The sequence below is a fragment of the Terribacillus sp. AE2B 122 genome, from assembly GCF_902497585.1.
In the GTDB taxonomy this organism is placed as follows: Bacteria; Bacillota; Bacilli; order Bacillales; family Amphibacillaceae; genus Terribacillus; species Terribacillus saccharophilus_A.
This window is the reverse complement of record NZ_LR700943.1, coordinates 263,934-321,604: the sequence shown is the minus strand read 5'-3', so window position 1 is coordinate 321,604 and position 57,671 is coordinate 263,934. Positions and strand designations below refer to the sequence as shown.

Here is a 57,671-nt window from a genome sequence, read left to right as displayed (position 1 = left end):
TGGAAAATTGCGGACGGGGAAATCAATTTTCCCCTCCTGATCGGCTGTGCCTGTTATGGAGCAGGAGCAGTTACCATGATGATTGCATTCCGTTTCGGCAAGCTTAGTGTGCTGCATCCAATGCTGAGCCTTGGTTATGTTTTTGCATTAGTAATGGGTTCTATCTTCTTGGATGAGCATATCTCTGCCATGCATATTATCGGGACTGCGCTGATTATCGTTGGGGCAATCCTGATTGGGGGTGGGGAGAATTAGTTGGATCTTGTTAGTTTCTTGTACGATGCTTGGAGCTGGCGGTGGATTTTTCTTCAAGCGAGCCAGTGATCCATCAACACACACCTATCGTACGCTTCTAATCGGTCTCACTTGTTATGGGTCCGCTGCATTGATCAACATTTATGTGCTAACATTGCTGCCTTATTCTGTCGTCTTCCCACTGACCGCTATTACCTATGTATGGACACTATTGCTGTCGTATTACTTCTTAAAAGAACATATCCGCCTGCGGCAAATATTCGGTGTCGGCCTGCTTGTCGCCGGCGCTGCCTGTCTTGTTCTATGAAAAAACGACTCCCATTTTATTTCTGGGAGTCGTTTTCCTTTTGTACAGTTGTATTGACTAGTCTATGTGGGCGTACCCGAACTAATTCTGTAAATTGTTCCGAAAGATGCAAGGTGGAAAATTTGAAATTAGAGTCTGCCCAGCGCATGATAAAGCCGACAGTAGCAGCCATTTGAAAGTGAATCATCAGGTCATAATCAACCGGAATCCTTGGAGTTTCTGTTTCCATGTAGAAATCACCTGATAAGCATTCGACGAATACTTTCAGCATCTTGTCAGCTATGTCAGGATAAAGAATTCGAAGTGCCTGTAATACACGTCTTTCCTCATAGATATGCGTGAATATGCGCATCGTAGACGGAGCCTGTTCCTGTAAATCGACATAAGCACTTTCCTTATAAGGTTCTAACAATGCAATGGAAATGCCATCTAGGAAATCAGTAAGGATACTTTCCTTCAAGCTCTCTTTATCTGCAAAATGCTTATAGAAGGTACCCCGATTATAATCGGCTTGATCGGCTATTTGCTGAACGCTGATCCGCTTATCTTCTTCCTCCAGAATCAAATCGATATAAGCTTGTTTAAGAGCCTTCACACTTCTTTTACTACGTCGGTCCGTTCTTAATTTCATCAACAAAACCGCCTTTTTTGTTCATTAATATTATCTATCTTACATTTTTTCAAGCTGTTTGTTGAATAGGCTACAATACCTAGATTATTGAGCATTGTTACCTAATTGTCAATGCGCTAAGATTACTATGACATAATTTTCTCTAAATCTTCAGCTACTATCTTCTACATACAACAAGGGGGCTCGCACAGTGAAGGAATTCCAAGGACAGGTCGTTTTGATAACTGGTGCTGCCGGCGGAATCGGGTCAGCTGCAGCCAAAGCTTTTGCAGAAGCAGGAGCTAAACTTGCGTTGATCGACCTTTCAGAAAAGGCATTGAAAAGGGCCTCGGCAACTATTGATACAGAAAAGATTTTGCTTCCTGCAGACGTTACGAAAGAAGCAGAGGTAGAACAATTTGTTGAAAAGACACTGCATCGTTTTGGAAGAATCGATGTGTTCATTAATCAGGCAGGGTTGAGTGGTGATTTTGTTCCGATTACAGAACAGACTGCTGCGAGCTTGGAGGAAGTACTTCAAGTGAATGTAGTCGGCGCTTTCCTCGGCTTAAAACACGTTTTACGTGCCATGATCAAACAAAAAAGCGGCGTGGTCGTGAATACTGCATGCAGCGGCAGCCTACTGGGCGGGCCCGGTATGAGCACGTATGTCGCCTCCAAGCACGCCATGCTTGGACTCAATAAGACAGCAGCATTGGAAGTCGCAGACTATGGTATAAGGGTGAATGCAATTTGCCCTTCAGCTTTAGATACCGAATGGATGGAAGCTATCGAAACAAAAGCAGCTAAAGGGAATGAGAACACAGCTCGCCGAGGCTTTGAAGCGAGTTCACCTTTGAATCGGTATGGAGAAGTCGAAGAGGTAACTGGATTGATGCTATTCCTTGCTTCTAATCGCTCCAGCTTCATCAACGGCTCTTATTACCGTGTCGATGGAGGACAAGGCACAACTTCTGTGTAAAAAAAGAAAGACGAGCGACAGTTCCTGTCCGCTGCGTCTTTTTTAATTGGAATTAAGTTCTTCTTTTAGTTTGTCAAAGAGGATGCGGGCACCTTCCGGACTTAAATACAGGTTGTCTGCATATTGCTTGTTTTCCGGCGTGATTTCTCCCGTTATGGCACAAGTAAAACCAGGCTGATACTTTCGGAAGATGATCTTGTCACCTTCGACAAAAATTTCCACAGGATCTTTTTCTTCTATGCCGAACTCTCTTCTAATTTCTTTCGGCACGACGACACGTCCAAGATGATCGACCCGTCTTGTAATCCCGGTACTCTTCATGTAAACGCCTCCTTTACTGTGATGTTAACACTATACTATATATTTCTAATTTTTGAAAATATTATTGTCGTAAAAAAGAGCACAAACACTAATTATGTTTGCGCCCCCTTGTGCTACTGGAGTATTCCTTCCAATTCCTTGCGTGTCCGATCCGTGATAGCTGCATCTGAACCGAGATAGAAGATTTCCGGCTGATCTGTAATCTTATTCAGGAAAGCTCGTGTTGGCTTCGTGACAGCATCCGGTCTCGTAAGAACGATCGGTGCATCATACTTAGCTGCAAGAGGTGCACCCGACAGACTATCTACAGTCGTTTGACCGTTTGCAAAGAATACTTGATCCGGATTAGTTCCATAATACTTCGTGATAACAGCAGCATTCGTTGAATAGCGATCAGCTCCGTAAACGCGCTCCACAGAGGCGCCGAGCTGCTTGACTGCATCCGCTACGCGTTTAGACACAACTGTCTCACTGCCAATAATCGTTACTTTCTTGATACTATTGCGCTTAATATAGTTCTTTACTTCATCATGCAGTTCCCCTGTTCTTGTCAGCAAGATAGGGATACCCTCAATGCCCGCATGAGGTCCGATCGTCAACGCATCCGGTGATGTCTCATCTCCGACTGCCAAGAAGATCTCAGATGGCTTACTCGTAACAGCCGCTACTTCTTCTGCTACTTTTACGGCTGTCGCATAACGAGTAGATCCGGCTACCCGTTCAATTGTGCTATTAGGGAACTTCTTACGTAAATCGTTCTCAACATTTTTTGAAATAGCTGGTTCCGCTCCTACAATATAAATGATGGACGGATTTAGTCGGTCAATTTCCGTAACTGTCACCTGCTCCAACTTATTCTGATCAGTTAGCAAAAGCGGAGAATCCATTTGAGCCGCCAGGACACTTCCTGTGAAAGCATCGATTGGCAAGTCACTTCTTCCAAGCACGACTGCTTCAGGAGATTTCAGATGCCAACCGTAGTTAGAGATACTCGCACTAGTGGCATTACGGCGGGAACCTTCAAGATTGTGCACGACAACAGGCGCTTTGCTCAAATAACCGCTGGCTACATAACCAGTCTTGCCGCTGCTAGTACGCACTGGGTACCAAACATAATGATTCACATTGGAATTATTTGCAGTGTAGCCGCCAGTGATTGTCAGCTTCTCTCCTCTTGGCAAGGAACCGACAGAAGATCCATTCGGGCTATTGCGCAGCGTTAGCTTGTCAGCTGTAACGTAGACTGTGCTGCCATTCCCATAATTCTGTGTGCTCTCATGCAGTGGTCCTGGTGTGGAAATCTGATTTGTCTTGAATGAGAAGTACGAACCAAGTTTTCCGCTAATTCTGCCAGGTGTTAAAAGATGAGTCGGGAAAGGCGTCGTCGTTATTAACGACTGATTCTCCATCTCCTTATACACAAGCTCTTGGTAAGCAGTTTGCGGATTAGCTATTGGATCATTCCGTTCCAATCGGCCATTATATGCCAGAATGGCAAAGTACCAGTTTTCTAATTTATCAGGATTTCCATCGTTGACCTTCGGAATCAAATTATATGCTAAAGAGGATTCAGCTTTTGAGTTGGCTTCATTCCATTTGTCTTTCAAAATTTGCATCCCGCGGTCAATGTTATAGTCAATATCATGCATCAGGCGCTCGATTTCCTCTGTATCATTGCGGTTATAATCGGAAACCTGCATAATCCCAATACCAATACAGTCATAGCCGATTACGACATTGGATCCATCCGCAATGCTGCAGGAAGCCTGATAAGAAGGTGTGGTTCCCGTCCAATACTGTTTCCAGCCACTTTCACGGAATGCAATAGATTTAACGATTTCCGCTGGCACATCGTATTTAACTGCAGCAGCTGTCAGCTTACGGCTGATTGTGTCATAGCTTGGATTTGAATAGCCTGCTGCACTAGCACGGAACATGCGTGCTTGTACAGCACTTGCTGTCGGTTCTGTCCGCTTATCCTCTATCATCACTTGCTGCTGATCTACTGTAAATGCTTCGATGTATACTTCTTTAGGTTCTGCAAGTGGTACATCTTGTTCGATTTTCGGGTAGCTGACTTCAAGCTGTGCCCCTTCCTCATCTACAGTGAGTCTTGCTCCTTCATATAAATCGGATTGATAAATGCGTTCCAGTTTCTCACTTGTGACATGCAAAATGTCGAATTGCAGAGCTTGGGCAGTTCCATGAGTGCGATACTCTACAATTAAATAAGATGCATTGTCCATTTTCGTTTCCTGAACAGAAGCAATATCTGCATCTGGGATCGTGGATTCATAAAGCGTCCCAGAATCTCCTGTAATACGAATCTCCCCATTTTTATTATTCGTCACTTCGACTGTTTTACCATCTGACAATTGGACTGTTGCAGCACCCTGTGAAAAAATATGACTGTTCGATTCCGCATAGACACCACCCGGCTGGATGACTGCTAAACATGCAAGAAAAAGACCAGCAAAAAAGACAAGTGTATACGTCGCTCTGCTTCTTTCCACCTGTTACCCTCTTTCTTTTACTAGATTTACAATACAATATACTTATGTCGAATTTTGTATTGCCTCTTTTAAACTATAAAAAGGGTAGGTGGATTTTACTAGACAATCGGAAGAAATTTAACATTGCGAAACTCGATTTTACAATTCCTTAATAAAAAAAGTCCAACCGCGGTTGGACTTCATACAGAGAATATTTCCGATAGACGTGGCTTAATTGCTTCCACTTCATAAGCTGCTGCTGTCTGTTTTGCCTCTTCTTTCATCGACAGCTTCGCTGCTTCTGGCAGCTCCATATAAGTATTAATGCATCCAGCCAGCTCCTCAGCTGATCCCGGTTCAAAAAGAAAGCCATTCCTGCTGTGTTTCATGTAGTCTAACAGTCCTGCCATCCGGCTGCCGATAACAGGTGTTCCGCATGCCATAGCTTCTAGACCTACAAGCCCAAGGCTTTCTCCTTCTCGCATAGTTGGAAAACAGAACACAGTCATACTATTGTATACGCTGTTCAGCTTTTGCTGGGACAGAAGCGGGAAATGCACGAGATCTTCCCGTAAGCCATAATCGTCTACCAATTTATCGAAGCTTTCTTTCTCCAATCCATCACCAATGAACAATAGCTTATGGTTTTCCAATTTGCCTTGTTCCTTCAACAGCTTTGCAGCCTTCAGATAGACACCCCAGCCTTTTCCTCTATCAATTCGTCCCACAAATCCAATATAGCTATATGCTGCTTTAATCTCCAGCTCCTGGCAAGCTAGCTTTGTTTCCTTCTCATAAAAGGTATGTTTGTTGATACCGCCAGAAGGAAATATTTCGATCCGATTCGTCAAACCGTATTTCTGCTGCACAAGCTGCTTATAATAAGCGCTTGGTGTAATAACAGTATCAGATACTTCTAACAACCGCTTCACATAGGGCTGGTATTTCTGCCGTTTCTGAAACTCTGGCACAACATCACTGCCGTGCACATTTGTGTAAACAACCATATTCTTATTCAATTTCTTGGCAATCAGCACCGGAATTGAATTATGCGTTGCATAATGCACATAGGTAACATCGTATTTGCGGAATACTGATTTTCCGATTACTTTGATAAAGTGACTAGCATAGGCAATCAGCTTCCCGATGGAGCTCGATTGTTTTGTGACGACAGTACGGTCGAATGTTACTCCCGACTGTGCAAGAATCTTCTCCGTATTTTCGACAAACACCCCATAATTGGGATGCTGCTTGCTTGGATACATATTTGCGATCAAGTGAACTTTCATAAAATGTGCCCCTTACGTACTTAATTGTAAACAAATTGTACGCTTATTCGACAGTGCTTGCAGTAAGATCGTCTACTTCTTTAGAAACAATTTACAATCAATGATCCAGCAGACCGAGCAGGAACTCATAGCTTGTGAAGGAATCATTCCAAGTCGACCAATTCATTTGCTGGGCTTTCCATGGCGTAACGAAAGGTTCATTTTGGTAATAATCACCTTGATTTGCCGGAAGGAATGCTCCTGCTTCCAGACCAGATGTAATCGCTGCCTGTTTATCGTTCTGCGCCCCGATCCCCACTTTGGTAGTGAACAGTTGACCATTTGCCATTTTCCAAACTTGATCGTCTTCCACCTGCGCTGGTTTCACTGTAGGAGCTTGACTGGCATAGGCAAGTAAAATATCAGTATCTAAATGATAGCCAGCTAAAAGCTTATTGGCTTGTTCATCTTCTGCAAGATAAGATGCTTCAAACTTATACATACTTTCCTTACCATCGGTAGCAGCTGGTTGTTCAGCCAACTCCGTGATTTCCCCTTCCAAAGCAGGTCCATCATCAAGCTTGGCTTCAATCGTCATAGCATTCTGCACCTGTTTCCGCTCTGCTTCGGTCAGTTCTCCGGTAATGACGAGATCACTGCTCTGTAAAGTAATAACAGGCTTATTCCCAGATTCATCGATGGATTTAACAGTTCCTGCAGATGGACTCGTGACAGTCACAAATTCACCTGTCTCCTCCAAACCTGCCAGCTGCTCTTCTGCTGCAGTCAGCTCCGCATTCTTCTCAGCAAGCTCTTTTTCCAGACTGATGCGGTATTGTTCCTGCAATTGGGTAGTCTGTTCTTCCGTTGCCTGCTGCAGCGCTTCACTAGCTGCATCCGTATCTTCTTCGTTCTCAGATTCGTCTATCGTTTCTGGATCATTCACATCTTCTGAAAATGCGGCAGCCGCAAAATCAGACTCACCTGCTTCTGAAATTGCCTGCTCGACTGCCATCACCTTTTCATCCAGCGAGGTAATGCTAGCAGTTAGTTCACGATATGTTTTTGCATAATCAGCTACTCGGTAACTGAAAAGGTCAGCGCCCTCTTCTACTGTATCACCAGGCTCTACAAGCATTTCCGACACAGCTCCTGATTCTGAATCAAAATAGACTGGCTCTTCCTTTGCAGAGGTAAGTACACCCGGAACAGTTAACGTCTCTTTTACATCCTGCGCTGTTACTTGCTCCCACTTATGTATATAATTTGTCCTGCCTACCCGGCCATCATCATCCAAAAACAGGATGGCAATGTTGACCAGTACAAGGACGATTCCTAATGCTAGTATTAGCTTTTTCATCATCCTTCAAGCCCTCCTATGCGAAGATGAATGCAACAATCTTATTCCCAATTCCGCCAAGCAGTGTCAGCATTAGCATGTAGCAAAGATAGATCATGCCGACAACAGCCCATACATGCCATCGTTTTGCAGGGAACAGCAAAAGCAGGCATCTGGTTTGGAAATACAGGATGAGCAGTTGGAACAATGATACTGCACCAAACAAGCTGATGACCCAGGGTCTGTCTGTAAACAGATCGGCCATGACTCCAAGTGAAAACGGCGATCGATCCCATTCCAAGCCTGCTGCTAGTAATAGAAGCAGCCAGGATAGAGCTTCCAGTAGAAATACAACCCCAACACTTAACTGGATCACAACTAGTTTCTGATAAGGAATTTCATAAAACAGATAAAATACGAGAGACACAACAAAGATTACGAGAAGTCCGAGTCCGAGTCCCCAGACGAGTCGTCCGATGATGAACGAAAACTTCGCGGATTCGTAATCCGAACCTATGTACACTGCATTCAATTGATTCAGCGTCTCTGTCCCGGCACCAACCCATCCTAGTGCAGCAAAGACGAGACAGAAAGCGAGCAGGATCAGGACAGTCCATAACCAATGGCCACGCAGCTGTTCCGCTTCCCGCAGTTTGAATAATGTCTCCTTCGGGTTAGTCAAGAGACGGAAAGGATTCGTATGATATGTCATGTTCTGCCATCCTTTTTCTATGTATATAGTAAAAGATTACCGTAATTTTTCAAAATTTGCACATATATTTACAATAAAAAAATAGACTGGCAAAATGCCAGTCATTTGATAAGACTGTTGCTTGGACGAAGAGCAGTGCGCTGCTTCGCTCTTCTTGGTACTACTGGGTTGCTGAGTTTGTCTTTTAAATATTGTAATCCCACATATGATAGCAGAGATAACATATATAGAATAGGCGCATAAAGAATACCCCAGGCAAACGTATGAGTCACAGCTGATTGATCTAGTGCCTGATCTAAAATGCTGCGCCATAGAGTATGAACCAAGTAGATACCGACTACATTCTTGGCAATGATGCTTACATAACGATGCTTTCCAATGTTACGTGCTTTCAAGGTGAACAGAAGAAGGAATATCGTCAAAGGAATAGTACTGATGAGATACTCTCCTTGCGGCAAATCCAGCCCGTAATAAAGGGTAGAACGCTCTATCAGCTGCAGGGCAAAGCCAGCAGCAACTAGTATACCGATCGTCCTTACTCGAATTGATTGCGCTGCATGGACAATTTGTTTTTCATATAAACCAAAACAAGCTCCTAATGCTGTATAGAATAAACCGAAGTAAATTCCGTTTCTTGTTGTCTCCTCCATTGTGACATGGAAAAGTTCTCCATAAGATTGACCCAGAAGACCAATCAGATTAAGCACAAGACCTACTAGCAATGTAAGCTTCATTAGACGTAATCTGTAAGCAGCATAAATGATGATGATTGAAAAAATCAAAGCGAACATAAACCAAAGCTGAAATTGCGTATAAGATATCCCATCCAATAATGTGCGCCATTGGAAGGTATCCTGAAAGTATGCCGTCAGCTCAGCTTTTTGCTCACTCATGGTTCCGTTTGAAGTAGAAAGCATTTTTATAAAATCATATACCCAATAAAAAGCAAACCAAGCTGCAAGCAAACTGATCAGCTTTCCAGTATAGCGTTTGAAGTATGCGAATGTATCATCTGTTCGCTGCAGCTTCATGGCGAATAGATAGCCAGATGCTGCAAAGAAAAATGGTACTGAGAAGCGCGCGATTGTATCGATGATGAATGCCCAAGTTTCCCCATTTCCGAATGGGACAGCGGTGTCTCGGAATGTGTGTGTATGAATACAAACAACACCGAAGATCGCAAGGCATTTGAAGAAATCAATGGAGTAATTTCTCGTCATGTGCATCTACCTGCTTTCTTTGTACTAAGAGATTCTATCCGTCTTTTTCTCTTTATATACCCTATGATCAGGGTGCCGCAATACTTTTAACAGAACTGTAATGACAACACAATCTGTGCGCAATATGATTACAAACTCTATCCATTTAGCCCTAATTTTTCCCACAAAAAAAAAGCACTTACCTTGGGTAAGTGCTTAGATAGTTTGGCTGAATGCCTGCACAAGCAAATCTAACTTCTTGGCATTACTTGGACGCTCGTAGCTATGGTTTTGGAAATGCTCATCAAATGCAGCAGCCAGTGCGTCACAACGGCTGTCCCGCAAGATCGATTGGTAAAATTCGAAAAGGTGACGGTATTGTTCGATATAACGCGTCATCTTCTTATCGAATCCGATTAGGTGATTGGCCGACGGCAAACCGAGAAATGCGATTCTAGCCGGATCATATATCGGATAATGCACATTCAGTAGATGCAGCATATGTGTAACGAGGGGAAATTGCATCGAAGGGTTGCCCCGGCGGTTTCTCACTTCATATAATGCTGCTGTCAAACCGACAATTTTCAGCTTGTCCGGCTGACGTGCGGCTTCCTGAAACAGACGGAAGTAGGTATGTTCGAATGCCTCTGTCAGATTGGGATTGACCAAACCTATGTAGTGCTTCAATACATATCGAAATACTGGATTGTGATCAGGTCGTCTCGCTTCTTGGCGCAAAAATGCATCGAGGGCGATATCCTCCCGTCTGATTGATGTTAAAAGCTGGTCTTTATGAAGCAGCAGCTGCTCCAGAAGATCAGCTCCGGTGTATGTGTCGCGCATAAGACAGGTTTCCTCCTCCACTCCAAAGCTGGTAATTATAGTTTACATGATAACATAACAGCTTCGGCAGAAGAAGTGATTGATAGTTTCAGGATAAGCTTAATCCCATGAAGAAATGTTCATTATTGAGTAAGGCGATGACAGTACCTGTCCTTTTATACTGCTGGTCGAAGGAACGTTCAGACGTTTCCACAAACAGTGCAGTACCATTATAAAAGCTGACTTGAGTGCGACTTTTCTTTTCTTTATAGGATTGAATATGATAGAAAGACAGCCAGACGCAATTGGTGTTCGTAGGTGAGGAAGTTGGGAGCATAAAAACGCCATGAGCCGGATGCACTGGAATAGGCACCTTCTTGTCCGTCCGCAGAAGTCTGCCAATTGCATGTACCCTGCCCTCATAGGAGGATCCGTACTGCATACAGCTATGGTCAATGATCGAAAGAGGTGATTGTTCCACTAATATTTCTTTATCGGCTTCAAGAACACGGGATTGATACACTGGGTCGTGCAAACGAAACACAGCAATAGTATTGCGGGTAATGATGTACTGTTCCCTTTTTTCTATTTGCATAATTTCCCCCTCCAATATTGACTGATACAAGACTATATTACTATAAATAGCCACTCCAATATGTAAAGGAGATGTAAAAAATAGTAAAAAAGGACGAAGCATACGCTTCGCCCTCTTATTTAATTGCAAAAGTGATTTCCGCTTCGCAAGCAAGCTCTCCATCAACAGTTGCCGTTGCTTTGCCTTTACCGATTGGTCCCTTCAAACGGACAATCTCTACTTCCAGCTTCAATGTATCACCTGGTTTAACCTGTCGTTTGAAGCGGCATTTATCAACACCGGCAAGGAAGCCAATTTTCCCTTTGTTTTCTTCCTTCATCAGCATCGCAAATGCACCTGTCTGTGCAAGAGCTTCAAGGATCAAGACACCTGGCATTACCGGATAATCTGGGAAATGTCCTTGGAAGAATGGTTCATTGATTGTTACATTCTTCTTTCCGACAGCGCGTTTGCCTTCTTCGATTTCAGTTATTTGATCCACAAGCAAGAAAGGATAGCGATGCGGGATTATTTCTTGGATTTTTTGAACATCATACATAATATGGTGAGCCTCCTGAATGGTTGTCTTTCCTAACGTATTATACCAAAAATGAGGCTTGCATGTTTAACGCGTTCTGCGTTAAGGGTATTGTTCCATAAAATTGCTGGGAGGGAAGCCAATTGCTTAATCTTTTATTATGGATCGGCATCATCGTAGTCGCATTCTGGCTCATTGGTGTCATTTTCAATATTCTCGGAGGGGTCATTCACATTTTCCTTATCATTGCTGTGATCATGTTCGTTATTTATGCAATTAGAAAGAGCAGGGGCAGGAAATAGAAAAAGCTGGTTCCGGAATCCGGAGCCAGCTTTTTCTATGACTTTTGGTTTACCAAGTCATAAATATGTGTCCATGTATCTCGTTTGAGGACGTCCAGTGCATTGCCATCTCCAAGTACACCATACCCGAAGAGCAAACCTAGCAACAGGAAGATGATCAGGATAATCGGCACTACAAGCAGACGGAGCCATATTGGAAATAATCTTCTCCGCTGTTTTTTCGGCGCTTTTTCTCCTTCTGCCTGCTTCTGTTTATCATGTTGTTCTTTTGTTTGGAGTTTGGATGCATTACTCGACATAGCGTTCTGGCTCCTTATTCTTATCTAATCTGGTTAATGAGTCCGCTCATCTGATCACTCATGGAAATCGAGCGTGCATTGAACTGATAAGCGCGCTGTGTATTCACCATTGCAGTCATTTGTTCACTAAGATCAACGTTCGAGCCTTCCAGGCTGCCTGCCTGCAGTTCAACGTCTCCTGCACCTAGCACTTGGGCAAGAGCGGGATCAGCCAATTCAAAGGCAGTATCACCTGTACGTGTCAGAACGCGTGGATTATCAATAGCTGTGATCTGAAGGTTGGCTTCAACAGCATTTTCTCCATTACGTTCAACAACAATTTCTCCGCGGTCATTGATTGTAATACTATCAAAATCCGACTGTAATGCAATAGGTCCATCGACACCGTTCACCAAATCTCCATCTGCGGTTGTCAATGCAACTGTCCCATCCTGCTGCGGCTGGAGATAGAAATTGCCAGAACGTGTATAGCGCTGCTGTCCATCATCGCCTGTAATCGTAAAGTATTGGTTGTCGTTCACAAGTGCTGCATCAAGATTTCGGTCTGTCGTCTGGATCGTTCCCATCGTCATGAGCGGATTCGTACTGCTCATGTATGCTCCTGATCCGATCCGGATACCGTCACTCGTGCTACGGCTTGTTGTATTCGCCTCATCATTCGGCGGGTTGTTCATCTGCTGATAAAGCAAGGAAGAGAAATTAGAGGTCTGCGCTTTATAGCCTGATGTATTTGTATTCGCCATATTATTTGCGATTAAATCCAATCGCTGCTGCAGCTGCCCCATTGTTACGGCAGCCTGTGTCATCATCCTGCTCATTTTGCTCCTCCTTTACAGCTTCCCGACTTCATTGACTGCTTTTCCAAGGCTATCATCATATGCTGTCAATACTTTTTGGTTCGTTTCGAACGTCCGGTATGCCTGCATCATGTCTGCCATTGTCTGCTGCAAGTCGACATTCGAGCCTTCTACTGCTCCCTGGACGATATTGTACGTCACGCCAGCCGTCGCTCGGGCATCTGCTGTCTGGGCTTCCTCACTAGCGGTATAAACGTTTTCACCCTGCTTGTCCAGCAAATTTGCATCCTGGACATATGTCAGTCCAAGCTGGATGTTTCTGCCGTCGTTAAATTGCATCGTACCGTCTGCTGACATTGTATACGTCTGATTGTTCGTCTGAACTGGATTGCCTGTCGTATCAAGCACATAGCTGCCTTGGTCGTTCGTCAGAAAGCCTTCTTCATCGACGGTAAAATTACCGTTTCGAGTATATGCTTCGCCATCTGCTGTCTGCAGATTGAAAAATACAGAACCATTTTCATCCGGATACATACCGTCCACCAAAGCCGTATCGGTACTGATGCCTGTTTCACGCAAATCTCCTTGAACAAAGTTCGGAATCGTCTCCTGCACATATACGCCGGAATTGATACTGCCGATTTCCTTGGAAGTCGTAACATAACGGGAGTTATCCGCCGATGTCTGCTTGCTTTCCATCGATTTCAGAAGCATTTCCGGAAAAGCCCGCAGCTGCCCTTGATCTGCTTTGTATCCATTCGTATTCGCATTAGCTAAGTTATTAGACAGCACTTCTTGTCTGCGCTGCTGGGCGAGCATACCGGATGCAGCTGTATATAATCCTTTTAGCAATGTTCGGTCCTCCTAAGGCAGTTAGATGCCAATGTTTTTGGTTTCTATCTATTATATCGGCAGAATCCTAAACGAATTGAACCTCTTCCGTATACATAAGATACAGAAGAGGTCAAATTATCATACTACTTTTCGTTTTTCCAGTTTATCGATGTTTTCAAGCATGATGCCAGTACCTTTTGCTACACAACCCATCGGATCTTCTGCAATGAATACAGGAACCTTCAATTGTTCAGCAAGCAGCTGGTCAATACCGTGCAGCAGTGCTCCGCCGCCAGTAAGGATGATACCGCGGTCAATGATATCTGCAGACAGCTCAGGAGGTGTCTGTTCCAGTACCGTACGCGCCGCTTGTACAATCAAGGCAACCGACTCACGCAGTGCTTCTTCTATTTCTTCCGAATAAACAGTAATCGTACGCGGAAGACCGCTTACCATATCCCGGCCGCGGATATCAATTGATTCTTGACGTGCGCCTTCGAACACTGTTGCGATTTCGATTTTGATATTCTCGGCTGTGCGTTCACCGATCAATAGCTTATATTTACGTTTGATATACTGCAGGATTTCTGCATCGAACTTATCTCCAGCCATCCGAATGGACTGTGCTGTCACGATGTCACCCATGGAAAGAACAGCAACATCTGTTGTGCCGCCGCCGATATCGACAACCATGTTACCGCTAGGCTGGAAAATTTCCATTCCTGCACCAATAGCAGCAATTTTTGGTTCTTCCTCCAAATATACTTTCTTACCGCCGGATTTTTCCGCCGCTTCCCTGATTGCTTTTTGCTCTACTTTTGTAATGTTCGTTGGGCAGCAAATCAGCATGCGCGGTTTGGATAGAAAACCTTTTACATTGATCTTGTTGATGAAATAGCGGAGCATCGCTTCTGTTACATCAAAGTCAGCGATTACGCCGTCCTTCAACGGACGAATCGCCTCAATATTTCCAGGTGTTCTACCTACCATGCGTCGTGCTTCTTCCCCAACTTCTAGTACATTTCCTGTAATTCTGTCCATCGCGACAACGGATGGTTCATTCAGAACGATTCCTTTTCCTTTTACATGTATTAGTACGTTTGCCGTACCGAGGTCAATTCCTATATCTCGTGCCAATATCCTCAGATCCTCCCTGTAAAGATAGAAACTTGTGTCGCATCCGTTCGAGAACATAATGCTACTTATCTTATAGTGTAGCACAAAACATGGAGAATAGTAGCAAATTATGAAAGAAAATAAGGATAAAAGTAGGAATATTGGAAAGGGATTGGATGTACCTTTACAGGATGAAAGTTGGGTTTTAGGCAGGAGCGTCCGTGTTTGTTTCCAGCTTATACTTGAGTTTAGTTGCTTCCCCGCCCCTCAGATGGCGGATAGCTTTGTGGTAATCAAGAATCTCCTTCACTTCATTGGCCAAATCCGGATTGATTTCCGGCAGTCTTTCTGTCAGATCTTTATGCACGGTACTCTTGGATACACCGAATTCTTTTGCAATCACGCGAACTGTCTTCTTCGTCTCCACAATGTGCTTACCTATGCGCACCGTGCGCTCCTTGATATAATCATGCACAGCCCATGCCTCCTTAAGTTGACGGTTCTTGATGTTCATGAGACAAGATGAGAAGCGATGAAGTAATTCGGGTATGTATTTTTCTTGTGCAAGTCATAGATGATTGGGCATCTGCGGCGTTAAGCGCTTCACACTCGTTCCCTTCAAACACTTGCTTGGGTTTGTAACATCTTATTAGTTGCAGGGCCGTTTTATTCCATAAAAAAGACCCTCTCAGCTGGTGGAGGGTCTGCGGTTATCTATTTTTTGAATGGCATACATAGGTAAACGGGAAAAATAGAAGTCTTTATGTCTGCGGATGAATAGGTGATAGGATGATACTAGATAATCCTTATTCTGGTGGATGATTCCATAGAAGTATTTATAAAATGCTGTTTGTTTTTCAGGTTCCCACTTAGGATAGCGCTTTCTTGCACTTTCTACCTCGCCAAGCTGAAACTCGATATAGGCAAGAGCAAGGGGATCATCTGTAAGATACGTATGCAGAATACCGAAGTGGGCAGCTACAATTGGCAGAACTTGCCTGTCGAGCAATTGTGCAAGGCAAGTGATGTTATACTGTTTTGACATCTTGCTTCCTTCAGCAAGATGAGAAAAGCTTGCAATCTTATCATCGAAAAGGTAAGTCAAACCCATCTTATAATGCTGTACAGAACGCTGGGCTGGCAGATATGTATGTTGGAGAATGTTTCTGCTATGTTTTCTGGCAATGATTAATTCGTTCCGTTTCCAGTGATACTGGAACAGCAGCTTGTCCATCCGGACATTCATCATGATACGCAGGAAATAGTCTTTGATAAGTAAAATCGTTTCCTGTAATTCATCCAAATAGTTGCCGATAGCATGATAATCATGGCATTGAAAATGCTGGTAGATCCTGCCGAACAGAACCAAGGCCTTCGCCTCCGGAAAATCTGCTTGATGGCGGCTGATCTGCCTTTCAAACTCGTCACCTGGCAGCTTGTACGCCTGGTATTGGATTATTAATTCATATAAATAAGCATACGATCTATTTCGCTGGTGCAATGATTGCTTATTCTTCTGGATCAGCTGCCGAAGCTCTTCTTCGTAGTAATTCATCCCAAGGAAATCCATCCCTGCCAGCTGAACATCGGCAGAAGCGGAATGGACACAGAAACTTGCTGCCAGGTCTACAACCTGCTTTACACCGTGACTTTTCTCCACTAGCTGAGTGAATGACCAAAGATCTGTCATCCGGCCTGATGCTACTGAGAGCTTGCCCAAGTCAGTCGCTTCCTTACGCAAACTTGATTGATTCAACGTTCCTTTCTCCTCTCACATTTCCCAATCTTACCTCCATATAATCACTTGACTTCGACTTTCATTTTGTGTTTTGCACCATTTCATTATTCCATCTTTTCAGATAATTTCAAGCGGTTTCAAGGCTGATTCGTTCGACAAATTATTAGGTTTCTTGGTTTTATTGATGGACGGCTTTATGCCTAAAGAAAAAGCACCCCGGGCTTGGGGTGCTTCTAAGAATCAAGTCTGAGCTGAAGAGGAGGAAGATGTTGCTTCGTCCTCAGGCTGCTCATCTTGTTCTGGAGATTTTTCTTCATCAGATCTGTCTGGTGTTTCTTCTTTATCACCTGATTCGTCTGTTGGAGTTGCTTCAGCATCAGCATTTTCTTCCGCTGGAGCTTCTGTCTCCGTTTGTTCGTTCTGCCCAGCTGTGTCAGCTGTTTCTTCCTGTACTGCTTCTGTTTCCTTTTTAGCTTCCTGCAATTTGCTTACAGGCTGATTGAAAAAGCTTTCCGGGTTTACAGGTGTATCGCCATTAAGCACTTCGAAGTGCAAATGGGTTGCTTTATCTTTTGCAAATAGGCTTTGTCCTGCTGTTGCAAGCACATCACCTTGCTTCACTTCTTGGCCTGCTTCTACTTTCACATCTTCCAGACTAGCATAATATGTTGCTACTCCATTTTTATGCTCGATCTGAACAACGTTACCGTGCAGGGCATCTTCCTTCACTTCTGTCACTGTACCGCTCAATGCGGCTAGGACGTCGAAGGCTTCGCCATCAGCTGCAGCGTAATCCACTCCGGTGCTTTGATAGTATTTGTTGTCGTAGAGTACGAGTGCATTCTCTTGGGCTTCGCTGTCTGCTTTGTGATCATAGAATTTCGTTACGACTGTCGCCTCTGCATCTTCTGCTACAGGAGCTTTTACTACTTCATCTTGTTCTGCTACAGGAGTTGCTTCTTCATTTCCATTGAAATTCAGGGAGTCGAAGATGCCTTTGTCATCCTCTGCTTGTTCCGGATCATTCGTACCGCTTTGGTACCACAATACGGCTGTCAGAAGCAGAGCAGAAATACCAAGATACAATGCTGGGAAAAACCATTTTTTACGGAAAAGACGTTTCCACTTAGATTTTGAAACGCTATTTTTTTCCTTCATAGATCATCACCTCTGCAACCATTGTCGTCACAAAGATAGATTCCTATACATGCGTTTCAGAAAATTTTTCCAAACCTACTTAGACACCAGCTTGGCACCTTCTGCCGGCAGTTTATTAATCTCTGTATCCTTGTAATAGTACGTCAGGATATCCTTGTACGATTTCCCTTCTGCTGCCATGCCATTCGCACCATATTGACTCATCCCAACGCCATGACCATATCCCTTAGTTTGGAAGATCAGATGATTATCTTTCATCGATAACGTGAAATCTGTCGATTTGAGTCCGAGTTTTTCACGGATTTCCCTGCCTTTAAACTGCTTGCCGCCAATTTCTACTTCGGATACGCGCTGACTGCTATTACGTTTCAACTCACCTGGCGGTTTATTCGGATCAATATCGACACCGAGCAGCTTTTCTGCTTCTTCGATTTCAATCACTTTCTGATCCTCAAATTTGGGTGATTGCTTATCCCATGGACTTTCAACTGATTTCAAATATGGCAGTGGATTTTCCCAATAGTCCTCCGCATTTTCCGTGTATCCATTGCTTGTGGAGAAAAAAGAAGGCGTAATCGGTTCGCCGTCATACATGATAATCTCTCCGCTTGTTCCTTCCACAGCCTCTGTCAGCTTCGTCATTTTTTCCTCATATTCCTTGCCCCATGCCTGGCGGAGCTCCTCTTCGTTCTTATATACTTGGTCGCTGGTAGAATCCGATACCTCAATTGCTTCCGGTTTCTCTGCTTGGTGATCTTCCATATAACGCACTACATATGTCCGTGCTGCGACAGCTTGCGCTTTGAGTGCCTCCAGTTCGAAGTCGGCGGGCATCTCAGACGCGACCACTCGTGTCACATACGTTTCAAGCGGAACCGTTTCAACTGTATTGCTTGCTGTACGACTCACTTCCACTGCTACGCTGGCTGTTTCCTTGATCTCTTTTTCTTGTTCCATTGCCGTTGCCGTCCTCTCCATTCCACCGGGGTCTATAAATGGTACTACAATCAATGTCGGGAGTGCCACGATGACGGTGAATAAACAGACAATCAAGATACTGATGATGACGTGGGACTTGAGGCGTCGCCGTTTTGTGCTTGGCTTTTTGTTTTGCATAGAGGGCCTCCTTATCTGCCTGCTGGTCTACTCTTTACTCTATGTATCTTCTATGGATTGCTAGAACATCTCCCCATAAAAAAATAGAGTACCCCGCGGGCACTCTATCAGTTCCAATATCTTCTGATGGCACAAAGCTCTGTTTCATACACTGTGCCAGCCAAATGCAGTATTTCAATTTGTTTTCCTGTTTTCGGGGCATGCAGCATCTGTCCTTCTCCATAATAGAAGCCAACATGATGGACACGTCCCTTGCCATTCTCATAGGCGAAGAACAGCAAATCCCCCGGTTTTACTTGATCCAAACTTATGCCTTTCCCTTCCACGGCCTGTGCACTGGCATCCCTTGGAATGACGTAGCCGCCTGCGAGATGCATATTGTGAGCAAATCCGGAGCAATCGTAACCCCAGCTGCTCATACCGCCCCATAAATAGTCCAGCCCGATGAATTGTTCTGCGAACATGATTAGTGCTTCACCGTCTTCCTCACGCTGGGTCCAGAGGCTGCCTTCGGACTTAGAGATTCTCCCTCGACCATGCGGTGTCAAGACAGTAAAGGCAGTTCCTGAATCTTCAACGAAAGGCAGCTTTGTCAAAAAACTGAGCTCAACCACCTCGCCTGTATCTTCAACTAGAAGAGTTGCCTGCTTTGCTCGTACTTCAATTATGTAATCTGACTTCGGCAGCGGATCCGCAAGCTGACGAGCAGGAATCCAGCCAGGATATCCTACTTCCTCTTTTGGTGTTGGCTGAGAAGGTATCACTACTTTGACCCAGTCATCCCTTCTATCCACTTCCCATACTGTCGTACCGAATAGCACTTGAGACTGAAGCAGATTGTTTTCATGGAGCTCCAATCGATCGTTATGGGAAAGCTCATGCACCCAGCGAGATGGATCTGATGGATTAGCCACAATCGGTATATCCACTTGTCTGGAAGAGTGGGGATTTGTCCACAGATTAGCAACGGAAACAGCGATCACTCTTTCTTTCATATTACCATCTCCCCTTGAGTATCCACTGCAAGTATACCGAGTCCTGGTGATGCATTAAGCAGAAGTTTGCTTCCTTCATAGCGGACACCACCTGTGACAATATCCTCCCGGAGCATGAGCGGCGCATCAAAATCGACCCGCGTAATATGCAGTTGACTGGCAGCCAGATGCGCTGCAGCACTGATGCCGATGCGGGATTCAATCATACAGCCGACCATACACTCTACACTATAGGCCTTAGCGATACGAGCGATATCCAGTGCTGGCTGGATACCGCCTGCTTTCATCAATTTAATGTTGAGCAAGTCTACCGCCTGCATTTCCAATAGTGTACGGGCATCCTGCGGTGAAAATAAGCTTTCATCTGCCATGATTGGTGTCTCGACATTTGCTGTTACATACTGTAATCCCTTCAGATCTGCAGCTGCTACGGGCTGTTCCACGAGTTCGATATTGAGTCCCATTTCCTCCATCCTGGTGATAGCACGGACCGCCGTCTTCCTATCCCACCCCTGGTTTGCATCAAGACGAAGTATGGTGCTGCTGCCAACTGCCTCCCTAACTGCTTGAAGCCGTTTTATGTCTGTTTCGATATCGTCCTTGCCGACTTTTATTTTTAAGGTGCTGAAACCATCCTTTGCATAGCCTAATGCGTCTGATGCCATTTCCGAAGGTGTATTGACACTGACAGTGTAGTCCGTTTCCAATGTATCCTTAGCACCGCCAAGCAGCTGATATAGCGGCATACCAGCATACTGTGCAATACAGTCATGCAATGCCATATCAACTGCCGCTTTGGCGCTTGTGTTGCCAACAAGACAGTGCTGCAGTTTGTGGAACAATGCATCTCTTTCAAGTAGTGACATGCCGACAATGGCTGGTTTGATGACAGCTTCAACGGTATAACGAATACTTGCCAGGCTGTCTCCGGTAATCACATGCGTCGGCGGGGCTTCACCCCAGCCAATTAAACCGTCATCTGTTGTCACTTTTACAACGATAGCCTCTGCTACTGTCACCGTTCGCAGAGCCGTCTTGAAGGCTTTTTTCAAAGGAACGGCTGATTGGTATACATCTATTCGAGCAACCTTCATGCTCTTACTCCAGCACTCACATGCAAGGTTTTCGTTTTTGTATCCATCGTTGCTTCTGTCCCGAGCGGCACCGTTATATTCGGATTGCAATGTCCGATCCGAAATCCTTTGAGGACTGGTTTTTCCAAGTCAGTCAGGTAATCAACAAGGACTTGATCAAAGGAAAGTGACGTTTCCGGATCCTTCGCGTCACAATCAGTGAAATCTCCGATAAGGATGCCTTCCGCCTGCTCCAGCTTTCCTGCATGCTTCAGTTGGTTCAGCATACTGTCAATTTTATATGGTGGTTCTGCAACATCTTCTAACAATAGAAGCTTGCCTTTTGTATCAATTTCATCTGGTGTACCAAGCGTGCTCGTCAGCAAAGATAGGTTGCCTCCTACTAATGCTCCTGTAGCCTTGCCATGCACGATTGCCTCTAGCGGAGATATAGCCGTTGTATAGATAACATCCTGCGGAATGAAAAACTGCTGCAGCAAATCATAACTCAGTTTGGCAAAATCAGATTCTCCCATGTCAGAAGCCACCATAGGACCATGAAAAGTAATCAGCCCCGTCCGCTGCCGTATCGCCGTATGTAAATACGTTATATCACTGTATCCAAGCAGCACTTTCGGCTTTTGTTTGATCACTTCATAATCGAGTAATTCGACTATTCGTCCAGAACCATAGCCTCCTCTGCTACATATGATTCCTTTTACTTCGTTATCTTTGAACATGTCGTTCAAGTCAGCAGCTCGATCAGTGTCCTTACCAGCAAGATAGCCATATTTATCAAACACATGCTTTCCTAGTTTCACGCGGAGACCTAATGATTCCACAATCTTGATCCCCCGCTCGAGTTCCTCCCGTTTAATCGGTCCTGCTGGAGAAACAATCCCGATTGTATCTCCTTTTTTCCATACAGATGCTTTCACAAATATCTCCTCCTGCTCCTAGTCTATATGTATGGTATGACAGACAGAAAAGAAGTGGCTCTCACCACTTCTCCTCCTCTGCTTTATTCAATATCCGCCCATTTCAGCTCTAAGTAGCCGACTGGGTGCATGATGACATTCTTCACATTCGTCTTTTGCAAGTACACATGCTGATAGAAGTGAAGCGGTGCGATCGGCATTTCATCCATCAAGATTTTCTCTGCTTCCATCAGCATCTCGTAACGCGTCGCCTCATCGCTTTGTGTTTTCGAGTCTGCAATCAGCTGATCGTATTCTTCATTGGACCAACCTGTACGGTTAGAAGAGGATTCAGTTGTAAAGCTCTCCAGGAAGTTAACCGGATCGCCATAATCCGCTAAGAAGGACCCGCGGAACAATTGGTAGACGAGCTTTGTTTGCTCTTCGCTGAATACACTGGACTCGACTGTCTGCAGTGTTACATCCACTCCTAGGTTTTCGGAAAGCATATTCTGCACGCCTTCTGCTAAGCGTTCATTTTCCGTATTTGTACCGTAAGTCAATGTCACAGCAGGCAGTTCATCCCAGCCTTCTTCCTGCATGCCTTCTTCGAGCAGTTTCTTCGCTTCGGCTGGATCATCTTGAATAAGATCGCCATTCTCTTCACGGAAATCGCCGCCATCCGGTGTTTCGAAGCCATATGGTACGAAGCCGCGAGCAGGCTGTTCGCCAATACCACGGACAAACTCGACGATATCATCACGATTCATTGCCATCGCAAATGCTTTACGGATCTTTTCATTCGTAAATGGTTCTTTCTGTACATTGAAGCGGAGGAATTGATCACCAGCCTGTACCTCGGTTACCAGTTCATCACTTTCCATCAGTTCCTTCGCATTATCTGCTGGGATGGAGGATCTGTCTAAGTCACCGCTCTGATACATTTGATACTCTGTATTCCTATCGGCAACCATTGCCCAGTTCACTTGATCAAGCTTCACAGTGTCAACGTCCCAATATTCCGGGTTCTTGACCATAATTAGTTCTTTATCATGCGACCAGCTGTCGATTTTGAATGGACCGTTGCTCACATACGTGTCTGCTTCTGCGAACCATTCTGGATTTTCTTCTGCGACTTTTTCATTGACCGGGAAGAAAGCAGGGTTAGTCAATAGGTTCAGGAAGTATCCTGTTGGTGCTGTAAGTGTCACCTTGAACGTCTTTTCGTCGACTGCTTCAATAGCAACATCGTCCGCACTGCCTTCTCCGCTGTTATACGCTTCGGCTCCTTCAATCACATATGCTAGGAATGCCGGCTGATAAGCCTGTTCCGGATCAAGCATATGCTTCCATGCGTAGACAAAATCATTGGCTGTAACGTCATCACCATTGGACCACTTGGCATCATCTCGAAGATGGAACGTATACTCCTTGCCGTCCCCGCTGACATCCCAACTCTCTGCAATCGCTGCTTGTGGCTGGTGACTTTCATCAAGACGAGTCAGTCCTTCCATCAAGTTGTTGACCATAACCCAAGATACACTGTCAAAGCCTTCTGGCGGATCAAGGGATGTAGGCTCCTGTCCGTTATTAAGACGCAGGACTTTTTTGTCCTCCCCTTCCTCACCCCCGCCGCTTCCGCCGGCGCTGTTATTTGCAGTACATGCAGAAAGTAAAAGGACTAATGCAGCAAGACAAGCAATCATAGATAATTTCCAGTTTCTTTTCATCTCTTTTCCCCCTTTAAAATTTGATCAGACTGGCTGCCGTTTGGCACGTGCATCCTGCAGCCAGCATTCCACCTGATGTGAATCGGAAAGATAACTGGTGGCAGGATGTATATTTGCGCATACCTGCATCGCATGTGCACAGCGGGCAGTAAACGGACAGCCTTGCGGTGGTGCAAACAAATCCGGCGGTGTCCCTTCGATTGGCTGCAGAATATCTTCTTTCATATCGAGCCGCGGCACGGATTGCAGCAATCCGATCGTGTACGGATGCTGCGGACGATAAAAGATATCATCCTTATCGCCGGTTTCAATAATTTTTCCTCCATACATAACTGCGACACGATCCGCTACGCGGGCAACGACTCCAAGATCATGTGTGACAAGAATGATGGACACACCTGTTTTTTCTTGAATCTCTTTAAACAGCTCCATAATTTGCGCCTGGATGGTCACATCAAGTGCCGTCGTCGGTTCATCAGCTATGAGCAAATCCGGTTCACAGATCAGCGCCATGGCAATGACTATACGCTGCCGCATACCGCCGCTGAATTGATGCGGATACTGCTTCAACCGGCTCTCCGGATTGGTTATACCGACAAGACGAAGCATTTCGATGGCCTTCTCCTTCGCTTTGCCAATGCTCACTGATGAGTGCTGCTTCAGCCCTTCTGTCAGTTGATCACCGACAGTCAAGGTCGGATTGAGCGCAGTCATTGGATCCTGGAAGATCATTGAAATGTCGACACCACGGATAGCGCGCATTTCCTTTTTAGATGTTTGTACAAGATCCTTGCCTTTGAAACGAATAGAACCTCGGACGATCTTACCTGACGGAGATGGGATAAGCTGCATGATACTGTTGCTCGTTACGCTTTTTCCGCTCCCCGATTCCCCAACAATCGCAAGTGTCTCTCCTTTGTTTAAATAAAGATTCACACCCCTGACAGCCTGGACAGTTCCGCCATATGTCGAGAAATGCACATGTAAGTCATCAATTTCAAGTATCTTTTCCATTCTGTCACCTCCTCAGCTTCGGATCGAATGCATCCCGTAAGCCATCACCCAGTACATTGAAGGCGAACATTGTTAAGCTAATGAACAATGCCGGGAAGAACAACAGCCACCAATCTCCAGAGAGAATTGCAGACAGACCATCATTAGCCATAGATCCCCAGCTCGCATTTGGTGCCTGTATACCAAGACCTAGAAAGCTAAGGAAAGCCTCTGCGAAGATTGCCGATGGTACAGTCAGCGTGATTTGCACGATAATCGGACCCATCGTATTCGGCAGTAAGTTCTTGCGGATGATTCGACCGGTACTCGCTCCTAATGTTTTGGATGCAAGTACATATTCATGGTTGCGCAGCTGCATCACCTGACCGCGGACAATTCTGGCCATCCCGATCCAGCCAGTGATGGTAAGGGCTACAATTATCGTGAACAGACTAGGTCCCATCACAACAAGCAGCAGAATAACTACTAGCAGATGCGGCAGCCCGTAAAGCACCTCGATGATACGCATCATAACACTGTCAGTACGTCCGCCCTTGTAGCCTGCGACACCGCCATAGATAATTCCGATAAAGAAATCGATCAAGGCAGCAGCTACTCCGACAAACAGCGAAACACGTGCTCCGTGCCAAAGGCGGGTGAATACATCACGTCCCAGATTATCGGTGCCGAACCAGTGTGCTGCAGATGGTGCCAGATTCTGATTCCGTAGTGCGCCTTCTGAAATGGAATACGGCGAGAATATTGGAGCAAAGACGGCTGCTAGGATTAGAACGATTAAGAAGAATAATCCTGTTATGGCTAACCGGTTTTGCTTTAAACGCAGCCAGGCATCTTTGTAAAAAGACAAACTCGGACGGGCTACTTCTTCCGCTTTGTTCAGATCCTTCTCTATCGGCTGGAACCAATCATCCGGTATTTGCTGTCCATTCGTATCAATTGGTCTATTATGATATTCCATATCAGCTGCCTCCTTTTTTGTGCAGCTTGATTCTTGGATCTAAGATGCTGTAAACGATATCGACTAGGAAAAGCATGAAAATGAGAAAGGCACTATAGAAAACGGTCGTTCCCATAATGACCGGATAATCACGGTTATTGATACTTTCAACAAAATACTTTCCCATACCAGGTATGGCAAAAATACGTTCAATGACGAATGTACCTGTTAAAATGGCAGCAACCAATGTTCCGAGAATGGTCACTACCGGCATCAGCGCATTTCGCAAAGCATGCTTGATGACGATTTTGGCTGGAGACAGGCCTTTTGCCCGTGCGGTCTTAATATAATCCTGTGTCAGAACCTCGAGCATGCTGGATCTTGTTAAACGGGCAATGATCGCTGTAGGACCTGTCGCCAATGCAATAATCGGCATGATCATATGCATCGGTGAAGACCAAGTTGCTGCTGGCAGCAGCTGCAGATTCACAGCCAGCTGCTGAATTAGCAATGTTGCCAGAATGAAGTTCGGTATGGAGATACCTAATACGGCCAATGTCATCGCTATATAATCTATAATGCCGTTATGTTTCAAGGCAGCTAGGACACCTAATGTAATACCGGAAATAAGTGCGATTGTAATTGTCCACATGCCGAGCTCCGCTGATATCGGAAACCCGCGGCCTAGTAAATCATTCACTGTTTCAGTCGGCTGCTTGATGGACGGACCGAAATCAAAGGTTGCCAAGGATTTGAGCCAAATACCATATTGAACAATCATTGGCTCATCTAAATGATAATGTGCATTCAAGTTTTCCTGAACAGCTTCACTCGTGCTCCGGTCCTGTGTTGTGAACGGATTCCCTGGAATGCTGTGCATCAGGATAAATGTCAGTGTCGCGATAACGAATATGGTTGCTATCATAATTACAAAACGGCGAATCAGATATATCGCCATAAGCTGTCACTCCTAACTGAAGGTCGTATGCATTGCCAGCTCTGTCATGACGAGCATGGCACGATACGCTTCGATGATGTCTTTGGCAGGAAAAGCGACTATGGTTGTACCCGGCTCCATATAGGTGCCTGGCATCAAATGGGCCCATTCCGCTTGACCATAGTTGGTGAATTCGATTCGCAGGACAATTTTATCCGGTGGGACGAGCGGTTCCGCTTTCGGCACTTTCTTCATCGCTTCTTCCACCTTTTCACGGAGAAGCTTATCTGCTTTCTTTGGTGTCAGCGTCAAGATAGCAGAACGGGATATTGTCTGTTTGACAGGTGCTGTTACTACTCCTGGGATAAGCCGCTCCGCTTCCAAACATGCTTGATCATCACCTGCGACCAGGAGGACCGGCACACCATAATGACCAGCAACATACGCATTGAAACCCAGTTCTCCAATTGGCTCATCATTCAGGAAAAAGTTACGAACCCCATGAATCATGCTATGGGACATGACGCCGAACTGCCCTGATCGTGCATGATATCCAGAAAACATTGCTCCAGAAAAGCTTGCATCCAGACTTTGCATCATTGAAAGCGGTTTCACTTCACCAGATATCAAATAAGCCTCTTCATGTAATTCCTCTACCAATAGGTTATTCATTTTAGAATGGCTGTCGTTGACAAGAACATATTCTGCACCTGCATCAATCGCTGCACCAATGATGCTATTCGTTTCTGCTGTCATAATCCGCCTTGCCCGTTCATAATTATGTTTTGAGCTGTCCACATATGTATAGTCCGGTAAACCGACGATTCCTTCCATGTCTACCGATAGGTATAATTTCATCCTACCCCTCTCTTCCGAACTTTCTATATTAGTTGAATTTTCTAAATAATTATAGCATAGCCCTATACGCTTAGGAAGAAGAATTACCAATTTGTAGGGAAGGTTTTCTTACAAAGACATAAAAAAATAAGCCCCTTCTCACAAAGGGACTTATCCTTGATAGCCTTAATATGTTGATGTTTCTTCCATTGTAGCAGCTGCTTCTTCGAACACTTCATCATTAACGCGTTCGATGTCTGCACCTAGTTCTGCTAATTTACCATGGAAATTCACATAGCCGCGATCCAAATGCTTAAGCTCAGTGACACGCGTATAACCATCTGCAATTAATCCTGCCAGAATTAGAGCTGCTCCAGCACGCAAATCTGTTGCGGCTACTTCAGCGCCTTGCATGTTTGTTGGACCTTCCATGATGACACTGCGACCTTCGATTTTAATTTTTGCATTCATGCGGCGGAATTCCTCCACATGCATGAAGCGATTTTCAAATACTGTTTCTGTAATTATGCTAGTGCCTTCTGCACATAGCATCAAAGCCATCATCTGTGACTGCATATCTGTCGGGAATCCTGGGTGTGGCAGCGTCTTAACATCTGTCGCTGTCAATTTGTCAGGACCGATAACGCGAATGCCATTTGCTTCTTCCTTGATGATGACACCCATTTCTTCCATTTTGGCAGCTGCTGCACGGACATGCTCCATTTCGATGCCTTCAATCAGTACATCACCTTTCGTGATTGCGGCTGCAACCATGAATGTACCAGCTTCGATACGGTCTGCAATCATAACATGCTCAGCGCCTGATAGTTCTTCGACACCTTCAATGCGGATTGTTTCTGTACCAGCGCCAACGATTTTCGCACCCATCGCATTCAGATAGTTTGCTAGATCAACAATCTCTGGCTCTTTCGCACAGTTTTCAAGAATAGTTGTTCCTTCAGCTAGTGCGGCTGCTGTGATGATGTTCTCTGTTGCACCTACACTAGGTACATCCAGATATATTTTAGCGCCTTGCAGGCGTCCTTCAGTACGTAATTCTACAAAGCCGTTGCCGACCTGTACACTTGCTCCCATCGCTTCGAACCCTTTCAGGTGCTGATCGATTGGTCGGGAACCGATTGCACAGCCACCCGGCAGTGCCACTTTCGCATGACCAAAACGTGCCAACAATGGACCTAAAACTAATACAGATGCACGCATCTTCCGAACATACTCGAAAGGCGCTTCTGTCGTCATCTGTTTTGTGGCATCGACAGTGATTGTTCCATTGCTGAATACCACCTCAGCACCCATGCTGCGTAACACTTCATTGATGGTAAATACATCGGCTAAAGCCGGGACATTATGAATGACACTTTTTCCTTTACTTGCAACTATACTTGCTGCGATGACAGGCAGTACGGCATTTTTCGCACCTTCGACCTTGACAGATCCTTTAAGCTGCCTTCCACCACGGACGATGATTTTTTCCAAGTTACATTCTCCTCCGCGTCCAATTTCACTATATTAATATTCAGTCGTTATGATAGGCGTTCCTACAGTTACGGTTGATTGCCCATTCCCATCATGCAGCGCAAGCTGGATATTCATGTTGTCTGCTAAGGAACGGCTGGCTTTCAATTGTGTTGTATATCCTGTTGTCGTAGTGTAAACGTTATCTTGCATATTCGTTAGTGGTTGAACATCTAATTTTTTCATGACATTCTGAAACAAAATACCACCGCTTATTTTATCACCGAAACCCGCTTTGAGACAAGCGAATTTTGACGCATTATATGTGAAAAATTGCGATTGAGCAGCAGATGTCAAGTCTTGGACAGATTGTTGTACCTTTTCTGTCCATTTTGACCCAGAAACAGTATAGATGAGTTCCGCCTGGTATTCCTTATCTGTAGGTACTACCAACAATATACGTTCGGCAATGGCATTTTGTTTATGGGGGGTATGTACCATAAATTTTGTAGCATTTTCCGTTTTTTCTTCTACAATAGTCCCCACGTTATTCAAATCCATCAACTTTCCCTCGATATCGTCCCGGGAAATTGTCTCCCGTATTGTGATTTCAAAGGACATAAGCTCGGCCCCTTCACTTTCCAATACATCATACATACGGTTTACATCTTTTGATACGTCAGCTTTTGCTGCCCCATAAGACTCTATACTATTACCTAATAGCATAATGATAACTACGATTAATCCTAGATAATGTTTCATTTTCTTTATCCCCTGTCCGACCATTTTAGAAACAGTATGAACAGAGATGAAAAAGCTTATACATTTATGCTAGATTACTAGAGTAGATACTGGAGCTGTTTGGTCCAGCTTACTAGTTGAAGGAATACGTTACTTACCGTAGTTCCAATAACTATCGTGAGGAAAATAAGCAGCATCCGGGCCTCGAATACTTTCCCTTTCTTTATTAATGCATCTACATTGACCCCCATCAATATACGCCAAGTAATTGCCATAAAAGCAATGTGGGAAACTATGCCCAGCATCGCATCCTGCCCTATTACCGAAAACATGATATACACTCCTTAACGGATACACAGGCAAATGCGCGCTCTTTAGCCACATAATACCTTGTTATCCTAATTTCCGTACTATTAAACGCGTTTCCTTCAAATTATAACGGCATTTGCTAATCGCCGCCATTATTATTGCCCAGGAAATGAAATAATAAAAAAACAGCATTCCTTGTCGGAATGCTGTTTTAATTAGCGGGCGTGAGACGCGACATCAAGTCGGTTGATTGCCCGGTTAAGCGCTTGTTCAGCGCGGATTTGGTCTAAGTTAGCCTGCTTATCCTGCAGACGTTTCTCAGCGCGCTGCTTCGCCTGTTCTGCACGGTCCACATCAATGTCACTTGCTCTTTCGGCTGATTGAGCCAGAATTGTGACCCTGTCCGGACGGACTTCAAGGAAACCGCCACTTACAGAAACATAATCTGTGCGACCTTGGATCTGTAGACGAACCGAGCTAACCTTCAATGGCGCTACCAGCGGAATGTGACCTGGAAGAATACCAAGTTCACCATTTTCCGCTGTACAGCTAACCATTTCATAGTCTTCTTCCAGAACAGGGCCATCAGGAGTAACAATGCTTGTTGTTACGGTACTCATCAGGAGCCCCTCCTATCCTACTATTACATGATTGCTGCTTATTGGTTAACGCCAGCTTTTTCAAGCACTTCTTCAATACGTCCCACAAGGCGGAAGCTATCTTCCGGAATGTGATCGTATTTACCTTCAAGGATTCCTTTGAAGCCTGCAACTGTTTCTTTAACAGGTACATAAGAACCTTTTTGGCCTGTGAACTGCTCAGCAACGTGGAAGTTCTGAGAAAGGAAGAACTGTACGCGGCGCGCACGTGAAACGACAAGTTTGTCCTCTTCACTAAGCTCATCCATACCTAGAATTGCAATGATATCCTGCAATTCACGGTAACGCTGCAATGTTTGCTGCACTTGACGTGCTACATTGTAATGTTCTTCTCCGACTACGTTAGCATCCAATGCTCTAGAAGTAGAAGCAAGTGGATCTACGGCAGGGTAGATACCTTGCTCGGAAAGTTTACGGTCAAGGTTCGTTGTTGCATCCAAGTGAGCGAAAGTTGTAGCCGGAGCCGGATCTGTATAGTCATCGGCTGGTACATATACTGCTTGGATGGAAGTAACGGAACCTACATTTGTAGATGTGATACGCTCTTGCAGCTGACCCATTTCAGTAGCAAGTGTCGGCTGGTAACCTACTGCAGATGGCATACGGCCAAGCAATGCGGATACCTCAGAACCTGCTTGAGTGAAACGGAAGATGTTATCGATGAACAGAAGTACGTCCTGACCTTCATTGTCACGGAAGTGCTCTGCCATTGTCAAACCAGTCAGTGCAACACGCATACGTGCTCCAGGCGGTTCGTTCATCTGACCGAAGACCATTGCAGTCTTCGCGATAACGCCGGAATCCTTCATTTCGAAGTACAAGTCGTTACCTTCACGAGTACGTTCACCAACACCAGCGAATACGGAAATACCGCCGTGTTCTTGTGCGATGTTGTTGATCAATTCCTGGATAAGTACAGTTTTACCTACTCCTGCACCTCCGAAGAGACCGATCTTACCACCTTTGATATATGGAGCAAGCAAGTCGACAACCTTGATACCCGTTTCCAGAATCTCTGTTTCAGTTGCAAGATTTTCGAATGCTGGTGCTTCACGGTGAATAGGATCTTTTTTGATTTCGCCTTGGATAGGCTCATCTAAATCGATAGTTTCACCTAATACGTTGAAAATACGTCCTAAAGTAGCTTCCCCTACAGGTACGCTGATTGCAGCTCCTGTATCCACTACTTCTTTCCCGCGCTGTACTCCTTCTGTCGAAGACATCGCGATTGTACGAACACTATCGTCACCAAGGTGAAGTGCTACTTCTAATGTCAAAGAAGAAGTTTCGCTCACTTGGACAACTAGTGCATTATAGATGGCAGGCAGGTGGCCGTTCGGGAAACGTACGTCCACGACCGGACCCATAACCTGCGTAATGATACCATTGCTCATCTGGAACCCTCCTATCTGTATTCTTAGGATTGCTGCGCAGCCGCTCCGCTGACAATCTCACTGATTTCTTGTGTAATAGCTGCTTGACGTGCCCGGTTATAAGTAAGTGTCAAATCATCAATCCGCTCGTTCGCGTTGTCTGTTGCACTTCTCATAGCTGTCATACGTGCTGCGTGCTCACTCGCTTTCGCATCAAGCAACGCACCGTAAATCAAGCTTTCGGCATATTGAGGCAGCAATACTTTCAAAATTTCTTCTGCATCTGGTTCGAACTCGTACATGCTCTGTACGGAACGTCCTTTCTCCGAAGAAAGATCTGTTAATGGCAGAAGCTTCTGGGAAGTTACTTCCTGGGAAATTGCACTATTGAAATGGTTGTAGAACAATACCAATTCATCAATTTCCTCTTCCAGGAACATCTCCACTGCTTCAGATGCGATCTGCTTGATATCCGAAAAGTCCGGCTGATCAGGCAGTCCGATGATTTCTTTGGCGATTGGCAGATTGTTCTTCTTGAAGAAGTCCCTACCGAAACGTCCAGCAGCAATGACCGTATATTCATCTGCATCAGTGTGCTGATGCTGGATAGTACGGTACACTTCACGGATTACGTTGTTGTTGTAACCACCAGCCAATCCACGGTCAGCCGTGATGACAAGATAACCTGTCTTCTTGACTGCCCGGGTCTGCAGCATAGGATGTGTCGCGTCACCTGACGCTGCAATTTGCACCACAACCTCCTGCATTTTCTCGCTATATGGTACGAAAGCTTTTGCATTCTGCTCTGCCCGCGTCAGTTTAGACGCAGAAACCATCTGCATCGCTTTCGTAATTTGTTTCGTCTTTTTGGTAGAGTTGATTTTACTCTGAATATCTCTTAAAGATGCCAAGGCGCATGCAGCCTCCCTTCCGTAAGGAATACGTGCAGCATTCCGAAATTTATAGAAACGTTAGTTTACGACGAATGTCTTCTTGAATGCTTCGATTGCATTGTTAAGCTGGTCAGAATCAGCTGGGTTACCAGTCTCACGGATGCCTTTAAGCAAGTCCGCTTGATTCGCAGCAAACCAAGTGTGGAATTCATTCTCGAAACGAACAATTTGCTCAACCGGAATATCATCCAAGTAGCCATTTACAAGCGCATAGATAATTGTTACTTGCTTCTCAACGGAAAGCGGCTGATGCAAGCCTTGCTTCAGAACTTCTACTGTACGTGCTCCACGGTTTAGACGAGACTGAGTCGCCGCATCCAAGTCAGAACCGAACTGCGCGAATGATTCAAGCTCACGGAATGCAGCCAAATCAAGACGCAATGTTCCGGCAACCTTCTTCATCGCTTTGATCTGTGCAGATCCACCTACACGGGATACAGACAAACCTGGGTTGATCGCTGGTCGTACACCGGAGAAGAACAAATCGGACTGCAAGAAGATCTGACCATCCGTGATAGAGATAACGTTTGTCGGGATATAAGCGGAGATATCGCCAGCTTGTGTTTCTACGAACGGCAATGCTGTGATAGAACCGCCGCCTTTAGCATCACTTAGCTTCGCTGCACGCTCCAATAGACGGGAGTGCAAGTAGAAAACATCCCCTGGGAATGCTTCACGACCTGGAGGACGTTTAAGAAGCAAGGAAAGTTCACGGTATGCTGCTGCTTGTTTGGAAAGATCATCGTATACGATCAAAACGTGCTTGCCGTTATACATGAACTCTTCACCCATAGCTACACCTGCATATGGTGCTAGGTAAAGCAATGGTGCAGGATCAGAAGCACCTGCTGCTACTACGATTGTGTAATCAAGTGCACCATGCTTACGAAGTGTTTCTACTGTACCGCGTACAGTGGATTCCTTCTGGCCGATTGCAACATAGATACAAATCATATCTTGGTCATGCTGGTTAAGAATTGCATCGATTGCAACGGATGTCTTACCAGTCTGACGGTCACCGATGATCAACTCACGCTGACCGCGGCCTACAGGTACTAGTGCATCGATTGCTTTGATACCAGTCTGAAGCGGCTCATGAACGGATTTACGATCCATTACGCCTGGTGCTGGAGATTCGATTGGACGAGTGTTGCTAGCTTCGATTGGACCTTTACCATCGATCGGCTGCCCAAGTGGGTTAACAACACGGCCGACAAGCTCTTGGCCAACAGGAACTTGCATGATACGTCCTGTACGACGAACTTCATCACCTTCACGAATGCCTTTGTATTCGCCTAGAATAACGACACCAACATTTGATTCTTCCAAGTTCTGTGCAAGTCCCATGACACCGTTAGAGAACTCGATCAATTCTCCGGACATTACATTGTCCAAGCCATGGACACGTGCGATACCGTCACCAACTTGAATCACAGTACCAACATCACTTACTTCTATTTCAGCGTCATAACTCTCGATTTGCTGTTTAATCAACGCGCTGATTTCTTCAGCTCTCATGCTCATGCGGTCTCACCTCTATCCTTATTTGCTCACATTTACTAAATTACGTTCGATACGAGTCAGCTTGTTTTTGATTGAGCTGTCGTAGATTGTATTGCCAATCCGTACTTTCAAACCGCCTAGCAGTGTCGGATCAACCTTGTTATCAATGGAAACAGTTTGTTTGCCTAGCCTTTTCGCAAATGTCTCTGCCACTGTCTGACGCTCTGCATCGGAAAGCTCACGGACAGAATAAACTGTCGCTTGTGCAGTTCCTTGCTTTTCGTCAAACATCGTTTGGAAAGCATCCGCTACTTGCGGGATACTGCTGATACGCCCAGCATCCAAAAGCAGTTTTAACGTATTGCGAACTTCGATGCTTCCTGCAGCAAAGCTAGTTTCGATAAGTGCTTTCTTTTTATCCAAGCCAATCTTAGGCTCTGAGAGGAACCGGAGGAAAGCAGCATCGTTTTGTGCCACTTGCTTCGCTGTGTGCAATTCCGCTCGCACGGTTTCGACGATGTCGCGATTCTCTGCTACTTCGAACAGCGCTTCTGCGTATCGTTTTACAATGGTCACATCACGCATAGCTTATCGCTCCAATTCTTTCACATAGTCACTAATAAGCTTGTCCTGATCGTCGGAAGTAATTTCTTTCTCGATGATTTTGCTTGCGATCTGTACGGAAAGGGATGCCACTTGTGCTTGCAATGCCTGCATTGCTTTTTCCTTTTCGTTGGCGATATCTTCGACCGCTGCGTCTTTCAGGCGCTCAGCTTCACGGCGCGCAATAGCAATGATCTGCTCTTCCTGCTGCTGTCCCGCTTTTCTTGCGTCTTCTATGATAGATTGTGCTTCTGCACGTGTTTGTTTCAATTCCTCTGCTGCAGTTTTTGCTGCTGCTTCGGCTTCTTTGCGGCTAGCTTCTGCCGTGTCAATCTCATTTGAGATATATTCCTGGCGGTCCTGCATGACTTTCAATAATGGTTTCCATGCGAACTTCTTAAGAAGCGCCAGCAGGATGATAAAGCTGATAAGTTGAATCAACATGCTACCGATAGGTAATCCACCTACTGCAGCACCAATCGTAAGTGTTTGCAACTGTGCCACTCCTTTCGAGCTAAACTATTCTTTTCCCATTCATATCTGGGGCTTTACAAAAAGAATGGCGAAGATTCAAGATATAGAATTTCGCCATTCATTCAAATTATAGAGTACTTGCGATAGGTGAATTACATTACCATGAACGCGATAACTAGGGCGAAGATAGGAATAACCTCTACTAGTGCGACACCAATGTACATTGTAGTTTGAAGTTTTCCAGCAAGTTCAGGCTGTCTAGCGATCCCTTCTACTGTGCGGCTAACGATTAGACCGTTACCAATACCTGCGCCTAGTGCGGCTAAACCAATTGCAATTGCAGCTGCTAATGAACTCATGTTTAAATTTCCTCCTTGTATTTAAAAACTAAATTTAATGTGCTTTTGAAACTTTGTGCGACATGTAAACCATTGTCAGCACTAGGAATATATAAGACTGGATTGTCCCGATGAAAAGACTGAAGCCCTGCCATGCGATCATTGGCACGAATGCCAGTATTGTCGTAAATGGCGGGTTAACGCCAGCCAGAGACTCCCCAATCAAGGATAACAATACTTCCCCTGCGAAAATGTTACCGAAAAGACGTAATCCAAGTGTCAGTGTATTCGCAGCTTCCTCAATAAGGTTCAATGGAAGCAGGAATGGCACCGGACGAATGTAGCCCTTGAGATATTCTTTTCCGCCAAGAATCTTGACACCATAGAAGTTGGTGAGCAAGATGACCATCACTGATAATGTTAGTGTGGTTGCTGCATCGGATGTCGGTGATTTCCACCAAAGATTATGGTCTTCACCCACGACAACCATGATGATGACACCAAGCATGTTACTCACAAAGATGTACATGAAGAGCGTCAGACCGAGCGGCAGGAATTGTTTGCCTGTTTTCCAGTCCATTGCGTCGCCAATCACTTTCTTTACGAAGTCAACTAGCATCTCCATCACGTTCTGGAAAGCACGAGGTCTGCGCTGCAGGTTCCTGCTGCCCATTACACAAAGGATAAAGACGATAACAGAGGAGATGATGGTCATCAGAGATGTCGACAAGTTGAAGTCGAGCCATTCGATACCGAATGCATTATTCCACATTGGTGATCCGTGATTCAATTAATTTCACCTCTTTCATTACTAGTCTTTTAAACTCGTGAAGAAACTATCTATAAAGATAATGATGTAGCCAGCAGCTAAACCAATAACTACTGCAATAAGATGGAAATAAGCGTCAAAACGAAGTGCGAGCATCACAGCTAGCACAGACGCTGCCATGCGGGAAAAGGTGCCTAAGGCTGGTATTCTGCCATGTGTAGCGACAGATTCAGTGAACTGTCTGATCTTCCGTTGAAGAAGCCACACGGAGAAGAAGCTGACTGAGGCTCCAAGAAACAAGCCGAGGAAAATGCGCTGGTACGGAGTGAACCCCGCCCCAAGCATCAAAAGTGCCAGTAAATATAGCATCCATTTGAGTTGTCGTGCATGGATCATCTTATTGACTTGCTGCATCTTCATTACTCCCATGCGTGTAAGACGTACATTTACTGCTTATACTTATGTATGGAAAGCGGTAAATACGGAAAGATGGATCAACCTGCAAACCACATAAAGTACATATAATTGCTTGTCCACTATTGTTCTTTCGTTGCGCTGGTGTTTTACATGATCTGTAGGGACGCTGCGCGCAAACCACGCCTCACTTATGATACAAGCTGCCCACCTCACGCAATTTATAGAATACAATAGGCCTCTTCGCGGTGTCAATACAAGATTGTGAAATAAATTACAAAGTTAATAATTACCTTCCACAACAACATTGGATGCGCTTCCACGAAAGCAATTAAGCAAAGGACTATCCGTTATTAAACGCATAGGCCTCCGCTTACTATTATATAGGATAATCAGCTGTTCATATATGACAATTCTGTGACATATAATTCACTTACCTGTACTATTTCACGAGCATCTGGTCTGACAAATAGAGTGGCAGCTCTGTACTCACATACTTTCCATCATTCATACGGAGTTGAATCAAAGCGAGATAGACTCCCGGTTTTCCAGCTTCCCTCTTGCTCATGCTGCCCTCCAGCAGCCCTGCATCCACTTGTTTTTTGGTTAGGAGCTGTCTGTTATAAATAAGTGTGTCTGGGTCATACAAGTCGATTCTAAGTTCAGCTACACCTTCAGGCAAATAGATTTGATAGTGGTAGGCACCTTTTCTGTTAAGCGGTTTCCATTCCATTTCGAGTCCCATTGCCTTCGGATAATCTGCGTTCTTTAAGAGGAACAAGTAAGGAAGATGTACTTTTTGTTGGCCAAATCGGGCCGAGAGATACCCTTGGTGTACACCAGCTTCCTGTATATCAGGATTGACAGAGATACTGATATTTAACCGTTCCGTTTCATGCGGAGAAAGTTCCACTGCCATTGGCACCTTCCAGCGTATACCGCTCACTGCTTTCGGCTGATCGAATTGCAGCTTTTGCCTGACGTTACTTACATTGTGGACAGTAAGTACATATTCTGCATCTTGCTTTGAATCGATCTTGCCAAACCGCAGCAGCGGGTTTTCAATAATGACGGGTGTGGAGATTGCTTTGGACGGCTGCATTTTCCCCATACCTTGCTCAATTGGATCATAAGGCTGATCGTTGGGCTTCTGGAGCAGCTGTGCCGTTGTAAGCAGTGCACCAATCTGCTGCTCATCAGTCCATTCTGGATGAGCTTCTTTAACAAGTGCCAGCGCTCCTGCCACATATGGTGCCGCCATACTTGTGCCCTGAAGAGCCTGATAGCCGGATTGGGGTACGGTACTCCATACAGGTGCGCCAGGTGCCGCTATCTCTGGTTTGATGGCCCAGTTTCTCGTGACCGGGCCTCTCGAACTGAAAGCTGCCATCCTATTTTGAAGCTCGACTTGTTTAGCCGACAGTTGAGCGGTCTTCTCATTTTTAAGCAGCCATAGCCCAACCTGCCTTGTAACGGCTGCAACCGGGATAGAAACTGGCTTCCCGCCATCCTGGATGGAGGCTTCCAAAGGGCCGCTCCCATCGTTGTAAATGAGTACAGCAGCAGCATTCGCTCGCTCCGCTATTCTAGCTTTCTCAGCAAATGGTATTTTTCCTCTTTTGAAGAGGACGATCTTGCCTGTTGCATCCGGAAGCTGCTTTTCTCCGGTACCGCCATCCATAATCGGCAATGATCGACGCTGCTTCCACTCAACCGCTCCTTGAAGCGGCAGAATCGGAATCATTTTTTTATAAAAACGCTCATATAGTACTGCTGTTTTTTGCGGCGTAGTAACAGCTCCGACAGACAAGGCTTTCGTTGCAGTAGCAGGGGAACCGACTGTCCAGTTGGCCGGGCCTTCATTTCCGTTCGCTGTCACCACACTCACGCCCATCTCCACTGCTTTATTAACTGCTAGACTTGTCGGCCAATCCGGCCCGTTCACAGAGCTTCCTAAAGACAAATTGATAATATCCATTTTATCTTCAACCGCTTTTTCAATAGCCGCAATTACTTGAACGGATGTTCCTGTGCCTCCTGGTCCCAGTGCCCGATAGCTAAAGATTTCAGCATCCGGAGCTATACCTTTCATTTTGCCATTGGCACCGATAATACCAGCAACATGCGTCCCATGAATTGTCGCTTCTCCCTCTTCTGGTGTTGTCTCCATCGGATCGTCATCCCAGTCGACAACATCAAACCCACCTTTGTAATTCTTTTTCAAATCAGGATGGGTGTAATCAATCCCAGTATCGATGACACCGACTTTAACCCCTTTCCCGGTAACACCCGCTGCACTTGTCCCGAGGAACTCCTGCGTCACAAATGGCACTTCCGTTCTTTTTGTTTCTGCTTTATAGGTATGTACCTGATGGATATTCAGCAGATGGCTGTGCTGAGACAGTTCATCCAGCTGCGCGTCCGTTGCGCGCAGCGCCAGTCCTTGGAACAAGGTGTCGAATTCATCCACGATCTCAATGAACGGATAATGCATCTCCAAATACTCCCGATAGGCAGATACGTCGCCCTCCAGTTCTATAATAACCGTCCTCTGCTCGGCTGCTTTTACCGGCTGAAAACCGATTATGATAAATACACTTATAAACAGTAAACTAAATCGCTTCACAGCCTCTCCCCCTTGTGCCATTAGGATGCACGAGTGAAGATTCCCTATACAAAAAAACCAGCTGCCCTATTTGGGGTCAGCTGGTTGGAAAGGTACAGACGGCTGTGATTGTAAACCGAAATAATATTGAAGATAATCGGCAATACGAATCGAAGCTTGTCCATCTCCATAAGGATTGGACGCTTGTGACATTTCTTTATGTGCTTGTTCATCACGAAGAAGCTTGTCTGCCATATCAAAAATAGTTTTTTCATCTGTACCGGCAAGTTTCAGTGTGCCGGCTTGAATTCCTTCCGGTCGTTCTGTCGTATCGCGCAGTACGAGCACAGGTACTCCGAGTGACGGCGCCTCTTCCTGGACACCGCCGGAATCTGTCAGAATCAAGTATGCCTGGGAAGCAAAGTTATGGAAATCAATCAGCCCTAGCGGCTCGATCAATTGAATTCTATCATGGTTCCCGAGGATACGATTCGCTATGTCACGCACTGCTGGATTCAAGTGCACCGGATAGACGATCAGTGTGTCCGGATGTGCATCTGCAATTCTTCTGATGGCAGTAAACATATGCTCCATGTTCTCACCAAGATTCTCCCGACGATGAGCAGTGACAAGCACTAAACGTCTGCCGGCAGCTTGTTCCAGAATGGGATGCTGATAATTCGGGTCGACAGTAGTCTGCAAGGCATCGATCGCTGTATTACCTGTTACGGCAATCGTTTCTACATTCTTATTTTCATCAAGTAGATTCTGCCGAGCTTGGACAGTAGGTGAGAAATGAAGGTCCGCTATTACTCCAGTCAGCTGACGATTAAGTTCTTCCGGAAACGGTGAATACTTGTTCCACGTGCGTAATCCAGCTTCCACATGTCCGACAGGGATCTGGTTATAGTAAGCCGCCAGTGATGCTGCAAAGCTAGTTGTCGTGTCCCCATGTACAAGCACAATATCTGGCTTTATCTCCTGATACAGCTCGTCCAGCCCTTCCATCACCTTTGTGGTGATATGTGCCAGGCTTTGCCGTGCTTTCATGATATTCAAGTCATAATCAGGTTTGATATCAAATATGCTAAGTACTTGATCTAGCATTTCCCGCTGCTGTGCAGTTACCGCAACAATCGTTTCGAACTTCTCTGAACGCTTTTTCAATTCAAGCACAAGAGGCGCCATCTTGACTGCTTCAGGACGTGTCCCAAAGACAAGCATGACTCTTTTTTTACTTAGTGCCATACAAACGATCCCCAGCATCGCCAAGACCTGGTACGATATAACCGTGATCATCAAGTTTTTCATCCATTGCAGCTAGATAAATATCTACATCCGGATGTTCTTCCTTGATCACTTCCACGCCTTCAGGAGCAGCGATTAAGCACATTAGACGGATCTGTTTCGCGCCGCGCTTTTTCAGAGAGTGGATAGCATCATTGGCAGATCCACCTGTTGCAAGCATCGGATCGATAACAATCAATTCACGTTCTTCAATATCAGATGGGAGTTTGATATAGTACTCCACTGGCTGCATTGTTTCCGGATCTCGGTACATGCCGATATGTCCGACACGCGCAGCAGGAATCAGGCGCAGGATACCTTCTGTCATACCAAGACCTGCACGCAATATCGGCACAAGTCCGATTTTTTTACCAGCAAGTACCTTCGTTTTCGCTTCTACGACAGGTGTCTGAATCGTTGTCTCTTCCATCGGCAGATCACGTGTGATCTCAAACGCCATAAGCGCCGCAACCTCATCCACCAACTCACGGAACTCCTTCGTACCTGTATTCTTATCACGTATGTACGTAAGCTTATGCTGAATTAACGGATGATCCAAAACAAAAACATTACCCATTTCCGAACACTCCCTCTAAAAATATTCAAATCTTTAATAGTATACAGAAGATATAGGCAAAAGAAAAGGGACAATACGAAAAGCGTAAGTGACCGGTAAGAAACGGAGCTAGACACCAACGAAAAGCGGAAAAGACCACTTGAGGCTGGTACAAACCGAGTCCTAGAGGCGGACGGAGTCGCTCCGGCAGAATACTCCGCTTTCCTGCTGGCGGCTGGTGAGCCTCCTCGTGCTTTGCACTCCGGGGTCTCACCTAGGCCTTCATCCCGCGGGAGTCTCCGTATTCTGCCTGCGCATATCGAGTGTATTTTCCGTATAATAGAAACCTGCTTCAACATATCTATTACGCTCATCCCTAATCGATTAATGATTTCCCCTAAAGTTCGTAATTCCAATAAGCTAAAATTCTTTTTATTTAGCCTCTTTCTGAATCAATTCAAAATAGAAAGAAGATTAATTATCGAATTTTCATAATTCAGACATAGTTCATGTTATATTGGGAGTGCGCATTCGCTTCCAGTTAAATGGAATTCGCGAACTAATTTGAAGAGATCGTTACATTGTTCAAGTAAATTTAAGGAGGGTCTATCGCTATATGAGTGCAATGATTGTAGTTCCATTGTTCTTTATTGCCGTATATCTTTTAATCAGCTTTTTCAGAAGTAAGGAATCTAAAAGTGCTAAAGGTGCAATGGTACAATATAAAGCAATGAGTTACTCAGCAGTTGTTTTCCCTATCGGATGGGTAATTATTGAAGTATATCGGCGTCTCATTCAACCCGTTCCTCTAGAAACGTATCGTGATTTCATGACGATGCTATTGCCAATCATAATAATAGTTTATGGTTTTTCCATATTTCTATTGAAACGAAGTTTAAATGAGTCGTAAGTAATAAAACACAGATTTTCTCCAACCATATCCCAACAAGGTACAATTCACAAAAAAAGACAGCCGCTCACGCGACTGTCTTTCTTCTTTTACTTATAAAGCGGGAAACGATCAGCCAACGCTTTGACGCGGCCTTTCACTTCTTCCAATTTCTCTGTATCATCATGGTGCTTCAACGTTGTAGCGATGATGCCTGCAAGCTCGTCCATTTCCTCAAGCTTAAAGCCGCGAGTCGTGACTGCTGCTGTACCGATCCGCACACCACTTGTGATGAATGGACCTTCTTTATCGAATGGGATCGTATTTTTGTTGGTTGTCACACCGACTTCATCCAATGCATGCTCCGCATCTTTACCAGTAAGACCTAGCTTGCTTACATCAAGAAGAAGCAGGTGGTTGTCTGTACCGCCAGATACAAGACGGACACCTTCTTTTGTCAAACCTTCCGCAAGGCGCTGTGCATTATCAACAATCTGCTGTGCATAAGCTTTGAAATCATTATCCAGGATTTCTTTGAAACTCACTGCTTTCGCCGCGATGACGTGCATCAGTGGTCCACCTTGCATTGCTGGGAAGACAGCTTTATCGATCTGTTTCGCATATTTCTCTTTTGTTAGGATCATACCACCACGTGGTCCGCGCAATGTTTTATGCGTTGTTGTTGTCACAACATCTGCATAAGGAACTGGTGATTGATGTACGCCTGTTGCAACAAGACCTGCAATATGCGCCATATCGACCATAAGATAAGCTCCGACTTCATCAGCGATTTCGCGGAATTTCGCAAAATCGATTTCACGTGGATAAGCACTTGCACCAGCCACAATCATCTTAGGCTTTACTTCAAGCGCTTTTGTACGTACGACGTCATAGTCGAGCTGCTCTGTTTCCTGATCCACACCATATTCCGTGAAGTTATACAGCTTACCGCTGAAGTTCACTGGACTGCCGTGGGTCAAATGTCCGCCATGACTGAGGTTCATACCAAGAACTGTATCGCCTGGCTCCAAAAATGCGAAATAAACAGCCATGTTTGCCTGTGCACCGGAGTGCGGCTGTACATTGGCATGCTCTGCACCGAAGATTTCCTTTGCTCGGTTAATTGCGAGATTTTCTGCTACATCAACATATTCACAACCGCCATAGTATCTGCGGCCTGGATAGCCCTCCGCATATTTGTTTGTGAGTACGGAGCCTTGCGCTTCCATGACAGACTGTGATACGAAGTTCTCAGATGCAATCAGCTCAATCTTGTCGTGCTGGCGCCCTCTTTCGTCTTCGATAGCTTGGAATAGTTCTGGATCATTCGCTTGAATATGTTTCATCGAAACATGCCTCCTCGTGTATTGTTGATGTATGTCGTAGCCGGTGTTCAGTCAGGGTACACAGCTCTTACGCCGCCGATCAGTTTAGGTCTTGTATAAGCAGTATTAATCCGGGCACCGCCGATATACCGCTGCTTGAGACGGAATGGTACTGCAACAGGCTTCAGGTGCATCCCTATCATCGTCTCCCCGATATCTATTCCGGCATCCGCCCGAATATCTTCGACCAACACAGGATCCTCAAACTGCTCATAAGCGCAAGCAGCCATAGAACCGCCGGCTCTTGCAACAGGTTTCGCGGAAACTTCGGTTAAACCGTATTGCCGACTGATATGCTTCTCTACTACAATAGCACGATTTAAGTGTTCACAGCACTGAAATACGAGATTTATGCCAGTTTCTTTTTTCAGCCATTCCAGCTGCTGGTAAAGCAGTTTTGCAATTTCCATATTCCCCGCACTGCCAATCCGCTCACCAGCTACTTCGCTCGTCGAACATCCGATCAAAAATAAGTCTCCCTTATGCATATACCCACAGGAAGCGAGCTCCCTTACAACAGTCTGAATATGATCTGCGATTGCTTTCATGTACACCCTTCTCTTTTACTTGTTTTCGTAGTCCGAGATCTTGTTCACGCGATTCTGGTGACGTCCTGCTGTAAATTCAGTACCGAGCCATGTTTGAACGATTTCGCGTGCAAGCCCTGGCCCGATAACACGTTCCCCCATCGCCAGCATGTTGCTGTCATTATGTTCCCGAGTTGCTTTTGCACTGAATACATCGTGTACGAGTGCTGCACGGATACCAGGTACTTTGTTTGCCGAAATACTCATACCGATACCAGTACCGCAAATAAGAATTCCGCGATCAAATTCGCCGTTCGCAACTCTTTCTGCTGCTGGAATTCCGTAATCCGGATAATCTACAGAACCCTCACAATCACAGCCTGTATCCACAAATTCAATATTCAGCTCCGTCAGAAGATCTGCAATTTCCTTACGAAGATTTACTCCACCGTGGTCTGATGTTAGAATTACTTTCATTTTCTTCATCCTTCCTTCCGAATTCCGCGTGATGCACGGATGCTTGTTGTGTAAATTCGAACTGTTTCATTTGGTCTCTGAGCCTGCCTGCTTGTTCTTCGAGTGAAGCTGATAATTGCTCCAAGTTATGCATGACAGATGCTTGCTCCTGAACGGAGGCACTTACTTCCTGTGCTCCAGCTGATGCCTGCTCAGCAAGCGTTGCTACACCTTTAGACTGATCTGTAACGGAAGCAATTTCCTCCCGCTGCTGCAGGGTTAGCTTGCCAATTTCCTGAATCGACGTAACAACATGTGTAATGGCCGCTGTCATTTCTTCCATGACTACACTGCTTTCGGAGCCTTTTTCTGCCTCACTCCGTGCTAGCGCCAATTGTTCATCAATTTCCGTAACAACTTGTCCAATATTCTGTTGAATCTCTTTGATGTTGACAGAGATATCCTGTGCTGCCTGTCTGCTTTCATCGGCCAGTTTCCGCACTTCTTCGGCCACTACCGCAAAGCCCCGTCCCTGCTCGCCTGCTCGCGCCGCCTCAATCGAAGCATTTAGTGCAAGCAGATTTGTCTGTTCCGCTATATCACTGACAAAACGGATAATCTGTTCGATTTCTGAAGCGTTCTTTTCGAGCTGCTTCACATTGTCGATTGAATGCTCCTGTTTTTCTGCGATCATTTGAATTCCCTGTACCAAGTCCATTACAACTGTCTGTGAACTGTGCAATTTTCCAACCATTCCATGAGATAGTTCCTGTGACTGATCAGCTTTGGTCCGTACATCCTCAGACAAGGCTGTTGCGTTGTCGAGTGACTGCACAATGCTGCCGACCGCGCCTGATGTGGATTGGGCTCCTTCAGCCATCGTCTGCATAATTCCATCAATCTCAATGACTTTTTCAGATGCAGTCATTGTTTCAGACTGGATCTGTTTAGCGTATTGATCATTCGCCTTCGCATTGGCATCAATGTCTGAGATCATTGATTTCAGGTTATGCAGCATCTTTTGAAAAGCACGTGTCAGAGCACCAATCTCATCATTCGAAGGAACAACTTCCCATTCTTCCTCCAAGCTGCCATCAGCAGCTTTGGTTGCAACCTTTTCCAGATCCTTTAATGGCTTCGTAATAAAGCGGGCTGCGGAAAAGGCTAGTATTCCGGTCCACAAGACACCGAGAAATAGGGTAAGAAGAACGAGTACTGGTGCGGCAACATCCCAATGCTGCTGAACAAAGGGATGCACAATATAAATGAACAATGCACTCACACTATAGGTAACTAATGCGAGAACTGTGGCGAAAATCGCCAGTTTGAAACGCAGACTGAAGCTTTTCATGACATAATCCACCATCCATGCTGATATTTTGGTATGAGAGTCTTTTTACCTACTTCTCATTGTGAATCTTTTCTGCCAATTTATCAACATAGAATTCCAATTCCTTCAGCGTCGTCCGGTACACCTCAACAGAACGCCCGAAAGGATCCATTATGTCTGCTGCAGGCATACTTGCCTCGAGCTCCTGAATGTGTGCGATTTCGTGCTGGTGAGCATGCATGAATTCCCTCTGGAGTGTATTAGAATCTCCAGAAAAGCTACTGGCGAATCGAACACGCTTCGTTTCCAGATCAGCATAAGCTTCCTGCAGTGATTTCCAAGCAGCAGCTGCCTCCTGTGAAGCGTATTCCGGCAGTGTATGCAGCTTTTCAGCCGCATGCGGATACTGCTCCAGCAATAATTGTTTATGCTGCTCTGTCATCGTCAGGATCAAATCCGCCCATTCCACACGTTCTCTCGTAACAGGCTTGGATTGATGAGCGAAAAGTACCCCAGCCTCCTCCATGACCATTACCGCCTGATGAGAGGCGGGTGACCCATCATGAGCGAATATACCAGCAGACTGTACCTCCACCTGCGGCAGTCGTTTGCGCACAAGTGCTTCTGCCATCGGACTTCTGCACGTATTGCCAGTACAAACAATTAATAGTTTCATCCAAATTTCTCCTTGCTTCTAAAATGGTGCTACTAGTAGTATACAACAGGTGAGACATTCTTACATCGTCAGAGAAACGGAACCTTTTATGTACCTTTTGTGGAGGTGAGTAAACATGTTTGGAAAGATAGGTATGATGATAGGTATCTTGTTATTTTATTTTTTGAGCGCAATACTGTGTCTATTTCGGGGTAATATTTATCTCTTCCTCTATTCTACAATCTTCATTCCATATTTTGTATTGCTGCCTATTACGTGCCTTGGTGTATGGGCATCTATAAAGTCTTCCCTAAAACAACAGTGGAAACAGTTAATCATATGTGCAGCGGTGACACTTGGTGCGATAATAAGCTTTTGTTTTACATCTACTGATATCCTGGATATCAGACATTATACAAATGACACATTTGAAGAAACGCGAGGAAAAATCGCTTATGTGACCGATGGAGAAGACTACGGCAGAATCGGTCAAACAATTGCTGTAGTGACCAATGATGGCATGGAAGAATATGAATCGTTCCAGTATAGATATGATGCGGATATAGCTGAACAAACTGTGCAAATCACCTATCTGCCTAAAACTGGCTATATCTTATCACTTATCATACTAGAATAGAAAAAGGGAACGTCTTCAGGGACGTTCCCTTCTGCTCATATTCTTCCTATCGCTGCTTTTTCCAGCCGATTCATAATCGCTGCGCCTACTCCATGCTTCTCAAAGCTTTCACAAAGGATGACCGATACATCTGATTTCTTGAAATGTCTGAGCGCATCATACAGATGCTCTGCTACTGTGGAGAGATCTTTTCTTGAGCCGCAGATTTGGATCCGTTCACTCTGCAGCATTTGCGCAAGCTCCTCTGTTGCAATAATACCAACCTTCTCACCCGCTTCAGCTAGCTTGTCCGCATGCTGCTGCATCTCTTCGTCCACCAAATATAGCGGAGCTTCCGGTGCATAATGCGTATATTTCATACCTGGTGCCTTCGGTTTCTCTTTTTCCCCACCAGCAAGTCCAGGGTCCACCATCACTGTTCCGATGACCTCTTGAATTGCTTCAGCTGTCACACCGCCCGGCCGAAGTATGACTGGCACTGCTTCCGTACAGTCAACCACTGTGGACTCCAGGCCGATTCCAGTCGGACCACCATCCATAATTCCAGCAATTCGCCCATCCAAATCATGGACAACATGCTCTGCTTTTGTTGGGCTGGGTCTGCCTGATATATTTGCACTCGGTGCAGCAATCGGTAAAGCTACTTCTTGCAAAAGGCGTAGTCCTACCGGGTGACTCGGTATCCGGATACCAATTGAATCTAGTCCGGCACTGACATTCGGAGCAACCGCTCCTTTACTTTTCAAAATAATCGTTATTGGCCCAGGACTGAATGCCTCTAGAAGTTTATAAGCAACTTCAGGGACGTCCTCGACAAGGTCTTTCAACTGGTCCTTGTCCGCCACATGGACGATGAGCGGATTATCAGAAGGACGACCTTTAGCTTCAAATATTTTCCGGACAGCTTGTTCATTTGTTGCATCAGCGCCAAGACCATAAACTGTCTCGGTAGGAAAAGCAACGGCTTCTCCTTTACTAAGAAGAGACGCTGCCTCCTCCATCGCTTTTTTATCGAAGGACTGCTGTGACACAGTCCAATGCTTCGTTTCCATCATGGATCAGATGCTCCTTTTGCTAAATATCACTAAGAGCTATGATACCATATGGACTGCCAAACCCCAATGTCAGAGCGTCTTCTCCCAAAAGCCTTGCTTCGCTTCGAATCCATACAGAGTCATGAGCTGATCAAGCGTTTCATGGTGGCTGATGAGTCGCAGACTGCTTGCTTCACGCCTCCTCGCTTCGATGCTGGCAAGCTCCATACAAGTTAAGATGATTGTTCCGTTGGCTGGGGGCTTTACGTACATAGAATGTACGCGAAGAGACTGTTCATACTGTTCCAAACAGAAAAAAGCCCGCCATCCTTCTTCCGCCTCTATGATATATCCTTCTTCATATAATTTCTGCTGCTCCATCTTCCAACGAGGCAGGCTATTGCCGAAAAACTCATCCAGCTCAGACAGCTCACATGCTTGAGCAGGTATTAACCGCATAAAAAGTCCTCCCGTCTATTACTAGTTAATAGATTATATGAATGGGAGGGACATAATATGATTTTAGCTAAACCATTCTAATAGAAAGAATTTCACTTTGGGCTTTTCTTCTTCTAATGGAGCTTCCACTGCTACATCCACCGGTTCTGCATCTGCGTTCACTTCCGCTTCTGCTACACTTGTGCCGCTGGAGAAATCCAGAAAGCAAAGCGGCGGGAAGAGCACACACCACCAGTTTTCTCCTTCACCTTCTCCGAGTGTGATCAAGACAGCCTCATACTGCCCTGCCGGATAAAGATAAGATCCATAAAGCTTTGCTGGAAACGAAATTTCATCACTGTATTCTACATTGAACCCCTGGCTTTTTCCTTGCTCATTCAGCACGCGTGCAACTGTCTTCTTTATCTCAGGAAGCTGTTCTTCAATTAGGTCCCGAGCCTCTTCAATATCCGTCATATCCTTCACCCAGCTATTGATCTGGGCATTCACTTCATCACGAATCAGACGCTTCAGCTGCTGATCCGCATCGGTATTACTATTAGCCAGAATACGGAGGCGGATTGCTTCATCCGGAATTTCTTTCACTGCTTGTGAACTATTGCTCACCTGAGCCTCTGTGCCACTTCCCGGATATAAAATATATAAAAATAATAGAACGATTGCAGTTAGGGAAAATAATAGCTTTTTCATATTTGGTACCTCATTTCTTGTGTGTGATGGTACCAGTATGAACAAGCTGGGAGGAATTAAACCTATGAATCTAGTTTTTCAACAAAAAAAGGACTGTGCCTGCAGCACAGTCCTTCTATTTTTGTATCCAAGCAAACACCATACGGTCTTTACCATTTATATCCTGTCTTACTTCTACTTCTGCCGATGGGAACTTCTCCACTATCATATCGCGGACTGCTGTTCCTTGCTGCCAGCCGATTTCAAAGGCAGCAATGGCCGGGAAAGCGAGCACATTCGATAATCCACTGATGATTTCCTTATAAGCTGCGAGTCCGTTATCGTCAGCGAACAGAGCAAGACTTGGATCAAAGTTTTTCACGGTGTCGGTCATGTGCTCTTTATCCACCTCATCTATATATGGGGGATTGGAAACAAGCACATTCACTCGTTTTTCAAGCTGCCGGAGCGGTTCCAGGTAACTGCCTTGCTTTAAGCTGATAGAAGCACCTAATGTGCGGCTGTTGCTTTTGGCAATGAGCAAAGCTCGCTCGGATATATCTGTTGCGATCACTTCAGCTGCAGGAAAAGCAAGCTTCAAAGATGTAGCGATTATCCCGCTGCCTGTACCGATATCAGCAATCGCCAAATCCTGTCCTGCCAGCCTCTTTTGGATCATGTTTTCTACACCAAGTACAAGTTCTTCTGTTTCTGGTCTCGGAATAAGCACATCTCGATTCACATAATAGCGTCTGCCGAGGAATTCTTCTTCTCCTGTCAAATGCTGGAGCGGAATGCCTGTTTCTGCATGCTCTTCTATGTCTTTTCTGAAGGTCGCATAAAGCACAGGATCCATCGCTTCCCTCATATTCATCAGAAGCTCCGTCTTACTGATGCCAAGATGGAACAGCAGCAAAAGCTCTGCCACTCTTTCTTCACGCTGATGCGTTTGCAAAAAAGCCGTGGCCTCCTGCAGTGCCTCCAATATAGTCGGCTGCTGTTTATTCTCCGATTTGCTCAAGTTTCTTCGCCTGCTCTTCCATGATCAGTGCATCGACCACTTCATGGAGCTTTCCTTCCAGAATCTGATCCAGCTTCTGGATTGTAAGTCCGATTCGGTGATCTGTTACGCGGTTTTGCGGGAAGTTGTATGTTCGGATACGTTCAGAACGGTCTCCTGAACCGACAGCAGATTTCCGTGCATCATCGTATTCAGCTTGCGCTTCCTGCTGGAACTTATCATAAATACGAGCACGCAAGATTTTCATCGCTTTCTCTTTGTTCTTGATCTGGGATTTTTCATCCTGCATCGACACAACGATCCCCGTCGGCATATGCGTCAATCGAACCGCAGACATCGTCGTGTTTACACTTTGTCCACCTGGTCCACTCGATGTGAATGTATCCGTTCGAATATCTTTGTCTTGAATGTCTACTTCCACTTCTTCCGCTTCCGGCATAACCACTACAGTCGCTGTCGATGTATGGATACGTCCGCCTGATTCTGTTTCAGGTACACGCTGCACACGGTGAGCACCATTTTCATACTTCAGATTGGAATAGGCATTGGCTCCATTGATCATGAAAATGATCTCCTTGTAGCCGCCAACGCCAGTCGAATTTGCTTCCATCAGTTCTGTCTTCCAGCCTTGCGCTTCCGCGTATCTGCTGTACATACGATACAAATCACCTGCAAATAAAGCTGCTTCATCTCCGCCAGCTGCTCCGCGAATTTCCATGATAACGTTTTTATCATCGTTCGGATCCTTCGGCAGCATCAGAATACGCATCTGCTCTTCCAATTCCAGAAGCCGCGGTGACAATTCTGAAATCTCCGCTTTGGCCATTTCGATGATTTCAGGATCTTTTTCCTCGGCAAGCATTGTCTTAGCGTCTTCTACTTGTGTACTGATATCTTTGTATTCGCGATAAGCTTGTACGACATCAGTCAGTCCTGCTTGTTCTTTGGAAAACTCTCGTAATTTATTCGTATCACTGATCACATCTGGATCACTTAAAAGTTCATTTAGCTTCTCATAACGGTCTTCTAGTGCTTGTAAACGATCTAGCATAGCGACACCTCTTTCCTTGCTTTATTATAGCTTCTGCCGACAAACCTAGCAATTCATGTTAAGTCTTTGGCGAATCTGTTCTGCTGCGCTCTTTTGCACCTCTATAACCCTGTCACAAAACTGGTCGAATTCCGGGTCTAAGCGCTGCCAATCCGGGTGACGCTCGAAATTTTCAATTGCTTCCCTGACTCCTTGGTCAAAGCGTTTTGTCGCCGTGAATGACGGCACGAGCCGTTTTATTTTACTTGTATCGAAGACAGCACATTCCGCCTTATCTCCAAGCAGTGATCCTTGCAGATCCGGTCTGCACATGACGAGGAAATCTGTCGACACATGCACTTTATCTACGCGCTTTCCTAAAGCGTCTCCGATTATGTCATAGATGCTATTCCATGTCAGGACTTCATCAGAAGTGATATGCACTGTCTCTCCAATTGCTGCTGGATTTCCCATCAAACCAACAAATCCTTTGGCAAAATCCGTATTGTGAGTCAAGGTCCAAAGCGAAGTTCCATCACCATGAATGAGAACTGGTTTACCTTGCTTGATCCTCTCCACAATTTGCCAGCTGCCACCTGCGCCATAGAAAGCCACAGGAATCTTTTTATTGCCATATGTATGGCTTGGACGGACAATTGTTATTGGCAGCCCAGTATCTCGATACGAATTTTGCAGCACTTCTTCTGCTTCTATCTTATGCCGGGAATATTCCCAGTAGGGGTTCACGAGCGGCGTGCTCTCCGTTGTCTTATAGTGACGAGGCGGTTTCTGGTATGCAGAAGCGGAGCTGACAAAGATGAATTGTTTTGTCTTATCTGCAAATAAACGGATATCACGTTCGATATCTGATGCTGTAAAAGAAATGAAATCTGCAACAACATCAAACTGCATACCTTGGAGTTTCGCTGCAACTGCTGCTTCATCTGTAATATCGGCTATGATACTTTGACAGCCTTCTGGTACTGGTTTAGATCCGCGATTAAGCAAAAACAGCTCCCATCCTTGTTGTACAGCCAATTCGGTTACTGCTGAGCTAATAGTTCCGGTACCTCCGATAAATAACGCTTTCATCTCTGCCAGTCCCTTCTTTCATTTGTGTAGTTTTATTTCTTTTAAAGAGGCGGATTGGTGTGGCATTTGCGGCATACAGGATAATAGGAGTCATTGCCGCCAATCTGGATCTGATCTCCTGTATACACTGGCTTGCCATCGTCGACCCGCAGGTTCATTGTTGCTTTGCGTGCACAGAACCAGCAGATAGTTTTCATCTCTTCGATTTTATCCGCATAAATGAGCATATAACGGCTTCCTTCGAACAGTTCATTTTGGAAATCATTTTTCAATCCAAAGCCCATGACAGGAATGTCAAATGTATCAACAATTGCCGCCAGTTGGAGCACATGTTCTTTACTTAAGAACTGTACTTCATCAATTAGCACACAATGCGGTGTCGGTTCATGAGATTTGACGATCTCCATGAGATTCGTTTCTTCGAAAATCGGAATGGCTTTTCGTCGTAATCCAATTCTGCTGGAAACATAGCCGACTTCATCTCTTGTATCGATGCCGGAAGTGAAGATAAGAACCGATTTATTTTGTTCCTCGTAATTATTGGCCACTTTCAGTATTTCAATCGACTTTCCACTGTTCATTGCGCCATATTTGAAAAATAATTGTGCCATGTCATTTCTCCTTGTCAAATAAAAAAGATAGTGCCACAGTACACTATCTTTATCCATACTATATCTATCCCACTTATGTATATCTGGATAATCAGTGTACATGTAATGGTAAGCTTTAAAAGGGGTTAGAAGCAGAAAAAACAGGCAAAGGGTGTTTGCCTGTTTTCTTCTTCATATCTTAAGCTATTAGCTCAAGTTGTATTTCTTCTTGAAACGATCTACGCGGCCGCCAGCTTTGTCAGCTTTTTGCTTACCAGTGTAGAACGGGTGAGAAGCTGAGCTGATTTCCACACGAATCAAAGGGTAAGTGTTGCCATCTTCCCATTCGATTGTTTCGTCAGAACTCTGAGTAGAACCAGTCAAGAATTTGTAGTCAGAACTAGTATCTAGAAATACAACTTTGTTATATTTCGGATGGATTTGTTCTTTCATGCGTTAGCACTCCTTTTTGCCCTGAATCCCTTGGAAACAGAGTTTATTGTGAGAGACCGATAACTGTCGTGAAAGCTCACATAACGTGATTATAACAGTCTGTCTAGCCCATTGCAAGAGGAAATCCATGTAATCAGACGCGCTTATTCGTGCCTTTTCGTTTCATATCCTCTTCCATATTCACAAGGAATTCCTCGTTGTTTTTAGATGCTTTCAAGCGGCGCAGGAAGCGCTCAGCAAAGTCATGAGAATCCTGCATTGTCTTGCGGATCGCCCACATTTTATCCAATTGACCTTTCGGGACAAGCAATTCTTCTTTCCTTGTGCCGGAGCGAACCATATCGATTGCGGGGAAGATACGTCTTTCTGCAAGGGAACGATCCAAATGAAGCTCCATATTACCTGTTCCTTTGAACTCTTCATAGATGACATCATCCATGCGTGAGCCTGTTTCGACAAGCGCAGTAGCAAGGATTGTGAAACTGCCGCCTTCCTCGATGTTACGAGCAGCACCGAAGAATCGTTTCGGACGGTGGAAAGCCGCTGGGTCAATACCACCGGAAAGTGTACGTCCGCTTGGCGGAATAACCAGGTTATAAGCTCTTGCAAGACGTGTGATGCTGTCCATCAGCACAATAACATCCTTTTTGTGCTCAACCAAGCGCATTGCGCGTTCCAGTACTAATTCAGAAACCTTGATATGGTTTTCTGGTACTTCATCGAAAGTCGAGCTGACAACATCAACATCCGGATGAACGGAACGTTCGATATCCGTCACTTCCTCCGGGCGTTCATCTACTAGCAGTATAATCAGCTTGGCATCCGGATGATTTGCTGTGATGCTGTTGGCAATCTGTTTCAGCAGCATCGTTTTCCCGGCTTTCGGAGGGGCTACGATCAAACCGCGCTGTCCAAATCCAACAGGCGTCAACAAATCGATGATGCGTGTAGACACTTTGCGAGTCTCGGTTTCCAGTTTCATCTGCTTATCCGGATACAAAGCTGTCAGGGCAGGAAAATGCACACGTTCCTTCGCCACTTCCGGATCTTCATTGTTCACTGCATCCACATGCAGGAGACCGTAGTAACGTTCGTTCTCTTTCGGCGGACGAACCTTACCGGAAACCTTATCACCATTACGTAAATCGAAGCGTCTAATCTGCGAAGCACTGATATAAATATCTTCTGCACTCGGTGCATAATTGATAGGCCGTAGGAATCCGAAACCCTCGGATGGAATGATTTCCAGGATACCGTCCATGAAAAGGAAACCATCCTTTTCAGCTTGCGCTTTCAAAATGGCAAAGATTAATTCGCGTTTCGTTAGTTTCGCATAATAGGAAACGCGGTATTCGCGAGCCATCGCGTAAAGTTCTTTCAATGTCAATGTTTCTAGATGAGAAATAGATAGTTCAGCCACAAAATCACCACACCTATTGTATTTAAGGACTCGTCCTTATCTGTTTGGCTGTTTAATTGATATTTCCTTCATTGGTGCTTCAAACTGGTGGAATCTAGTTCATGCTACTGGTCGTCAATCTTGACCGAAGAGGTTGCAAGGGATTCTGTAAGTCCATGCATAGCACTTGGAAGAAAAGGAAGGATGGTAGTGTATAACTAGAATAGAAGATTATAACTATCATTTTTTACCACAATACAGCTTTTTTAAACTTGCTGCGTTTTTTAGCATAACTAATCATACATTTTCGTACTTGAATATTCAACTGTATTTTTTAAGTGGAACGAAGGAATTTTTATATATAAAAAGACTGGCTAACGCCAGTCTCTGCATCATGAAGGTTTGATGACAAGATTCGATTTCTTTTGCAGGCCATGCCAGCACAGATGAAGAATATCTAGATGTTTTAAAGATACCGACTTCGAGATGGATCGAATTTCCTGCACCCCGTCAAGAGTTCTGAAACTGCTCGACTTCCTGCTCACTCATCTCTTCACGCCAAATGTTAGCACCAAGTGCGAGCAGCTTTTCCGTGATACGCTCATACCCACGATCAATATGCTCCACGCCGGTGATTTCTGTCACACCATCCGCCATTAGTGCAGCGATGATAAGTGCTGCACCTGCCCGAAGATCGCTTGCTTTTACCTTGGCTCCTTCGAGCTTGACAGCACCAGTAACGATGGAGGCTCCACCCTCTACCTTTACTTGAGCGTTCATCCGGCGCAGTTCATCAATGTGCTTAAAACGAGCCTGATAGATGGTGTCCGTTATAACACCAGTACCATTTGCTTTAGTCAAGAGAGCAGTAAAAGGCTGCTGCAGATCAGTCGGGAAGCCAGGATAGACTAGTGTCTTTACATCCACACTATTCAGTCTTGCTCCAGGCCTTACTGTCAGCTGTTCCTCTCCTTCCACGATCTCTACACCCATCTCCCGGAGCTTTGCAAGCAACGACTCCAGATGCTGTGGAATGACATTATCGATAACTACTTCTTCCCCTTGGGAAGCAGCCAGGATTGTATACGTACCAGCCTCAATTCGATCGGGGATGATTGTATGACGGCACCCATGAAGATGATCAACCCCTTCGATACGAATCACATCGGTTCCAGCACCTTTGATCTTTGCACCCATACTCGTTAAAAGCGTTGCTACATCAATGATTTCTGGTTCCTTTGCTGCGTTCTCAATTATTGTCTTCCCTTTGGCTCGCACCGCAGCAAGCATGATATTAATCGTCGCTCCAACACTTGGAACATCCAAGTAAATTCGCGCTCCACGCAGCTCATCCGCTCGCAGATAGATGGCACCTTGCTCATTCGTCACTTTTGCACCTAACGCTTCGAAGCCCTTGATATGCTGATCAATAGGTCGAGGGCCAAGATAACAGCCGCCAGGTAAGCCAATGACTGCCTGCTTGAACCGTCCGAGCATCGCCCCCATGAAATAATAGGAAGCCCGGAGTTTCTTTACTTTTCCGTTCGGAAGAGGCATGGACGTCATTGCGGAAGGATCAATTGTAATCGTCTGATCGGATTTAGATACTTTGCCGCCAATTTCTTCAAGCAAATCACTCAGCGTCTCAACATCTGATATCTCGGGCAGCCCTTCTATCGTTACGGAAGATTCAGCCAGTATAGCAGCTGGCAACAGTGCTACTGCGCTATTTTTCGCTCCGCTGATCTTCACTTTTCCTTTAAGAAGGTTTCCGCCCTCTACTAATATTTTCTGCATAAGGAACTCCTCACATTTAGGATAACAGCAACGTTAGTTTCCTCTATTTTACCATAATTATACTATATACGACTGTTCCAGTCTGCAAGAAATCGTTGGATTCCAGCATCTGTCAACGGATGCTCCACAAGTTTCCGCAGGACATCAAAAGGAACGGTCGCGATATGCGCTCCCTGCTGGGCAGCTTCTGTTATATGAAGCGGATGCCTGATGGAAGCAGCGATGATTTTCGTCTGGATCTTGTGTCGATCGAAAATCTCCGCAATATTACCAATCAGGTCCATTCCACTATGTCCGATATCATCCAGTCTTCCGATAAATGGCGAGACATATGTAGCTCCGGCACGCGCCGCAAGCAATGCTTGGTTCACGTTAAATATAAGCGTTACATTTGTCTTGATATTTAACTCAGATAAAACTTTAACCGCCTTCAGCCCTTCCAGAGTCATAGGAACCTTCACGGTAATATTCGAAGCAATCTTAGCAAGTTCCTTGCCTTCTTCCACCATTTCATCTGCTTGATGTGAAACAACCTCTGCACTGACAGAGCCAGATACTTCTTCGGCTATTTCCCGGAGCCTATCGTGAAACGATACGCCCTCCTTGGCCACCAGTGTCGGATTCGTTGTCACTCCAGACAGCACACCAAGTGCATTGGATAGCTTAATTTCTTCCAAGTTCACAGTATCCACAAAGAACTTCATTTGTTCCACTCCTTAAGTAATTCCGAAGTAGTTTATGCAGGGCTCCCTTATATGGTAAAGGATTGAGTGAGTTTACGGTAAATTTCTTCGGTTTTGGTTTTGTATGCAGGAGATACATTCTCCTGTAAACGAAATAATGTCACTATACAGGTTAAGTTACCGATTTTCTCATTCCTAAACCTTATTAGTTGATGGTCATCCCGCTGAAGAGCCTAAGAAGTATGGTGATAGTATTTTGTCTGTATGTTATGCTGCTTTTTGGTTTTCG

At 45.1% G+C, this 57,671-nt stretch carries 63 protein-coding genes (1 of these 63 only partly in view); 6 read left to right on the top strand and 57 right to left on the bottom strand.

The features are described 5' to 3' along the window. Positions 1–255, top strand: partial view of an EamA family transporter gene (locus tag AE2B122_RS06885; RefSeq protein WP_175073458.1) — the 3' portion only. Its footprint begins 102 nt before the window's first position; the window shows 255 of its 357 coding nt (coding positions 103–357); its start codon lies beyond the left edge, outside the window; it ends in the stop codon at positions 253–255. Next, entirely contained in the window at positions 242–562 is a 321-nt protein-coding gene (locus AE2B122_RS06880; protein ID WP_254593461.1) for an EamA family transporter, read from the top strand. Before AE2B122_RS06885 ends, AE2B122_RS06880 begins: the two co-directional genes overlap by 14 nt. A 16-nt stretch (positions 563–578) precedes the next feature. On the opposite strand, the gene AE2B122_RS06875 is transcribed toward AE2B122_RS06880, so the two are convergent. Further along, positions 579–1,193, bottom strand: a complete 615-nt coding sequence (locus tag AE2B122_RS06875; protein WP_175073457.1) for a TetR/AcrR family transcriptional regulator — start codon at positions 1,191–1,193, stop codon at positions 579–581. A 190-nt stretch (positions 1,194–1,383) separates the two neighbouring features. Between AE2B122_RS06875 and AE2B122_RS06870 the strand changes: the two genes are divergently transcribed. Beyond that, entirely contained in the window at positions 1,384–2,154 is a 771-nt protein-coding gene (locus AE2B122_RS06870) for an SDR family NAD(P)-dependent oxidoreductase (protein ID WP_175073456.1), read from the top strand. A 42-nt stretch (positions 2,155–2,196) separates the two neighbouring features. Here AE2B122_RS06870 and AE2B122_RS06865 read toward each other — a convergent pair whose 3' ends face one another. The 9 genes from AE2B122_RS06865 to fabZ form a co-directional block, all read right to left on the bottom strand. Then, the gene (locus tag AE2B122_RS06865) at positions 2,197–2,475 is read right to left on the bottom strand and encodes an AbrB/MazE/SpoVT family DNA-binding domain-containing protein (protein ID WP_095219365.1); all 279 of its coding nucleotides are present in this window, start codon (positions 2,473–2,475) and stop codon (positions 2,197–2,199) included. A 113-nt stretch (positions 2,476–2,588) separates the two neighbouring features. Then, positions 2,589–4,988 carry a cell wall-binding repeat-containing protein gene (locus AE2B122_RS06860; RefSeq protein WP_175073455.1) on the bottom strand — a complete coding sequence of 800 codons (2,400 nt, stop codon included), beginning with the start codon at positions 4,986–4,988 and terminating at the stop codon, positions 2,589–2,591. Between the two features lie 179 nt (positions 4,989–5,167). Next, positions 5,168–6,256, bottom strand: a complete 1,089-nt coding sequence (locus tag AE2B122_RS06855) for a glycosyltransferase (protein ID WP_175073454.1) — start codon at positions 6,254–6,256, stop codon at positions 5,168–5,170. Between the two features lie 97 nt (positions 6,257–6,353). Continuing rightward, a complete protein-coding gene (locus tag AE2B122_RS06850; RefSeq protein WP_175073453.1) occupies positions 6,354–7,598 on the bottom strand; it encodes an efflux RND transporter periplasmic adaptor subunit in 1,245 nt (414 codons plus the stop codon). Between the two features lie 13 nt (positions 7,599–7,611). Then, the gene (locus AE2B122_RS06845) at positions 7,612–8,286 is read right to left on the bottom strand and encodes a hypothetical protein (RefSeq protein ID WP_175073452.1); all 675 of its coding nucleotides are present in this window, start codon (positions 8,284–8,286) and stop codon (positions 7,612–7,614) included. A 101-nt stretch (positions 8,287–8,387) separates the two neighbouring features. Then, complete coding sequence (locus AE2B122_RS06840) at positions 8,388–9,506, bottom strand: acyltransferase (protein WP_175073451.1); 1,119 nt, start codon at positions 9,504–9,506, stop codon at positions 8,388–8,390. Positions 9,507–9,701: 195 nt separating this feature from the next. Next, positions 9,702–10,328, bottom strand: a complete 627-nt coding sequence (locus AE2B122_RS06835; protein ID WP_175073450.1) for a hypothetical protein — start codon at positions 10,326–10,328, stop codon at positions 9,702–9,704. A gap of 88 nt (positions 10,329–10,416) precedes the next feature. Continuing rightward, positions 10,417–10,902 (bottom strand): competence protein ComK, encoded by a 486-nt coding sequence (locus AE2B122_RS06830; RefSeq protein ID WP_175073449.1) that lies wholly within the window; start codon positions 10,900–10,902, stop codon positions 10,417–10,419. 115 nt (positions 10,903–11,017) lie between these two features. Beyond that, positions 11,018–11,440: a 3-hydroxyacyl-ACP dehydratase FabZ gene (fabZ, locus tag AE2B122_RS06825; RefSeq protein ID WP_095268306.1), complete on the bottom strand. Its 423-nt coding sequence runs from the start codon at positions 11,438–11,440 to the stop codon at positions 11,018–11,020. A gap of 122 nt (positions 11,441–11,562) precedes the next feature. On the opposite strand from fabZ, the gene AE2B122_RS06820 reads away from it, so the two are divergent. Then, on the top strand, positions 11,563–11,721 hold the full coding sequence (locus AE2B122_RS06820) for a lmo0937 family membrane protein (protein WP_123921910.1): 159 nt from the start codon (positions 11,563–11,565) through the stop codon (positions 11,719–11,721). A 35-nt stretch (positions 11,722–11,756) separates the two neighbouring features. Here AE2B122_RS06820 and AE2B122_RS06815 read toward each other — a convergent pair whose 3' ends face one another. The 31 genes from AE2B122_RS06815 to upp all read right to left on the bottom strand — a co-directional run bounded on the left by AE2B122_RS06815 (position 11,757) and on the right by upp (position 41,297). Beyond that, positions 11,757–12,020 (bottom strand): DNA-directed RNA polymerase subunit beta, encoded by a 264-nt coding sequence (locus AE2B122_RS06815; RefSeq protein ID WP_095219355.1) that lies wholly within the window; start codon positions 12,018–12,020, stop codon positions 11,757–11,759. 20 nt (positions 12,021–12,040) lie between these two features. Continuing rightward, positions 12,041–12,838 (bottom strand): flagellar hook-basal body protein, encoded by a 798-nt coding sequence (locus tag AE2B122_RS06810; RefSeq protein WP_095219354.1) that lies wholly within the window; start codon positions 12,836–12,838, stop codon positions 12,041–12,043. A 12-nt stretch (positions 12,839–12,850) separates the two neighbouring features. Beyond that, the gene (locus AE2B122_RS06805) at positions 12,851–13,669 is read right to left on the bottom strand and encodes a flagellar hook-basal body protein (RefSeq protein ID WP_095268305.1); all 819 of its coding nucleotides are present in this window, start codon (positions 13,667–13,669) and stop codon (positions 12,851–12,853) included. Between the two features lie 120 nt (positions 13,670–13,789). Continuing rightward, positions 13,790–14,791 carry a rod shape-determining protein gene (locus AE2B122_RS06800; RefSeq protein ID WP_095219418.1) on the bottom strand — a complete coding sequence of 334 codons (1,002 nt, stop codon included), beginning with the start codon at positions 14,789–14,791 and terminating at the stop codon, positions 13,790–13,792. Positions 14,792–14,972: 181 nt separating this feature from the next. Then, positions 14,973–15,242 carry a sporulation transcriptional regulator SpoIIID gene (gene spoIIID, locus AE2B122_RS06795; RefSeq protein WP_038564118.1) on the bottom strand — a complete coding sequence of 90 codons (270 nt, stop codon included), beginning with the start codon at positions 15,240–15,242 and terminating at the stop codon, positions 14,973–14,975. A 213-nt stretch (positions 15,243–15,455) separates the two neighbouring features. After that, positions 15,456–16,523 carry an AimR family lysis-lysogeny pheromone receptor gene (locus tag AE2B122_RS06790; protein WP_095268304.1) on the bottom strand — a complete coding sequence of 356 codons (1,068 nt, stop codon included), beginning with the start codon at positions 16,521–16,523 and terminating at the stop codon, positions 15,456–15,458. A 222-nt stretch (positions 16,524–16,745) separates the two neighbouring features. Beyond that, the gene (locus tag AE2B122_RS06785) at positions 16,746–17,663 is read right to left on the bottom strand and encodes a peptidoglycan DD-metalloendopeptidase family protein (protein WP_095268303.1); all 918 of its coding nucleotides are present in this window, start codon (positions 17,661–17,663) and stop codon (positions 16,746–16,748) included. A 75-nt stretch (positions 17,664–17,738) separates the two neighbouring features. After that, positions 17,739–18,779 carry a stage II sporulation protein D gene (gene spoIID / locus AE2B122_RS06780; RefSeq protein WP_095219350.1) on the bottom strand — a complete coding sequence of 347 codons (1,041 nt, stop codon included), beginning with the start codon at positions 18,777–18,779 and terminating at the stop codon, positions 17,739–17,741. A gap of 107 nt (positions 18,780–18,886) precedes the next feature. Then, the gene (locus AE2B122_RS06775; protein WP_095268302.1) at positions 18,887–19,774 is read right to left on the bottom strand and encodes an NlpC/P60 family protein; all 888 of its coding nucleotides are present in this window, start codon (positions 19,772–19,774) and stop codon (positions 18,887–18,889) included. Then, a complete protein-coding gene (locus AE2B122_RS06770) occupies positions 19,771–20,868 on the bottom strand; it encodes a dipeptide epimerase (RefSeq protein ID WP_095268301.1) in 1,098 nt (365 codons plus the stop codon). The genes AE2B122_RS06775 and AE2B122_RS06770 overlap by 4 nt, the downstream gene beginning before the upstream one ends. After that, positions 20,865–21,791 carry an LD-carboxypeptidase gene (locus AE2B122_RS06765; protein WP_095268300.1) on the bottom strand — a complete coding sequence of 309 codons (927 nt, stop codon included), beginning with the start codon at positions 21,789–21,791 and terminating at the stop codon, positions 20,865–20,867. Before AE2B122_RS06765 ends, AE2B122_RS06770 begins: the two co-directional genes overlap by 4 nt. Before the next feature lie 77 nt (positions 21,792–21,868). Further along, positions 21,869–23,494: a peptide ABC transporter substrate-binding protein gene (locus AE2B122_RS06760; protein WP_175073447.1), complete on the bottom strand. Its 1,626-nt coding sequence runs from the start codon at positions 23,492–23,494 to the stop codon at positions 21,869–21,871. A gap of 24 nt (positions 23,495–23,518) precedes the next feature. Then, entirely contained in the window at positions 23,519–24,508 is a 990-nt protein-coding gene (locus tag AE2B122_RS06755; RefSeq protein ID WP_095219345.1) for an ABC transporter ATP-binding protein, read from the bottom strand. Positions 24,509–24,512: 4 nt separating this feature from the next. Then, the gene (locus tag AE2B122_RS06750; RefSeq protein WP_095268298.1) at positions 24,513–25,466 is read right to left on the bottom strand and encodes an ABC transporter permease; all 954 of its coding nucleotides are present in this window, start codon (positions 25,464–25,466) and stop codon (positions 24,513–24,515) included. 1 nt (position 25,467) lies between these two features. After that, positions 25,468–26,403, bottom strand: coding sequence for an ABC transporter permease (locus AE2B122_RS06745; RefSeq protein ID WP_038564096.1), 936 nt, complete (start codon positions 26,401–26,403; stop codon positions 25,468–25,470). A 12-nt stretch (positions 26,404–26,415) separates the two neighbouring features. Further along, on the bottom strand, positions 26,416–27,240 hold the full coding sequence (locus AE2B122_RS06740) for a M55 family metallopeptidase (protein ID WP_175073446.1): 825 nt from the start codon (positions 27,238–27,240) through the stop codon (positions 26,416–26,418). Positions 27,241–27,405: 165 nt separating this feature from the next. Then, positions 27,406–28,713 (bottom strand): UDP-N-acetylglucosamine 1-carboxyvinyltransferase, encoded by a 1,308-nt coding sequence (gene murA / locus AE2B122_RS06735; protein WP_095219341.1) that lies wholly within the window; start codon positions 28,711–28,713, stop codon positions 27,406–27,408. A 33-nt stretch (positions 28,714–28,746) separates the two neighbouring features. Further along, the gene (locus tag AE2B122_RS06730; protein ID WP_175073445.1) at positions 28,747–29,454 is read right to left on the bottom strand and encodes a YwmB family TATA-box binding protein; all 708 of its coding nucleotides are present in this window, start codon (positions 29,452–29,454) and stop codon (positions 28,747–28,749) included. A gap of 77 nt (positions 29,455–29,531) precedes the next feature. Beyond that, a complete protein-coding gene (locus AE2B122_RS06725) occupies positions 29,532–29,765 on the bottom strand; it encodes a DUF1146 family protein (protein WP_038564087.1) in 234 nt (77 codons plus the stop codon). Positions 29,766–29,957: 192 nt separating this feature from the next. Further along, positions 29,958–30,362, bottom strand: a complete 405-nt coding sequence (locus AE2B122_RS06720; protein WP_123921909.1) for a F0F1 ATP synthase subunit epsilon — start codon at positions 30,360–30,362, stop codon at positions 29,958–29,960. A gap of 38 nt (positions 30,363–30,400) precedes the next feature. Next, positions 30,401–31,795, bottom strand: coding sequence for a F0F1 ATP synthase subunit beta (atpD, locus tag AE2B122_RS06715; RefSeq protein WP_095219339.1), 1,395 nt, complete (start codon positions 31,793–31,795; stop codon positions 30,401–30,403). A gap of 23 nt (positions 31,796–31,818) precedes the next feature. After that, positions 31,819–32,685 carry an ATP synthase F1 subunit gamma gene (gene atpG / locus AE2B122_RS06710; RefSeq protein WP_095219338.1) on the bottom strand — a complete coding sequence of 289 codons (867 nt, stop codon included), beginning with the start codon at positions 32,683–32,685 and terminating at the stop codon, positions 31,819–31,821. A gap of 60 nt (positions 32,686–32,745) precedes the next feature. After that, entirely contained in the window at positions 32,746–34,251 is a 1,506-nt protein-coding gene (gene atpA, locus AE2B122_RS06705; RefSeq protein WP_095268296.1) for a F0F1 ATP synthase subunit alpha, read from the bottom strand. Positions 34,252–34,269: 18 nt separating this feature from the next. Beyond that, positions 34,270–34,815, bottom strand: coding sequence for a F0F1 ATP synthase subunit delta (locus AE2B122_RS06700; protein ID WP_095219336.1), 546 nt, complete (start codon positions 34,813–34,815; stop codon positions 34,270–34,272). Between the two features lie 3 nt (positions 34,816–34,818). Then, positions 34,819–35,328, bottom strand: a complete 510-nt coding sequence (gene atpF, locus AE2B122_RS06695; protein WP_371809503.1) for a F0F1 ATP synthase subunit B — start codon at positions 35,326–35,328, stop codon at positions 34,819–34,821. Between the two features lie 131 nt (positions 35,329–35,459). Next, entirely contained in the window at positions 35,460–35,666 is a 207-nt protein-coding gene (gene atpE, locus AE2B122_RS06690) for a F0F1 ATP synthase subunit C (RefSeq protein ID WP_095219335.1), read from the bottom strand. A gap of 34 nt (positions 35,667–35,700) precedes the next feature. Then, complete coding sequence (gene atpB / locus AE2B122_RS06685; RefSeq protein WP_095219334.1) at positions 35,701–36,435, bottom strand: F0F1 ATP synthase subunit A; 735 nt, start codon at positions 36,433–36,435, stop codon at positions 35,701–35,703. 21 nt (positions 36,436–36,456) lie between these two features. Next, positions 36,457–36,828, bottom strand: a complete 372-nt coding sequence (locus tag AE2B122_RS06680; RefSeq protein WP_095219333.1) for an ATP synthase subunit I — start codon at positions 36,826–36,828, stop codon at positions 36,457–36,459. Between the two features lie 442 nt (positions 36,829–37,270). Next, on the bottom strand, positions 37,271–39,454 hold the full coding sequence (locus AE2B122_RS06675; protein WP_175073444.1) for a S8 family serine peptidase: 2,184 nt from the start codon (positions 39,452–39,454) through the stop codon (positions 37,271–37,273). A 66-nt stretch (positions 39,455–39,520) separates the two neighbouring features. After that, on the bottom strand, positions 39,521–40,681 hold the full coding sequence (gene wecB, locus AE2B122_RS06670; RefSeq protein WP_175073443.1) for a non-hydrolyzing UDP-N-acetylglucosamine 2-epimerase: 1,161 nt from the start codon (positions 40,679–40,681) through the stop codon (positions 39,521–39,523). Continuing rightward, complete coding sequence (gene upp, locus AE2B122_RS06665; RefSeq protein WP_095268293.1) at positions 40,668–41,297, bottom strand: uracil phosphoribosyltransferase; 630 nt, start codon at positions 41,295–41,297, stop codon at positions 40,668–40,670. The genes wecB and upp overlap by 14 nt, the downstream gene beginning before the upstream one ends. A 595-nt stretch (positions 41,298–41,892) precedes the next feature. Here upp and AE2B122_RS06660 point away from each other — a divergent pair. Then, positions 41,893–42,186 (top strand): hypothetical protein, encoded by a 294-nt coding sequence (locus tag AE2B122_RS06660; protein ID WP_175073442.1) that lies wholly within the window; start codon positions 41,893–41,895, stop codon positions 42,184–42,186. Between the two features lie 89 nt (positions 42,187–42,275). Here the strand turns inward: AE2B122_RS06660 and glyA are convergent, their stop codons facing one another. From glyA to AE2B122_RS06635, 5 genes are read right to left on the bottom strand one after another with little or no spacing between them, the layout of a single operon-like run. After that, the gene (gene glyA, locus AE2B122_RS06655) at positions 42,276–43,511 is read right to left on the bottom strand and encodes a serine hydroxymethyltransferase (protein WP_175073441.1); all 1,236 of its coding nucleotides are present in this window, start codon (positions 43,509–43,511) and stop codon (positions 42,276–42,278) included. Between the two features lie 47 nt (positions 43,512–43,558). Further along, the gene (locus AE2B122_RS06650) at positions 43,559–44,098 is read right to left on the bottom strand and encodes a TIGR01440 family protein (RefSeq protein WP_175073440.1); all 540 of its coding nucleotides are present in this window, start codon (positions 44,096–44,098) and stop codon (positions 43,559–43,561) included. A 15-nt stretch (positions 44,099–44,113) separates the two neighbouring features. Then, the gene (gene rpiB / locus AE2B122_RS06645; protein WP_038564056.1) at positions 44,114–44,554 is read right to left on the bottom strand and encodes a ribose 5-phosphate isomerase B; all 441 of its coding nucleotides are present in this window, start codon (positions 44,552–44,554) and stop codon (positions 44,114–44,116) included. Further along, positions 44,508–45,884, bottom strand: a complete 1,377-nt coding sequence (locus AE2B122_RS06640; protein ID WP_175073439.1) for a methyl-accepting chemotaxis protein — start codon at positions 45,882–45,884, stop codon at positions 44,508–44,510. The genes rpiB and AE2B122_RS06640 overlap by 47 nt, the downstream gene beginning before the upstream one ends. Before the next feature lie 49 nt (positions 45,885–45,933). Beyond that, complete coding sequence (locus tag AE2B122_RS06635; protein ID WP_175073438.1) at positions 45,934–46,539, bottom strand: low molecular weight protein arginine phosphatase; 606 nt, start codon at positions 46,537–46,539, stop codon at positions 45,934–45,936. A gap of 115 nt (positions 46,540–46,654) precedes the next feature. Between AE2B122_RS06635 and AE2B122_RS06630 the strand changes: the two genes are divergently transcribed. Then, positions 46,655–47,155: a hypothetical protein gene (locus AE2B122_RS06630; protein WP_175073437.1), complete on the top strand. Its 501-nt coding sequence runs from the start codon at positions 46,655–46,657 to the stop codon at positions 47,153–47,155. A gap of 35 nt (positions 47,156–47,190) precedes the next feature. Here the strand turns inward: AE2B122_RS06630 and AE2B122_RS06625 are convergent, their stop codons facing one another. The 11 genes from AE2B122_RS06625 to fsa all read right to left on the bottom strand — a co-directional run bounded on the left by AE2B122_RS06625 (position 47,191) and on the right by fsa (position 57,403). Continuing rightward, on the bottom strand, positions 47,191–48,210 hold the full coding sequence (locus AE2B122_RS06625) for an L-threonylcarbamoyladenylate synthase (RefSeq protein ID WP_369679041.1): 1,020 nt from the start codon (positions 48,208–48,210) through the stop codon (positions 47,191–47,193). A 69-nt stretch (positions 48,211–48,279) separates the two neighbouring features. Beyond that, entirely contained in the window at positions 48,280–48,648 is a 369-nt protein-coding gene (locus AE2B122_RS06620; protein WP_095219323.1) for a hypothetical protein, read from the bottom strand. A gap of 63 nt (positions 48,649–48,711) precedes the next feature. Next, the gene (gene spoIIR / locus AE2B122_RS06615; protein WP_095219322.1) at positions 48,712–49,338 is read right to left on the bottom strand and encodes a stage II sporulation protein R; all 627 of its coding nucleotides are present in this window, start codon (positions 49,336–49,338) and stop codon (positions 48,712–48,714) included. A 115-nt stretch (positions 49,339–49,453) separates the two neighbouring features. After that, the gene (gene prmC, locus AE2B122_RS06610; protein ID WP_245840366.1) at positions 49,454–50,338 is read right to left on the bottom strand and encodes a peptide chain release factor N(5)-glutamine methyltransferase; all 885 of its coding nucleotides are present in this window, start codon (positions 50,336–50,338) and stop codon (positions 49,454–49,456) included. After that, a complete protein-coding gene (gene prfA / locus AE2B122_RS06605) occupies positions 50,319–51,389 on the bottom strand; it encodes a peptide chain release factor 1 (protein ID WP_175073436.1) in 1,071 nt (356 codons plus the stop codon). The genes prmC and prfA overlap by 20 nt, the downstream gene beginning before the upstream one ends. A 45-nt stretch (positions 51,390–51,434) precedes the next feature. Beyond that, entirely contained in the window at positions 51,435–52,460 is a 1,026-nt protein-coding gene (locus AE2B122_RS06600) for an SDR family oxidoreductase (protein ID WP_175073435.1), read from the bottom strand. A 41-nt stretch (positions 52,461–52,501) separates the two neighbouring features. After that, on the bottom strand, positions 52,502–53,071 hold the full coding sequence (locus tag AE2B122_RS06595; RefSeq protein ID WP_095219319.1) for a thymidine kinase: 570 nt from the start codon (positions 53,069–53,071) through the stop codon (positions 52,502–52,504). Positions 53,072–53,257: 186 nt separating this feature from the next. After that, a complete protein-coding gene (locus AE2B122_RS06590) occupies positions 53,258–53,503 on the bottom strand; it encodes a type B 50S ribosomal protein L31 (protein WP_038564035.1) in 246 nt (81 codons plus the stop codon). Positions 53,504–53,636: 133 nt separating this feature from the next. Then, positions 53,637–54,923, bottom strand: a complete 1,287-nt coding sequence (gene rho, locus AE2B122_RS06585; protein WP_095268287.1) for a transcription termination factor Rho — start codon at positions 54,921–54,923, stop codon at positions 53,637–53,639. Between the two features lie 489 nt (positions 54,924–55,412). Beyond that, positions 55,413–56,699 carry a UDP-N-acetylglucosamine 1-carboxyvinyltransferase gene (locus AE2B122_RS06580; protein ID WP_095219317.1) on the bottom strand — a complete coding sequence of 429 codons (1,287 nt, stop codon included), beginning with the start codon at positions 56,697–56,699 and terminating at the stop codon, positions 55,413–55,415. Between the two features lie 62 nt (positions 56,700–56,761). Beyond that, complete coding sequence (fsa, locus tag AE2B122_RS06575) at positions 56,762–57,403, bottom strand: fructose-6-phosphate aldolase (protein ID WP_095268286.1); 642 nt, start codon at positions 57,401–57,403, stop codon at positions 56,762–56,764. Between the last annotated feature and the right edge of the window lie 268 nt (positions 57,404–57,671).

Excerpts from the sequence above, each read along its gene's own strand:
- AE2B122_RS06875 (WP_175073457.1), bottom strand. The coding sequence starts at position 1,193 with ATGAAATTAAGAACGGACCGACGTAGTAAAAGAAGTGTGAAGGCTCTT.
- AE2B122_RS06865 (WP_095219365.1), bottom strand. The coding sequence starts at position 2,475 with ATGAAGAGTACCGGGATTACAAGACGGGTCGATCATCTTGGACGTGTC.
- AE2B122_RS06855 (WP_175073454.1), bottom strand. The coding sequence starts at position 6,256 with ATGAAAGTTCACTTGATCGCAAATATGTATCCAAGCAAGCAGCATCCC.
- AE2B122_RS06850 (WP_175073453.1), bottom strand. The coding sequence starts at position 7,598 with ATGATGAAAAAGCTAATACTAGCATTAGGAATCGTCCTTGTACTGGTC.
- AE2B122_RS06845 (WP_175073452.1), bottom strand. The coding sequence starts at position 8,286 with ATGACATATCATACGAATCCTTTCCGTCTCTTGACTAACCCGAAGGAG.
- AE2B122_RS06840 (WP_175073451.1), bottom strand. The coding sequence starts at position 9,506 with ATGACGAGAAATTACTCCATTGATTTCTTCAAATGCCTTGCGATCTTC.
- AE2B122_RS06835 (WP_175073450.1), bottom strand. The coding sequence starts at position 10,328 with ATGCGCGACACATACACCGGAGCTGATCTTCTGGAGCAGCTGCTGCTT.
- AE2B122_RS06830 (WP_175073449.1), bottom strand. The coding sequence starts at position 10,902 with ATGCAAATAGAAAAAAGGGAACAGTACATCATTACCCGCAATACTATT.
- fabZ (WP_095268306.1), bottom strand. The coding sequence starts at position 11,440 with ATGTATGATGTTCAAAAAATCCAAGAAATAATCCCGCATCGCTATCCT.
- AE2B122_RS06815 (WP_095219355.1), bottom strand. The coding sequence starts at position 12,020 with ATGTCGAGTAATGCATCCAAACTCCAAACAAAAGAACAACATGATAAA.
- AE2B122_RS06810 (WP_095219354.1), bottom strand. The coding sequence starts at position 12,838 with ATGAGCAGGATGATGACACAGGCTGCCGTAACAATGGGGCAGCTGCAG.
- AE2B122_RS06785 (WP_095268303.1), bottom strand. The coding sequence starts at position 17,663 with ATGAAGGAAAAAAATAGCGTTTCAAAATCTAAGTGGAAACGTCTTTTC.
- spoIID (WP_095219350.1), bottom strand. The coding sequence starts at position 18,779 with ATGCAAAACAAAAAGCCAAGCACAAAACGGCGACGCCTCAAGTCCCAC.
- AE2B122_RS06775 (WP_095268302.1), bottom strand. The coding sequence starts at position 19,774 with ATGAAAGAAAGAGTGATCGCTGTTTCCGTTGCTAATCTGTGGACAAAT.
- AE2B122_RS06770 (WP_095268301.1), bottom strand. The coding sequence starts at position 20,868 with ATGAAGGTTGCTCGAATAGATGTATACCAATCAGCCGTTCCTTTGAAA.
- AE2B122_RS06760 (WP_175073447.1), bottom strand. The coding sequence starts at position 23,494 with ATGAAAAGAAACTGGAAATTATCTATGATTGCTTGTCTTGCTGCATTA.
- AE2B122_RS06755 (WP_095219345.1), bottom strand. The coding sequence starts at position 24,508 with ATGGAAAAGATACTTGAAATTGATGACTTACATGTGCATTTCTCGACA.
- AE2B122_RS06750 (WP_095268298.1), bottom strand. The coding sequence starts at position 25,466 with ATGGAATATCATAATAGACCAATTGATACGAATGGACAGCAAATACCG.
- AE2B122_RS06745 (WP_038564096.1), bottom strand. The coding sequence starts at position 26,403 with ATGGCGATATATCTGATTCGCCGTTTTGTAATTATGATAGCAACCATA.
- AE2B122_RS06740 (WP_175073446.1), bottom strand. The coding sequence starts at position 27,240 with ATGAAATTATACCTATCGGTAGACATGGAAGGAATCGTCGGTTTACCG.
- AE2B122_RS06730 (WP_175073445.1), bottom strand. The coding sequence starts at position 29,454 with ATGAAACATTATCTAGGATTAATCGTAGTTATCATTATGCTATTAGGT.
- AE2B122_RS06725 (WP_038564087.1), bottom strand. The coding sequence starts at position 29,765 with ATGTTTTCGGTAATAGGGCAGGATGCGATGCTGGGCATAGTTTCCCAC.
- AE2B122_RS06720 (WP_123921909.1), bottom strand. The coding sequence starts at position 30,362 with ATGAGTACCGTAACAACAAGCATTGTTACTCCTGATGGCCCTGTTCTG.
- atpD (WP_095219339.1), bottom strand. The coding sequence starts at position 31,795 with ATGAGCAATGGTATCATTACGCAGGTTATGGGTCCGGTCGTGGACGTA.
- atpA (WP_095268296.1), bottom strand. The coding sequence starts at position 34,251 with ATGAGCATGAGAGCTGAAGAAATCAGCGCGTTGATTAAACAGCAAATC.
- AE2B122_RS06700 (WP_095219336.1), bottom strand. The coding sequence starts at position 34,815 with ATGCGTGATGTGACCATTGTAAAACGATACGCAGAAGCGCTGTTCGAA.
- atpE (WP_095219335.1), bottom strand. The coding sequence starts at position 35,666 with ATGAGTTCATTAGCAGCTGCAATTGCAATTGGTTTAGCCGCACTAGGC.
- AE2B122_RS06680 (WP_095219333.1), bottom strand. The coding sequence starts at position 36,828 with ATGCAGCAAGTCAATAAGATGATCCATGCACGACAACTCAAATGGATG.
- wecB (WP_175073443.1), bottom strand. The coding sequence starts at position 40,681 with ATGGCACTAAGTAAAAAAAGAGTCATGCTTGTCTTTGGGACACGTCCT.
- upp (WP_095268293.1), bottom strand. The coding sequence starts at position 41,297 with ATGGGTAATGTTTTTGTTTTGGATCATCCGTTAATTCAGCATAAGCTT.
- AE2B122_RS06660 (WP_175073442.1), top strand. The coding sequence starts at position 41,893 with ATGAGTGCAATGATTGTAGTTCCATTGTTCTTTATTGCCGTATATCTT.
- glyA (WP_175073441.1), bottom strand. The coding sequence starts at position 43,511 with ATGAAACATATTCAAGCGAATGATCCAGAACTATTCCAAGCTATCGAA.
- AE2B122_RS06650 (WP_175073440.1), bottom strand. The coding sequence starts at position 44,098 with ATGAAAGCAATCGCAGATCATATTCAGACTGTTGTAAGGGAGCTCGCT.
- rpiB (WP_038564056.1), bottom strand. The coding sequence starts at position 44,554 with ATGAAAGTAATTCTAACATCAGACCACGGTGGAGTAAATCTTCGTAAG.
- AE2B122_RS06640 (WP_175073439.1), bottom strand. The coding sequence starts at position 45,884 with ATGAAAAGCTTCAGTCTGCGTTTCAAACTGGCGATTTTCGCCACAGTT.
- AE2B122_RS06635 (WP_175073438.1), bottom strand. The coding sequence starts at position 46,539 with ATGAAACTATTAATTGTTTGTACTGGCAATACGTGCAGAAGTCCGATG.
- AE2B122_RS06630 (WP_175073437.1), top strand. The coding sequence starts at position 46,655 with ATGTTTGGAAAGATAGGTATGATGATAGGTATCTTGTTATTTTATTTT.
- AE2B122_RS06625 (WP_369679041.1), bottom strand. The coding sequence starts at position 48,210 with ATGATGGAAACGAAGCATTGGACTGTGTCACAGCAGTCCTTCGATAAA.
- AE2B122_RS06620 (WP_095219323.1), bottom strand. The coding sequence starts at position 48,648 with ATGCGGTTAATACCTGCTCAAGCATGTGAGCTGTCTGAGCTGGATGAG.
- spoIIR (WP_095219322.1), bottom strand. The coding sequence starts at position 49,338 with ATGAAAAAGCTATTATTTTCCCTAACTGCAATCGTTCTATTATTTTTA.
- prfA (WP_175073436.1), bottom strand. The coding sequence starts at position 51,389 with ATGCTAGATCGTTTACAAGCACTAGAAGACCGTTATGAGAAGCTAAAT.
- AE2B122_RS06600 (WP_175073435.1), bottom strand. The coding sequence starts at position 52,460 with ATGAAAGCGTTATTTATCGGAGGTACCGGAACTATTAGCTCAGCAGTA.
- AE2B122_RS06595 (WP_095219319.1), bottom strand. The coding sequence starts at position 53,071 with ATGGCACAATTATTTTTCAAATATGGCGCAATGAACAGTGGAAAGTCG.
- AE2B122_RS06590 (WP_038564035.1), bottom strand. The coding sequence starts at position 53,503 with ATGAAAGAACAAATCCATCCGAAATATAACAAAGTTGTATTTCTAGAT.
- AE2B122_RS06580 (WP_095219317.1), bottom strand. The coding sequence starts at position 56,699 with ATGCAGAAAATATTAGTAGAGGGCGGAAACCTTCTTAAAGGAAAAGTG.
- fsa (WP_095268286.1), bottom strand. The coding sequence starts at position 57,403 with ATGAAGTTCTTTGTGGATACTGTGAACTTGGAAGAAATTAAGCTATCC.